This window comes from Streptomyces sp. NPDC005808, from assembly GCF_042871385.1.
GTDB lineage: Bacteria > Actinomycetota > Actinomycetes > Streptomycetales > Streptomycetaceae > Streptomyces.
This window is the reverse complement of sequence record NZ_JBIAIK010000011.1, coordinates 222778-270820: the sequence shown is the minus strand read 5'-3', so window position 1 is coordinate 270820 and position 48043 is coordinate 222778. Positions and strand designations below refer to the sequence as shown.

39 protein-coding genes and 3 pseudogenes are annotated in these 48043 nt (G+C 69.7%); 17 read left to right on the top strand and 25 right to left on the bottom strand.

The window, feature by feature from the left end; genetic code table 11:
* The 5 genes from ACFYPC_RS24840 to ACFYPC_RS24820 form a co-directional block, all read left to right on the top strand.
* Positions 1-284: alpha-glucosidase C-terminal domain-containing protein (locus ACFYPC_RS24840; protein ID WP_388680052.1), on the top strand; the 284-nt coding region annotated here is incomplete at its 5' end.
* Between the two features lie 130 nt (positions 285-414).
* Positions 415-1788 (top strand): maltokinase, encoded by a 1374-nt coding sequence (locus ACFYPC_RS24835; protein ID WP_388680050.1) that lies wholly within the window; start codon positions 415-417, stop codon positions 1786-1788.
* Between the two features lie 103 nt (positions 1789-1891).
* A complete protein-coding gene (gene glgB, locus ACFYPC_RS24830) occupies positions 1892-4075 on the top strand; it encodes a 1,4-alpha-glucan branching enzyme (RefSeq protein WP_388680099.1) in 2184 nt (727 codons plus the stop codon).
* A gap of 146 nt (positions 4076-4221) precedes the next feature.
* Positions 4222-5115: a Gfo/Idh/MocA family protein gene (locus tag ACFYPC_RS24825; RefSeq protein WP_388680048.1), complete on the top strand. Its 894-nt coding sequence runs from the start codon at positions 4222-4224 to the stop codon at positions 5113-5115.
* A gap of 189 nt (positions 5116-5304) precedes the next feature.
* Positions 5305-6246, top strand: a complete 942-nt coding sequence (locus ACFYPC_RS24820) for an ATP-dependent DNA ligase (RefSeq protein WP_388680045.1) — start codon at positions 5305-5307, stop codon at positions 6244-6246.
* Positions 6247-6282: 36 nt separating this feature from the next.
* Here the strand turns inward: ACFYPC_RS24820 and ACFYPC_RS24815 are convergent.
* The 3 genes and pseudogenes from ACFYPC_RS24815 to ACFYPC_RS24805 all read right to left on the bottom strand — a co-directional run.
* Positions 6283-6381 (bottom strand): annotated as a pseudogene (locus tag ACFYPC_RS24815) (DUF6479 family protein); the annotation flags it as partial.
* Positions 6382-6453: 72 nt separating this feature from the next.
* Positions 6454-7269 carry a methyltransferase domain-containing protein gene (locus ACFYPC_RS24810; RefSeq protein WP_388680042.1) on the bottom strand — a complete coding sequence of 272 codons (816 nt, stop codon included), beginning with the start codon at positions 7267-7269 and terminating at the stop codon, positions 6454-6456.
* A gap of 38 nt (positions 7270-7307) precedes the next feature.
* On the bottom strand, positions 7308-8618 hold the full coding sequence (locus ACFYPC_RS24805) for an MFS transporter (RefSeq protein WP_388680040.1): 1311 nt from the start codon (positions 8616-8618) through the stop codon (positions 7308-7310).
* Positions 8619-9034: 416 nt separating this feature from the next.
* On the opposite strand from ACFYPC_RS24805, the pseudogene ACFYPC_RS24800 reads away from it, so the two are divergent.
* Together ACFYPC_RS24800 and ACFYPC_RS24795 are read left to right on the top strand one after the other, a co-directional pair.
* Positions 9035-11197 (top strand): annotated as a pseudogene (locus tag ACFYPC_RS24800) (SpoIIE family protein phosphatase); the annotation flags it as partial.
* 256 nt (positions 11198-11453) lie between these two features.
* Positions 11454-11759 carry a SpoIIE family protein phosphatase gene (locus ACFYPC_RS24795; protein ID WP_388680096.1) on the top strand — a complete coding sequence of 102 codons (306 nt, stop codon included), beginning with the start codon at positions 11454-11456 and terminating at the stop codon, positions 11757-11759.
* Positions 11760-11888: 129 nt separating this feature from the next.
* On the opposite strand, the gene ACFYPC_RS24790 is transcribed toward ACFYPC_RS24795, so the two are convergent.
* Complete coding sequence (locus ACFYPC_RS24790; protein WP_388680037.1) at positions 11889-12560, bottom strand: NUDIX domain-containing protein; 672 nt, start codon at positions 12558-12560, stop codon at positions 11889-11891.
* Positions 12561-12667: 107 nt separating this feature from the next.
* Between ACFYPC_RS24790 and ACFYPC_RS24785 the strand changes: the two genes are divergently transcribed.
* Positions 12668-13036, top strand: a complete 369-nt coding sequence (locus ACFYPC_RS24785; RefSeq protein WP_388680034.1) for a hypothetical protein — start codon at positions 12668-12670, stop codon at positions 13034-13036.
* A 3-nt stretch (positions 13037-13039) separates the two neighbouring features.
* Here ACFYPC_RS24785 and ACFYPC_RS24780 read toward each other — a convergent pair whose 3' ends face one another.
* The 5 genes from ACFYPC_RS24780 to ACFYPC_RS24760 form a co-directional block, all read right to left on the bottom strand.
* A complete protein-coding gene (locus ACFYPC_RS24780) occupies positions 13040-13783 on the bottom strand; it encodes a fibronectin type III domain-containing protein (RefSeq protein WP_388680031.1) in 744 nt (247 codons plus the stop codon).
* Positions 13784-13793: 10 nt separating this feature from the next.
* A complete protein-coding gene (locus ACFYPC_RS24775; RefSeq protein WP_388680029.1) occupies positions 13794-14396 on the bottom strand; it encodes a hypothetical protein in 603 nt (200 codons plus the stop codon).
* Positions 14397-14544: 148 nt separating this feature from the next.
* Positions 14545-16437: a discoidin domain-containing protein gene (locus ACFYPC_RS24770; protein ID WP_388680027.1), complete on the bottom strand. Its 1893-nt coding sequence runs from the start codon at positions 16435-16437 to the stop codon at positions 14545-14547.
* A 329-nt stretch (positions 16438-16766) separates the two neighbouring features.
* On the bottom strand, positions 16767-17762 hold the full coding sequence (locus ACFYPC_RS24765) for a LacI family DNA-binding transcriptional regulator (protein WP_388680024.1): 996 nt from the start codon (positions 17760-17762) through the stop codon (positions 16767-16769).
* Between the two features lie 115 nt (positions 17763-17877).
* Positions 17878-18135: a universal stress protein gene (locus tag ACFYPC_RS24760; RefSeq protein ID WP_388680022.1), complete on the bottom strand. Its 258-nt coding sequence runs from the start codon at positions 18133-18135 to the stop codon at positions 17878-17880.
* Between the two features lie 364 nt (positions 18136-18499).
* On the opposite strand from ACFYPC_RS24760, the gene ACFYPC_RS24755 reads away from it, so the two are divergent.
* Positions 18500-20296 carry a coagulation factor 5/8 type domain-containing protein gene (locus tag ACFYPC_RS24755; RefSeq protein WP_388680020.1) on the top strand — a complete coding sequence of 599 codons (1797 nt, stop codon included), beginning with the start codon at positions 18500-18502 and terminating at the stop codon, positions 20294-20296.
* 25 nt (positions 20297-20321) lie between these two features.
* Here the strand turns inward: ACFYPC_RS24755 and ACFYPC_RS24750 are convergent, their stop codons facing one another.
* From ACFYPC_RS24750 to ACFYPC_RS24720, 7 genes are all read right to left on the bottom strand, one after another.
* The gene (locus tag ACFYPC_RS24750) at positions 20322-21578 is read right to left on the bottom strand and encodes an SGNH/GDSL hydrolase family protein (RefSeq protein ID WP_388680017.1); all 1257 of its coding nucleotides are present in this window, start codon (positions 21576-21578) and stop codon (positions 20322-20324) included.
* A complete protein-coding gene (locus ACFYPC_RS24745) occupies positions 21575-24007 on the bottom strand; it encodes a glycoside hydrolase N-terminal domain-containing protein (protein WP_388680014.1) in 2433 nt (810 codons plus the stop codon). Before ACFYPC_RS24745 ends, ACFYPC_RS24750 begins: the two co-directional genes overlap by 4 nt.
* A 260-nt stretch (positions 24008-24267) precedes the next feature.
* On the bottom strand, positions 24268-26112 hold the full coding sequence (locus tag ACFYPC_RS24740; protein WP_388680012.1) for an alpha-galactosidase D: 1845 nt from the start codon (positions 26110-26112) through the stop codon (positions 24268-24270).
* Positions 26113-26190: 78 nt separating this feature from the next.
* Positions 26191-27117, bottom strand: coding sequence for a carbohydrate ABC transporter permease (locus ACFYPC_RS24735; protein ID WP_388680010.1), 927 nt, complete (start codon positions 27115-27117; stop codon positions 26191-26193).
* Positions 27114-28046 carry a carbohydrate ABC transporter permease gene (locus ACFYPC_RS24730; RefSeq protein WP_388680008.1) on the bottom strand — a complete coding sequence of 311 codons (933 nt, stop codon included), beginning with the start codon at positions 28044-28046 and terminating at the stop codon, positions 27114-27116. Before ACFYPC_RS24730 ends, ACFYPC_RS24735 begins: the two co-directional genes overlap by 4 nt.
* 26 nt (positions 28047-28072) lie before the next feature.
* Entirely contained in the window at positions 28073-29386 is a 1314-nt protein-coding gene (locus ACFYPC_RS24725; RefSeq protein ID WP_388680006.1) for an ABC transporter substrate-binding protein, read from the bottom strand.
* Between the two features lie 68 nt (positions 29387-29454).
* Positions 29455-30633: an ROK family protein gene (locus tag ACFYPC_RS24720; protein ID WP_388680003.1), complete on the bottom strand. Its 1179-nt coding sequence runs from the start codon at positions 30631-30633 to the stop codon at positions 29455-29457.
* A 185-nt stretch (positions 30634-30818) separates the two neighbouring features.
* Between ACFYPC_RS24720 and ACFYPC_RS24715 the strand changes: the two genes are divergently transcribed.
* Positions 30819-32927, top strand: a complete 2109-nt coding sequence (locus ACFYPC_RS24715) for an alpha-galactosidase (protein WP_388680001.1) — start codon at positions 30819-30821, stop codon at positions 32925-32927.
* 100 nt (positions 32928-33027) lie between these two features.
* Here the strand turns inward: ACFYPC_RS24715 and ACFYPC_RS24710 are convergent, their stop codons facing one another.
* A complete protein-coding gene (locus ACFYPC_RS24710; RefSeq protein ID WP_388679998.1) occupies positions 33028-33666 on the bottom strand; it encodes a hypothetical protein in 639 nt (212 codons plus the stop codon).
* A gap of 233 nt (positions 33667-33899) precedes the next feature.
* Here ACFYPC_RS24710 and ACFYPC_RS24705 point away from each other — a divergent pair, with 233 nt between their 5' ends.
* Entirely contained in the window at positions 33900-35096 is a 1197-nt protein-coding gene (locus tag ACFYPC_RS24705; RefSeq protein ID WP_388679996.1) for a glycoside hydrolase family 64 protein, read from the top strand.
* 55 nt (positions 35097-35151) lie between these two features.
* Here ACFYPC_RS24705 and ACFYPC_RS24700 read toward each other — a convergent pair whose 3' ends face one another.
* Positions 35152-36270 carry a sulfite oxidase gene (locus ACFYPC_RS24700; RefSeq protein ID WP_388679994.1) on the bottom strand — a complete coding sequence of 373 codons (1119 nt, stop codon included), beginning with the start codon at positions 36268-36270 and terminating at the stop codon, positions 35152-35154.
* 36 nt (positions 36271-36306) lie between these two features.
* A complete protein-coding gene (locus tag ACFYPC_RS24695; RefSeq protein ID WP_388679992.1) occupies positions 36307-36960 on the bottom strand; it encodes a TetR/AcrR family transcriptional regulator in 654 nt (217 codons plus the stop codon).
* 116 nt (positions 36961-37076) lie between these two features.
* Between ACFYPC_RS24695 and ACFYPC_RS24690 the strand changes: the two genes are divergently transcribed.
* From ACFYPC_RS24690 to ACFYPC_RS24680, 3 genes are all read left to right on the top strand, one after another.
* Positions 37077-37640, top strand: a complete 564-nt coding sequence (locus ACFYPC_RS24690) for an NADPH-dependent FMN reductase (RefSeq protein WP_388679990.1) — start codon at positions 37077-37079, stop codon at positions 37638-37640.
* 105 nt (positions 37641-37745) lie between these two features.
* A complete protein-coding gene (locus ACFYPC_RS24685) occupies positions 37746-38423 on the top strand; it encodes an AIM24 family protein (protein ID WP_388679987.1) in 678 nt (225 codons plus the stop codon).
* Between the two features lie 198 nt (positions 38424-38621).
* Positions 38622-39248, top strand: coding sequence for an alpha-ketoglutarate-dependent dioxygenase AlkB (locus ACFYPC_RS24680; RefSeq protein WP_388679985.1), 627 nt, complete (start codon positions 38622-38624; stop codon positions 39246-39248).
* A 12-nt stretch (positions 39249-39260) separates the two neighbouring features.
* On the opposite strand, the gene ACFYPC_RS24675 is transcribed toward ACFYPC_RS24680, so the two are convergent.
* The 6 genes from ACFYPC_RS24675 to ACFYPC_RS24650 all read right to left on the bottom strand — a co-directional run bounded on the left by ACFYPC_RS24675 (position 39261) and on the right by ACFYPC_RS24650 (position 45088).
* Complete coding sequence (locus ACFYPC_RS24675; protein WP_388680094.1) at positions 39261-39866, bottom strand: TetR family transcriptional regulator; 606 nt, start codon at positions 39864-39866, stop codon at positions 39261-39263.
* A complete protein-coding gene (locus ACFYPC_RS24670) occupies positions 39863-41308 on the bottom strand; it encodes an MFS transporter (protein ID WP_388679983.1) in 1446 nt (481 codons plus the stop codon). Before ACFYPC_RS24670 ends, ACFYPC_RS24675 begins: the two co-directional genes overlap by 4 nt.
* A gap of 91 nt (positions 41309-41399) precedes the next feature.
* Positions 41400-42605, bottom strand: coding sequence for an FAD-dependent monooxygenase (locus ACFYPC_RS24665; RefSeq protein ID WP_388679980.1), 1206 nt, complete (start codon positions 42603-42605; stop codon positions 41400-41402).
* A 137-nt stretch (positions 42606-42742) separates the two neighbouring features.
* Positions 42743-43450, bottom strand: a complete 708-nt coding sequence (locus tag ACFYPC_RS24660; protein ID WP_388680091.1) for a ribonuclease H — start codon at positions 43448-43450, stop codon at positions 42743-42745.
* A 1-nt stretch (position 43451) separates the two neighbouring features.
* Complete coding sequence (locus tag ACFYPC_RS24655; protein WP_388679977.1) at positions 43452-44117, bottom strand: ArsR/SmtB family transcription factor; 666 nt, start codon at positions 44115-44117, stop codon at positions 43452-43454.
* Between the two features lie 173 nt (positions 44118-44290).
* Positions 44291-45088, bottom strand: a complete 798-nt coding sequence (locus tag ACFYPC_RS24650; RefSeq protein ID WP_388679974.1) for a VOC family protein — start codon at positions 45086-45088, stop codon at positions 44291-44293.
* A 141-nt stretch (positions 45089-45229) separates the two neighbouring features.
* Here ACFYPC_RS24650 and ACFYPC_RS24645 point away from each other — a divergent pair, with 141 nt between their 5' ends.
* From ACFYPC_RS24645 to ACFYPC_RS24635, 3 genes and pseudogenes are all read left to right on the top strand, one after another.
* Positions 45230-46246: a zinc-binding alcohol dehydrogenase family protein gene (locus tag ACFYPC_RS24645; RefSeq protein WP_388680088.1), complete on the top strand. Its 1017-nt coding sequence runs from the start codon at positions 45230-45232 to the stop codon at positions 46244-46246.
* A 170-nt stretch (positions 46247-46416) separates the two neighbouring features.
* Positions 46417-46551, top strand: a pseudogene (locus ACFYPC_RS24640) (hypothetical protein); the annotation flags it as partial.
* A gap of 248 nt (positions 46552-46799) precedes the next feature.
* Entirely contained in the window at positions 46800-47741 is a 942-nt protein-coding gene (locus ACFYPC_RS24635) for an SGNH/GDSL hydrolase family protein (RefSeq protein WP_388679971.1), read from the top strand.
* Positions 47742-48043: the final 302 nt, after the last annotated feature.

Here is a 48043-nt window from a genome sequence, read left to right as displayed (position 1 = left end):
CCGCCGTCATCGCCTTCCTCCGCGAATACAAGGACGACCTCGTCCTGTGCGTCCACAACTTCTCCCGCTTCGCACAACCCACCGAACTGGATCTGCGGGAGTTCGACGGCCGCCACCCGGTCGAGCTGATCGGCGGCGTGCGTTTCCCGGCCATCGGCGAACTCCCGTATCTGCTGACCCTCGCAGGTCACGGCTTCTACTGGTTCCGGCTCCGTCGCACAGTCGCCCCCACCGTCATCAGGCGATCCCGACCGTCTGCCCCTGACCCAGGCCGCTGCCCCTGATCCCGATCGCCTGCCCCTGATCCAAGCCGCTGCCTCTGGTCCCGATCTCCTGCCCCTGATCCCGACTGCGAGCCCCGAATCCCGACCGCGTGCCCTCGTAGACCGCCCGCCCTTGAAAGGACGTGTCGCCATGCAGAAGACCGCGCCGCACCGTCCGAGCGGCCTCAGCACCGCTCCGCTGCTCACGTCGCTCGCCGAGCTGCTGCACGCATGGCTGCCACGGCAGCGCTGGTTCGCGGGCAAGGGCCGCGCCGTCACGGATCTGACGCTGGTGTCGACGACCGAGCTGTACCCGGGGTGCCTGCACCTCCTGGTCCGCACCGAACTTTTCGGGCAGCCCGCCCACGGCCGCACCGGCACTCCCCCGCCCGACGACTGCTATCAGCTCCTCCTGGGGATGGGGAAGGCCCTGCCGCCCAGCCTCGCCCACGCCGTCATCGGACGCCCGAGCAAGGGTCCACTCGCCGACCTGATCGTGTACGACGCCCTCCACGATCCCAAGGCGGCGGGAATGCTCCTGGAGCGGCTGCGCACCACGGGAACCGCGGGCCCCCTGCGTTTCGAACGCGACGCGCGATTCGCGGTGCCCGCGGGTCTCGCCCCGCGTCTCCTCGATGCCGAGCAGTCCAACTCCTCGCTGGTGTACGGGGATTCGTTCATCCTCAAGGTCTTCCGCCGCGTCCAGCCCGGCATCAACCCGGACCTGGAGGTGCCGGCGGCACTGGCCCGGCAGGGCTGCACCCGGGTACCCGCGCCCGCGGCCTGGATCCGGACCTCGTATCCGCGCGAGGCGACGCTCGGCGTCCTCCAGCCGTTCCTGCGCGAGGCCGACGACGGCTGGACCCTGGCGCTCCAGTCGCTCGCCTCGGGACGGGGGTTCACGGCCGAGGCGTACGAACTGGGACGCGCCACCGCCGAGGTTCATCTCGCCCTGGCCACGGCTTTCCCCGTCGACGTCCCGAGCCTGCGGCAGAACCGGCGGCTCGCGGAGGGAATGAGCGAGCGTCTGGGCGCGGCCGCGCGTTCCGTGTCCGAACTGCGGCCGTACGCGCCCGGCCTGCAGTCCGCCTTCGACACGCTGGCCGCCCTCGAATCAGCGGTCCGTCCCGCACAGCGGATTCACGGGGATCTCCACCTCGGGCAGGTCCTGAGGGCCGGCCGGCAGTGGTCGGTCATCGACTTCGAGGGTGAACCGGCCCGCCCGCTCGCCGAGCGCCGCCGCGTGCAGTCCCCGATACGCGATGTCGCGGGCATGCTGCGCTCCTTCGACTACGCCGCTCTGTCCCGCCATCCGTGGCGCCCGGAGTGGGCGCAGCACTGCCGGGAGGCCTTCTGCGCGGGTTACGCCGCCGAGGCGGACTGGGACCCCCGCGAGGAACCCGAGCTGCTGCGCGCGTACGAGACGGACAGGGCCGTGTACGAGGTGCTGTACGAGGCGAGGCACCGTCCAGACTGGCTGCCCGTGCCGATGGCAGCGGTCAAGCGCCTCGCCGAGGGCCGCTGACATGCGCCGGACGACCACCCCCACCCATCCCGTTTACCCCCTTGAGGAGGCTGAAGCCGTGACAGTCCGCACCGCATCGGTCGGCGTACGGCCGGCCACTTCGATGGACGCATCGCTGGACACCGCGCTGGACGCGACGGACCGGGCGCGTCTGCTGTCGGGCACCCATCACGATCCGCACGCGCTGCTCGGCGCACACCCGGTACCGGACGGCGTCCTGTTCCGCGTACTGCGTCCGTACGCCCAGGCCGTAGCCGTGGTGGTGAACGGACTGCGCAGCGAGCTGGAGGACGTGGGCGACGGGCTCTTCTCCGGCGTACTGCCCCTCGACACGATCCCCGAGTACACGCTGTCGGTGACGTACGACGGCACGGAGTTCGCGGCGCAGGACCCGTACCGTTTCCTGCCCGCGCTCGGCAAGCTCGATCTGCATCTGATCGGCGAAGGACGACACGAGGAACTGTGGCGGGCGCTCGGCGCCCACCCGATGACCCACCAGGGCGTCGCCGGCACCCGCTTCACGGTGTGGGCGCCGAACGCCCAGGGAGTCAGGGTCTGTGGGGAATTCTGCCACTGGGACGGTGCAGCGGGATATCCGATGCGGTCGCTCGGGTCCTCCGGGGTGTGGGAGCTGTTCGTGCCCGCGATCGGTGACGGCGAGCTCTACAAGTTCGACATCACCCGCGCCGACGGTTCACGCACCCTGCGCGCGGACCCGATGGCCCGGCGCACCGAGGTCCCGCCCCACACCTCCTCGATCGTGACGTCGTCGTCGTACACGTGGGACGACGACACCTGGATGGCGACCCGCGCCGCACGTCCCGTGCACCAGGCGCCCTTCTCCGTCTACGAGATCCACCTGGCGTCCTGGCGCCCGGGACTGACCTACCGCGAACTGGCTCAGGAACTCCCTTCCTACGTCGCCGACCTGGGCTTCACCCATGTGCAGTTCATGCCGGTGGCGGAGCATCCCTTCGGCGGCTCCTGGGGCTACCAGGTCACCGGCTTCTACGCCCCCACCGCACGGCTGGGCACCCCCGACGACTTCAAGTACCTCATCGACGCCCTCCACCAGGCCGGCATCGGCGTCCTCATGGACTGGGTCCCCGCCCACTTCCCCCGCGACGACTGGGCGCTGGCCGAGTTCGACGGACGCCCCCTCTACGAACACGAAGACCCCCTCCGCGCCGCCCACCCCGACTGGGGCACCCTCGAATTCGACTACGGCCGCCGCGAGGTCCGTAACTTCCTCGTCGCCAACGCCGTCTACTGGTGCGAGGAATTCCACATCGACGGCCTCCGCGTCGACGCCGTCGCCTCCATGCTCTACCTCGACTACTCCCGCGAACCCGGCCAGTGGACCCCCAACGAACACGGCGGCCGCGAAAACCCCGACGCCGTCGCCTTCCTCCAGGAAATGAACGCCACCGTCTACCGCCGCAACCCCGGCGTCATCATGATCGCCGAGGAATCGACGGCGTGGGAGGGCGTGACACGGCCGACCGCCGACGGGGGCCTGGGTTTCGGCCTGAAGTGGAACATGGGCTGGATGCACGACTCCCTCGAGTATGTGGAGCGTGAGCCGGTCCATCGCAGGTATCACCACAATGAAATGACCTTCTCCATGGTGTACGCCTACAGCGAGAACTACGTCCTGCCCATCTCCCACGACGAAGTCGTCCACGGCAAACGCTCACTCGTATCGAAAATGCCCGGCGACTGGTGGCAACAACGCGCCACCCTCCGCGCCTACCTCAGCTTCATGTGGGCCCACCCCGGCAAACAACTCCTCTTCATGGGCCAGGAATTCGCCCAGGGCGCCGAATGGTCCGAAACCCACGGACCCGACTGGTGGCTCCTGGACCCCGCCTACAGCGCCGAACCCGACCACCGCGGCATCCGCGACCTCGTCCGCGACCTCAACACCACCTACCGACGCGAACCCGCCCTGTGGCAAAGGGACACCGACCCCCAGGGCTTCACCTGGATCGCCGGCGACGCCGCCGACGACAACGTCTTCGCCTTCCTCCGCCACGACACCGACGGCACCCCCCTCCTCGCCGTCTCCCACTTCTCCCCCGTCGTCCGCCACGGCTACCGCCTCGGCATCCCCGACGACATCCCCGCCTGGCACGAAATCCTCAACACCGACGCCACCCACTACGGCGGCAGCAACGTCCTCAACCCCGACCCGGTCAAACCCGAACCCCAAGGCGCCCACGGCCGCCCCGCCAGCATCCAACTCACCCTCCCCCCACTGGCAACCATCTGGCTCCGACCCGCATAAAGCCCTTCTCCGCCCCATGAAACGTCGGGACGTCCGACACCTGACGGGACACAGGCCCGCGGCGGTCCGCCCACCGACACCCTCCTGGTCGAAGCCGTGGCCGACGTGGTGAAGTTGGTGCGTTCACACCGCAAAGGAGACTTCTCGTGACCGGCGCATCGCTTCCCTGGAACCATTCACCAGTCAAGGTCGGCCTCGTCGGCGCCGGGCCATGGGCGCGTGCTGTGCATGCGCGGGTGCTTGCCGCCGGGCCCGAGACCCAGCTGACTGCGGTGTGGGCGCGCCGCAGCGAGGCGGCCCGTGAGACCGCCGCACCCTACGGAGCCGAGGTCGCCGCACGCTTCGAGGACCTGCTCGACACCTGCGAGGCGGTCGCTTTCGCGGTTCCACCCTCCGTGCAGGCTGAACTCGCCTGCCGTGCCGCCGAGGCGGGCAAGGCGCTGCTCCTGGAGAAGCCGCTCGCGCTGGACCTGCCTTCGGCGCAGCGTCTCGCCGACGCCGTCGATGCGGCGGGCGTCGTCTCCCAACTCGTCCTGACGAGCCGTTACCACCCGTCCACCCGGCAGTTCCTGGCAGCCGCCCAGAGCGTCGGTGCCGTGGGAGCACGCGCATGCATGTTGACCGGTGCCTTCCTGGGCGGCGAGTTCGCAACGCCCTGGCGTCTCGAACACGGGGCGCTGCTGGACCTCGGACCGCACGTTCTCGATCTGCTGGACGCGGCCATGGGGCCCATCGTGCGGGTGCGCGGCGCCGGAGACCCACGCCGTTGGATCGAGCTCACCTGCGAACACGCAAGCGGAGCGGTGAGCCAGGCGTCAATGTCGGGATCCGTCACCGTCGAGCAGGGCATCATGCGGATCGAGTTGTTCGGGCCACAGCCGGAACTCGTGTACGACGGCGCCGCGCTCGACCACGAGGAGAGCTGGCCCGTGCTGCGCCGGGAGTTCGCCACCAACGTGCGTACGGGAAAGTCCGGTGAGCTCGACGTCCATCGCGGGCTGCATCTCCAGAACCTGATGGCCCAAGCGCTGGGCATATGAGTTCCCACCGGTGAGCCGCCGAGGGCCGACGCCTCAGTGGCGTGTCCCATCTCTGTGGGCCGGCCGGTCACGAACCATGTCCAGGGTTCACCGGCGACGACGCCGTTCAGGCGAAAGGGCCGGCCAGGGCGAGTGGGCGACCGGCGGCCTGTCGACAACACACCTGTGAGACTGCCGCGGATCGCTCCCATGCTCGCCACGCCCGGCGGCCTGCCCCCCACCGGGCAGGACACCCGATGGGCGTACGAGACCAAGCACGACGGCCAGCGTGCGGTGATCTATCTGCCCGGGGACGGCAGTGTGGTGCTGCGCGCGCGGTCGGGAGAGGACATCACGGCCGCGTATCCGGAATTCGGTGCGCTGGGCGGCGCGCTGGGCCAGGTTCCCGCGGTTCTGGACGGTGAGGTCCTGGTCCTGGACGAGCAGGGGCGTGGTGATTTCCAGCTCCTGCAGTCCCGCATGGGGCTGGCCAGGTCGCCGGCCAGGGCCTCCCGGCGTGCGGCGGAGACGCCCGCGCATCTCGTCCTGTTCGACGTCATGTTTCTGCGGGGCGACCTCACCTCACTCCCCTACGTCGGGCGGCGACGGGAGCTGGAGGGGCTTGCCCTCGGCGGGCCGTTCTGGTCGACGCCGTCCGCGCTCGTCGGCCACGGGGAGCTGGCGTTGCGGGCGACGCGCGAGAGTGGCCTGGAGGGGCTGGTGTGCAAGCGGTTGGACTCCGTGTACGAGCCAGGGGTGCGCTCGCGCTCCTGGATCAAGATCCGCAACGCACGCACCGTGGACGTCATCGTCGGCGGCTGGGTCCCCGGCAGAGGACGGCTGTCGGGGCTGCCGGGCGCCGTACTCGTCGGCCAGCGTGACGCCGGGCGGCTGCGCTACGCCGGGAGTGTGGGCACCGGCTGGAGCGAAGCCGAGCGGTCCGAACTCGCCGAGCTGTTGCGGGCCGCCGAGACCGACAGCTGTCCCTTCGACGGTGTCCCGCCGGTGGCCGCGGCGCACTGGGTCACGCCGCGGCTCGTCGGTGAGGTCCGCTACAGCACCCGTACGAGGGCGGGGCTGTTGCGGCAGCCGTCGTGGCTCCGGCTGCGCACCGACCTGGCTCCCGACGACTCGGCAGCCGACTTCCCGTAGGACTGCGAAAGCGGCGCCGAGACGATGTGTCGCCCCGGAGGCGGGAAGCGTGGGCTGTTCTTCCGCGGTGGGCGGAGGCGACTCCTGGCTCGGCGCCCTGATACCCAGCCGGACAGCCCAGATGAGGCCGGCCACGACGGTATTCCGTCGAGCACTCTTGTTCGCCTTATGCACTGTCTCTCCCACGGGCGGGGAGCGACATCTCTTCTACGGGCGGTGCGCGACCGCTCCGAACATCGTCACCGACATGTGAAGTGCCCCCTGCTCGGCGGCCTCGGTGAGGTCGGCGTACAGGCGGTCGCGCTGTTCCTCGGTGATCAGTTCACGGCGTACGGCGGACTCGCCCAGCATGCGGATCAGCGGCCAGGCCACCGACGTGTGGTCCTGGAGAAGCGCCTGCGACCCGCGGTCGTCGATCACCAGCCCGGCCGCCGTGAGTCTGCCGACCACTTTGCGCCCGGAGTAGGGGTCGGCCGCCGCGGACAGCGCGCCGGAGGTGATCGCCGCGACGGTCTCGGGCTCGCCGGGGTGCAGGATGGTGGTCGCCCAGTCGGTGTCGAGGAGGGCGACGCGGCCACCGGGACGCAGGACGCGCGCGATCTCGGCGACGGCCTTCTCCGGCTCCACCAGGTGTTGGAGCACCCGCTCGCACCACACGATGTCGACGGAGGCGTCGGGCAGGTGCAGGACGAGCGCGTCGCCGTCCACGAAACGGGCCTGGCTGCCGGCCGCCACCGCGCGCTGCTCGGCCACCATGCGCAGGCCGTTGTTCGGCTCGATGCCGAGGACCTCGCCGTGCGGGCCGACAGCGGCCGCCAGTGCCTGGGTCTGTGATCCGGTGCCCGAGCCGATGTCGATCGCCCGTTCTCCGGGGCGTGCGGCGACCGCGGTGTGCGCCCACGCGCGGAGCCGTTGTACACCGTCGTTGGTGTCCTGGGCGTCCAGGGCGGCCACCAGCCGGGCAACGCTCTCGGCGGTGATGTTCCCCGCGTGGAATTCCGAGGTAGGTCGTGTTTCCCCCATGCGGGTCACTCTATGACCGACGAGGGCGGATCCGCCCGTCAGATCGTGTAACGCCTCAGAGCCGGTGTGGCTGTGGCCAGGACCAGCATGGCCGCGATCACCAGCAGGCCGCCGCCCACGACCGCGGCGCGGGCCCCGAAAACCGAACCTCCGGTTCCGTGCAGGACGTCGGCGAGGCGGGGGCCGCCCGCGACGACGACCGTGAACACGCCCTGCATGCGGCCGCGCATCTCGTCCGTGGCGGCGGAGAGCAGGATCGCGCCGCGGAAGACCATGGAGACCATGTCGGCGACTCCCGCCGCGGCGAGGAAGACCACCGCCACCCACAGGCTGGTGCTCAGCCCGAACCCCGTGATGGCGGCTCCCCAGGCCACCACCGCGACGATGACCATGAGGCCGTGTCTGCGGATACGGGAGAACGTGCCGGACGCCAGGCCGCCGAGCACCGCGCCGATGGGGATCGCCGCGAAGAGGAGACCGAGCGCGAGCCCTTCGCCATAGGGCGCGTACGTCTGGGCGGCCAGTTGCGGGAACAGGGCTCGGGGCATGCCGAAGACCATCGCGATGATGTCGGCGAGGAAGGACAGCAGCAGCACCTTGTGCAGCGCGATGTAGCGGAAGCCGGCGGCGACCTCGCGCCAGCCGGCCCGCTTGGACGCCGCCTCCGTCAGGGGCGGCAGTGCCGGGAGCCGTACGACCGCCCACACGGTGACGCACAGGGCCACCGCGTCGATCAGATAGAGCTCGGCCAGGCCGATGACGGGGATGAGTGCGCCCGCGAGCAGCGGTCCGGCGACCAGGCCGGTCTGCATGACGGTCGAGCCGAGCGCGTTCGCCGCGGGCAGTTCGTCCGTGGGGACGAGGCGGGCGATGGAGGCCTGGCGGGCTGGGGAGTTCAGGCCGAAGAACGCCTGCTGGAGGGCGAGCAGCACCATCAGGACGAGAACGGAGTCGAGTCCGGCGGCGGCCTGTATCCAGAAGAGCACCGACGTGACGGCCATGCCGGTGTTGGTGATCAGAAGCAGCTTGCGCCGGTCCATGCTGTCGGCGATCGCGCCGCCCCACAGCGCGAAGACCACGAGGGGCAGCAGGCCGGCGATGCTGGCGTAGCCGACCCATGCCGAGGAGCCGGTGATGTCGTAGATCTGCTTGGGCACGGCGACCGCGGTGAGCTGACTGCCGACGGACGTGACGATGGTCGAAGTCCACAGGCGGCGGAACGCCGGGCGGCGCAGCGGCGTGGTGTCCATGGCCCAGCGACGCCATCCGCTCCCGTTCACGCGCGCCGGACCCGCTGGCTCGCCATCCGTTCCGGGGTCGCTGTCCGTACCGCTCTTGCTCGTGTCCACACTCGTCCTGGTTGCTAGTTACATCTTTGCCTGCAGGGATCACTATGACCGAGCGGGATCCCTGCGCGTCGGCGGGGTTCAAACACGTGTGCCCTTTCCAGGCGTACTGCGGTCAGGCTCCCGCGATCACCATCGCTCCCAGGGCGGCCATCGTCGTGGCGCGACGTACAAGGACAGGCTCGCCCGGACTGGTTCCCGAGGCACTCTGCGCCGGGCCGGATTCCTGATTCACTCGCTGCGGAGCGGCTCCTGAATTCCTGTGAACCGGGTATCTTCGCGCTGGGCACAGCAGATCGCGACGGGCGCTGACGACCGGACCGATCTGCGCTCCGGTGGGCGTCGAGGTGCGGTCAGGGGCCTGGCGGGCGCATTCTTGCTGTGATACTCCCTGGCGGCGGGCGGACGAGGGCAGACCGATGACTGGGAGCGCCGAGCACGAGGTCCAGGCGCTGGAAAGCCTGCCCGCCTTGCTCACCGGGGCCGTGGCGGATGCCGTCCGGGCGGCCCGCGGCTTCGCGGGCGGCGTCTATCTGCGGTCGAGCACGCCCGGACTGCTGCGGATGGCCGTGCTCGCGGGTCTGCCGAGTCAGCTCTTCCGCTCCTGGTGGCGGATGCACGTGGACCTGCCGTTCCCGGTCGCCGACGTCCACCGGCTCGGCGAGGAGGTACTGCTCACCGATGCCACGGAGACGATGCGCCGCTACCCGCAGCTGGCGGCCGGGCTGCCGTTCCCGTTCGGTTCCCTTTACGTCCCCGTCGTGGGCGCGTCGACGTCCTTCGGGGTCCTGACGGTACTGCGTCCGTCGGCCTCGGACGCCACCGAGGTGCTGCCCGACCGTGACCGGATGACGGCGGTGGCGGACGGGCTGGGCGCCGCTCTGGCGGCGCTGGACAAGGACGGGCCCGAGGTCGTCGTCTGGGACGACGAGCCGCTGTGTGTGCAGGCGCCCTCCGACGGTCCTTCCGCACGCTGTGTCGGAGGATTCACCTGGGATCCGCACGACGGCACGGTCATTGCCGACGACGCGCTGCTCGCCACCACACCCGGCGGGTTCGCCGGCACGACGCAGGCGCTGGCCGACGCCCTGTCCCACGAGGATCCCCGCCTCCTGCTGACCGCCCTGCGGGAGACGGCCGCCGGCCGCCCGCCCGCTCAGCCGGTGCCGGTGCGCACCGCGTCCGCCGAGCTGCGTCTGCTGGCTCTGGGCACCTCGGGCACAACGCCCGGACCGCCGTACCGGGTGAGCGGCGCGATCATCGATCCCGGCCTGGGCCTGGCCGCGGAAGGGGCGGCGGATCTGCTGCCGGAGGGCGTGTTCGCACTCGACCGGCTCGGGATGATCACCTACGCCAACCCGCGCGCCGCCGAACTCCTCGGCCCTCCTCGCACGGAGCTGCTGGGGAGGCCCCTGTGGGAGGCCGTGCCCTGGCTGAACCGGCCGTCGTACGAGGATCATGTGCGCGGCGCCCTGCTGTCGCCGGATCCCGTGCACTTCCAGGTCAGACGCCCGCACGGGAACGGTCGTGGGCAGACACCGGGGCGGCACAGCGGTGAGTGGCTCACGATGTCCATCTACGCCGGGCCGAATGGCCTGACGTGCAAGCTCGTGCCCATGGGGCGGGTGGCGGACGCAGCCGAGGGCGACCCCTTCGAGGCCACGGGCCGACGGGGTGCCGAGGTCGACGAGCCGACAGACGGCGCACCCACGACGGCGTCCCCGTACCGGCCCATCGTCCTCGCCATCGCACTGACCGAGGCGGTGACCGCACGCCAGGTGTCCGAGGTGGTGATGCGGGAGCTGCTGCCCGCGTTCGGCGGCCGCCGACTCGCGATCTATCTGCTCCAGGACCGGCGCCTGTATCTGGCCTGGGAGAACGGCTTCCCCGAGGGGTTCCTCGCACCCTTCGACGGCGTGGGCCTCGACACCCGGCTGCCGGGCGTCGAAACGCTCACGAGCGGCCGACCGCTGTTCTACGAGTCGATGCAGCAGCTCTCGGCCGACTATCCCGGCATCGCGCTGGACGCCGAGGAGGGATCCCGGGCCTTCCTGCCGCTGATCGCCTCGGGGCGGCCGGTCGGCTCCTGCATCCTCGGTTTCGACCGTTCCCGTGCCTTCAGCACCGAGGAGCGTACGGTTCTGACCGCGCTCGCCGGGCTGATCGCCCAGGCCCTTGAGCGGGCCCGGCGCTACGACAACGAGGCCGCTCTCGCCCGCGGTCTCCAGGAGGCCCTGCTCCCGCACCGCCTCTCCGCGCACCCCCTGGTGACCACCGCCGGGCGGTATCTGCCCGGCACCCTGGGCATGGACGTGGGCGGCGACTGGTACGACGTCGTGGAGGCGGGCGACGGGCTGGCCCTGGTCATCGGCGACGTCCAGGGGCACGGAGTCCAGGCCGCGGCCACCATGGGCCAACTGCGCAGCGCGGTAAGGGCGTTCGCGCTCAGCGACCGCTCACCTGACGAAGTGATGAGCGGCACCAACCGGCTGCTCATCGACCTCGACCCCGGCCAGTTCGCCAGTTGCTGCTACGTACGTCTGGACCCGGTCACCGGTATCGCGCGGGCCGCCCGGGCCGGGGGGGGGGGGGGGGGGGGGGGGGGGGGCGCGCGGGCGCGGGGGGGGGGGGGGGGCGCGCCCCCCCCCCCCCGCCCCCCGGCCGCGCCCCCCCCCCCCCGGGCCCCCCCCCCCCCCCCCCCCGGCCGTGCCCCCAGGGGGCCCCTAGGCCCGGCCCCCCCCCCCCCCGGGCCCCCCCCCCCCCCCCGGGCCCGGCCCCCCCCCCCCGGGGGGGGGGCCCCCCCACGGCCGTACGGAGATCCTGGATCTGCCCGGCGGGGTGGTGCTCGGGGTGGATCCGCTGGCCCAGTACCCCGTGACCGAACTGCTGCTGGAGCCCGGGGCCGTCCTGGCCCTCTACACGGACGGTCTGGTCGAGCGGCCCGGCACCGATATAGACGAGGGCGTCGAAACGCTCCGCGCGAACCTCGCCCGAGCGAACGTGCGGCGAGGCCGGGCGGGCGGCCCCTCCGTGTCCGCCGCCGCCGACCTGCTCACCGCGCAGGCCAGGCAGGCCACCGAGCGTCCCGACGACATCGCCCTCCTCCTCACCACACGCCGGTCCCCGAGCGGCGATGACACGTAGGCCGGGTCCCGCCCGCGTGTCACCTCCCGTTCGGGCCCGAAGTCCGCAGGCCCGAACGGGAGGCTGGACCGTGAAGAGCACAGCAAGTCACGACATTCGGTGCCCCCGGTCAGAGGCCGACGGAGAATGTCACCGGCCGGAATCCTTGAAGGGGCCCTCCAGAGCCGCCCATTGCAACAGCATGATGGTCTTCGCGTCGGCGATCTCGCCGGTGCGGATCATCTCCAGGGCCCGACGAAAGGGCAGTTCGACGATCTCGATGTCCTCGCCCTCCTCGTCCAGCCCGCCACCTTCGTGGGTACGGGTCGAAGGGCCGTAGGAGGCGGCGTAGAAGCTGACCCGCTCGGTGACCGAGCCCGGGCTCATATAGACGTCGAAGACGTGGTGGACGTCGCCGACGGTGTGCCCGGTCTCCTCGATGACCTCGCGGCGCACGGCGACCTCGGGATGCTCGTCGTCCTCGTCGAGCAGGCCGCCCGGCGTCTCGACCAGCATCCCGTCAGGGTGTCCGTTGACGTACACGGCGTAGCGGAACTGCCTGGTCAGCAGGACGGTTTCGCGGTCGATGTCGTACAGGAGGAGGGTGGCTCCGTTGCCGCGGTCGTGCGTCTCTCGCTCCTGGGTGCTCCAGGTGCCGTCGGTGTGCTGGAAGTCGAAGGTCGTGGTGCGTTCCACGTACCAGTGGCTGGACAGGAGTGTCACCTCCCGGATCTTGATCCGGGGGTTGCCGGTCAGGTCGCGGCCGACCTGGTCGAGTCCGGTGCGGCCCCGGCGGTCCGGGGTGTCGATGCCGGCGGTCATCGGGCGGGGTTCTGGCGGGAGCGGGATCGGTTGTTCACGCCGACTGTCTACCATCACGGCCCGAACACCGAACCCACAGTGGGGGATCGCCCGTCTAGGCTCACGGCATGGAACAGACCGAGATCATCCTGCGAGCCATCGGCGTCCTCACCGAGACCAACGCCATGGTCCGCAGGATCGCCCAGTCCGACGACGACGCCGCCGATGACAGCGAGGTCGAGTCGACCGAGACCCAGCTCGGCGCGCTCGTGACGGAGGTTTTCCCCAGGGTCGAAGTGCCTTCCGACGCTGGACCCGCCGAGGCGGGCCAGGCCGTCGCGGACGCCTACCTGCCCGCCACCATCTCGCTCGTGGGCGCCTTCGCCTTCCTCTTCTCCGAACTCGCCGACCTCCACGACTCCGGACGCACCGACGTCAAGACGGCCGACCTGCTCCAGGATCTCGCCCTGCGCATGTCGAGGGCCGACAACGCGTAGGAGTCATTCGCCGGTGGTCAGGTGGACCACGTTCGACACTTCACCGTAGGTGAATGCCCGGACGCGGTACGAAGCCTGCTTCTCCGTGGGCAGGGTGATCAGTCCGGTGGAGTTGATGTCGGGATCGAGGACCACGAGGGGCTCGTACTCGGAGCTTTCCGGCGTACGAGCCTCCAGGAGGAAGCCTGCTTCGTCGGATGCGTGGTCCGTCCATGTGAACAGGATGCCGTTCGCATGCTTGACCACGGCCTTGAATCCGGTGGGTGCCCCGACACCGGAGTTGTCGAGGGGCCGGCCCGGGACCACGCGTGCCGGGTCCTTTCGGGCGGGGAGCCAGTCATGGCCGGAGTTCTCGTCCGCTTGTGTCAGTTCCCCTTCCGGAAGAGAGACCGTCAGCGGGGCCGAGGCCGGGCCGTCAAAGGCGCGGAGCCGGTAGAAGAAGGTCGTGCTCGGCATCAGTTCCGGGTGCCGGTAGGCCGTCACCCCCGGCGACAGGTACTGGAGGACGGTGTACGGACCCGACTCCTCGGTGGCGAACTCCAGGGCGTGCCCTGATGCTCCTGAGCTGTCCTTCTGCCAGCTCAGATCGATGTCCGTGGGAGAGGTGAGCGAGGCGCGCAGCGCGGAGCCCGCTGCTGCGGCGGCGGCAGCGTCGCGACCGGCCTCGTCTGTCGTCTGCGGCGCGGAGCAGGCCGACAGTGCCAGCAGGAGCACTGTCGGCGCTGCGATGCGCAGGGTCGTCCGCATCCGGTGACCGCTACTTGCGCCAGAACTGGACGTTGCTCCAGACGACGGTCGCCGGTCCGGTGCCGCTGTCGGTGCGGTAGGCCCCGAACTTGTCGTAGAAGCTTCCGGAGGGGCTGGCATAGGTGTGCTGGAGCGAGCCGTTGATGTAGGTGCGGTGCGAAGTGCCCACCTGGTGGACGGTGTTGACGCGGACCGTGGACCCGACGGTGCCCGCGTTGGAGAGCGTGGCGCCGCCGTGGACCGCGTAGAGGCGTCCACCGCGTTCAACCGCGAGCATGAAGTACGGGCCCGCCGCCGACTCGTTGAACGTCTGCTTGAGGCTGATCCGGGTGCCACTGAGGCTGGAGATCCTGAAGTAGCCCTCGAATTGCCGCGTGCCGCCGGTGTACGTGGCGTACCGCCGCTCGGCCCGCTGGTCCCCGCTGGCGGTGGAGCAGGTGAGCGTGAACGTCAGGCCGGAGACCGTACCGCAGCCCCGCTCCTGCACCGTGTACGTGGGCGAGACAGATGTCCAGCCGCCGGGTTCCACTTCGGCGAAGGCCGTCGGCGCGGCCAGCAGCGATGCGGCGCACACCGCGCCGGCCACACCGAGTGTTCGAAGACGTGTGAGCATCCGGGCTCCCTTGAGTGGGGGGTGCTGGTGTTCATGTGGGTGAACCTCAGCCCAGTCTTTGAACGGATGACTGGAAGGTAGGACTAGACCAAGTTTTCGTCAAGAGGCCCTGCCACCACCCGTCTTCACGGCTTCACAGCGATCGGTGTCACCTCTTCTGCTCGACGCGCACCCAGTCGATCTCGGCCTGCACTCCCCCGGCCGCGACCTTGTCCACGCTCGACTGCGGCAGACCCCAGTAGGGCGTGGTGACCTGGTTCCAGCCCGCCGGATAGGCGCCGCCCAGGGCGAGGTTGAGGATGACGTACTGGTTGTGGTTGAACACCCACTGGCCGCGGGTCGACTCCAGCTTGTTGCGCGTCGTCTCCTGGACGAGCACGTCATCGACGTAGAACCGCATGCCCGTCGGTGTCCACTCCACCGCGTAGTTGTGCCACGCGTCCACGCGGCCTCCGGCGGGGAAGATCTGGCGGGCGCCGATGTTGCCGTCCGCCGAGTAGCCCGGGCCGTGCAGGGCGGTGCTGGTCCAGTCCGCGTAACCGACGTTCTCCATGATGTCGGTCTCGCCGGACGCGGGCCACGACACGTTCGGATCGTCGACGTCGCTGCCGAGGAGCCAGAAGGCGGGCCAGAAGCCGTCGCCCACCGGCAGTTTGATTCGGGCGCTGACCTTCCCGTAGGTGAAGTCGAACTTGGTGTTGGTGTCGATGCGGCCGGAGGTGAAGTCGTAGGTTCCGGCCGGTGTCGCGGTGCAGTCGTTGCAGTACCTGGACTTCAGCAGGAGACTGCCGTTCTGGGTGACGATGTTGTTGGTGGAGTCGACGTATGCCTGGGACTCCCCGTTGACCGGGCCCATCTCGTAACCGGTCCGCACGACCCGCCACTTGGAGCGGTCCAGGCTCGCCCCCGTGAAATCGTCGAAGAACGTCGTCTGGTACGTGCCCGACTGCTCACCGGGCAGGGCCGGGTACGCGGCCGCCGCGCTGCCTCCGGTGCCCCAGACCTGGAACTCGTAGAGCGAGTAGCCGAACTGGGCGGTCGCGGGCGCCGGGTTGTAGAAGGAACGGCGCTCCTTGCCGAGCATCCGCACATACCGTCCGGTCGTCGGCGTGGCCAGCGTGACGGTGTCACGGCGGCCCACCGCGTCCGCGGGGGACTTCACATCCGCGCGGCGGGCGGCGACCTCCGCCGCAGACGGCTGGTAGACGGTCCGCCAGTTCACGTTGTCGTCGGAGACCTGGAGTTGGTAGTCGACGGCGTAGGCGGCCTGCCAGTACAGGTCGACCGAGCTGATGGTCGAGGTGGCACCCAGGTCGACGGAGACCCAGCGGTTGGCGTTCCAGTCGCTGGACCAGCGGGTCTGGTCCGCCTTGAGGTCGGCCGGCCAGCCGCCGTCGGTGACGAAGGCGGGTGAATTACCCGCGTGCTGGTAGAGGTTGGAGTAGGCGGGGTGGTTGAGGGCGAGGTTGGTACGGGTGGTCGAGGCCGGGGCCGGTTCGCCTCCGTAGATCTTGAACGCGAACAGCGAGTAGCCGTACGACGTGGCCCGCTCGACGCCGCGCATCCGGACATACCGGCCCGTGACTTCCTGCGGGTAGGTGTGCGCTGTGACCGATCCTCCGGTGCCGGCGGTCTCTGTGTAGAAGGGCGTCCAGTCGGTGCCGTTCTTGGACACCTCCAGGACGTATCTCTTGCCGTAGGCCGCCTCCCAGTCCAGGACGACCCGGTCGATGCGGAGGGTGGTGCCGAGGTCGACGCGGATCCATGCGTCGTCCGCGAACTGGCTGGACCAGCGGGTGGCGGCGTTGCCGTCGAAGGCGAGGCCGGGGCCGGTGCCGGCGTTCTCGCTTCCCGAGGCGGTGACCGCGGCGGGGTTCACGGCGTAGGCGGCAGCGGCCTGGTCGGCGTCCCAGGCCGCGACGGCCGCGACGGATTCGGCCGCCGGGCCGGCGAAGGCCTGTCCTGCCGCCAGCAGCGACAGGGCGGACAGGGTGGCCAGCGCGGTCATGACCGTGCGTGGAGGTGCGGTACGGGATGGCATGCGGCTCTCCTAAGGAGTTGGGGGTGCCAGTGCTCCGTGCGGGTGTGCGGTGGTTCGGCTCTGAAGCCGACGTCCTACGGTGCGGGGAGCTCGGACGTCGACGTGCTCTGGTGCTGCCGGTCATCTCCGCCCGGCAGTGCGGGGGGGGGGCGCTCAGCGGCGGCCGGCCAGGGGGTCTCGTTCGGATCACCAGGTCCGCGACGTCCGGCACGGCAGCGCGCCGCGTCGTCGCATCACCCGGGTACGCCCAGTACGCGGCTCATGCTCCGCGCTGCGATGCATCGCGCCCTGCGCCGCGGCCTGATCCGAGGTGATTCAGACGGCACCCCCTAGGCCGCGGGCGCCGACCGGCGCGTGATCATTTCCGTGGGCAGGACGACGGGAGCGGTCGGTAGTTCCTCACCCGCCAGGCGGGTGAGAAGCATGCGTGCGGCCGTCTCCCCCATCTCCCGCATGGGCTGACGGACCGTGCTCAGTGAGGGCTCGGTGTGCGGGGCCATCGGGATGTCGTCGAAGCCGATCACGGAGACGGCCCTCGGCACGCTGATCCCGGCGTCCCGCAGTGCGCCCAGTACGCCGACCGCAGCGAGGTCGTTGTGCGCGAAGACAGCGTCGAACTCCCGTCCCTCGGCGAGCAGTCGGCGTACGACCTCGCGGCCGTCGGTCTCGGTGAAGTCGCCCTCGACCACCAGATCGAGCCCGAGGCCGTGCTCGGCGAAGGTGGCCCGGAATCCGGCGAGCCGGTCGCGTACGCAGCCGAACCGAGCGGGCCCGGTGAGCACCAGTGGCCTGCGCCGGCCACCGGCCAGGAGGTGGCGGGCCGCCGAGGCCCCGCCCTCGAAATTGGTGGCCGTGACCGAGGGGAACTCGGGGTGGTGACCGCGGTCGTCGATCAGGACGACGGGCAGCCCCTCGCGGTGCAGCGCCGTCAGCATGTCGAGGGTGTTCTCCGGCTCCACCACGAGCAGGCCGTCGAAGGCGCGCGCCGACACCTGGCTGGTGAAGCGACGGACGGATTCCGTGCCCCGGTTGCAGGTGAACAGCAGCAGGCCGAAGTCGGCGGCCTCCACGGTGTCGACCACACCCTGCAGTACCTCGCCCATCCACGGCCAGGTCAGCGAGGGCACCAGCATGCCCACGGTCCGGCTGCTGCCCCGGGCCAGCCCGACCGCGCCCGAACTGGGCACGTAACCCATGCGGTTGATGACCTCACGGACTCGGGCGGCCGTCGACGCGTCGACCTCGCCCCGGGTGTTCAGCACCCGGGAGACGGTTGTCTTGCTCACGCCCGCCGCGTGTGCCACGTCGGCGATGGTCACAGCCATGACTGCCTCCCGGAACACGGGGTCGCGTCTTCGCGCCCAGGGCCGGTACCGGTTCCGGAACCGGTTCCGGCGCTGGGCGGCGAGTCAACCGGACTGTCATGTTGTCGTCAATAGTTCACGCCAAAACTGCTTCCGCCTCACCCCAACACGGCTGCTGCGTACGGGACTTGAACGCCGTCGGACATGGTGGTGTCGTACGCCGATAGTCGTGTGTATGAGCAGCCCGCAGCGAAGAGCCGACGCGCGCATTCCCGGGCCAGGCGTACACGACCCGCAGGGGCAATCGGCGCCGGACTGCTTCCCTGCCTGCCCACGCCACGGCCGCCCGGCTCTCGTCCGAACCGTCCACGCCCACGCCCACGCCCACGCCCACGCCCACGGTGATCGGGTGCGTCGTGCATCCGCCTCTCCCTGCTTGCCGGGACCTCTGTAGAGCGCTCTCACGAGAAGGCGCGGGGGGTGCTGAGGCGCGGCTACCCCGAGGATCGCGTCCAAGCATCGCCCGCCGTTCGCGCACCTCTTGAACGCGATCGCCACTCCGCGCACGGAGTCCACGGTCGCATATGCGTATGAACTGCCTCACAGCACTGCCCACTTGACCGTTCACTCAGCAACAACCTGCGGGATACCGGTCACAACTCTTGACGCCCGGTTCACACGGCTGAAGCATGCAACGTCAAGAGAGCGCTCCCCGCACCTTCCCCCGTTCACTTCCTGAACCAGGAGAGTCGCCCCCCATGCCTTCTGACTTCACAGATTCCTCGGACTCCGTCCCCTCCACGCCTGCTCGCCGGTCCGTTCTCGGAGCGATGGCCGCCGCGGCGGCCGCACCCGCGCTGCTCGGCCTGTCGACGCCGGCATCCGCCGCACCCGTCAAGCCACGGGCCCTGCCCGGCGGCGGTGACCTCGGCCCCAACGTCATCGTCTTCGACCCCTCGACCCCGGGCATCCAGGCCAGACTTGACCAGGTGTTCGCGCAGCAGGAGTCGGCCCAGTTCGGCACGGGCCGCTACCAGTTCCTGTTCAAGCCGGGCACCTACAACGGGCTCAACGCCCAACTCGGCTTCTACACCTCGATCTCGGGCCTCGGTCTGTCCCCGGACGACACCTCGATCAACGGCGACATAACCGTCGACGCGGGCTGGTTCGGCGGCAACGCCACGCAGAACTTCTGGCGTTCGGCGGAGAACCTCGCGATCACTCCCGTCAACGGCACGAACCGGTGGGCCGTCGCGCAGGCCGCGCCCTTCCGGCGGATGCACGTCAGGGGCGGGCTCAACCTCTCCCCCAACGGCTATGGCTGGGCCAGCGGCGGCTACATCGCCGACAGCCGCATCGACGGCTCGGTCGGGCCGTACTCGCAGCAGCAGTGGTACACCCGCGACAGCTTTGTGGGCGGCTGGCTCAACGCCGTCTGGAACATGGTGTTCTCGGGCGTGGAGGGCGCACCCGCGCAGACCTTCCCGACTCCGCCGTACACCACGCTGGACACCACGCCGATCTCCCGCGAAAAGCCGTTCCTCTACCTCAACGGCGCCGAGTACCGCGTCTTCCTGCCGGAGAAGCGCGTCAACTCGCGCGGCACCACCTGGGGGGCGGGTACGCCTCGCGGTACGTCACTGGCGCTGACCCAGTTCTACGTGGCCAAGCCCGGTGTCACCGCCGCCACCCTCAACGAGGCACTCACGCAAGGCCTCCACCTGCTGCTGACGCCGGGGATCTACCACCTCGACCAGCCGATCCAAGTCAACCGCGCCAACACCGTGGTCCTCGGCCTCGGGTACGCCACCCTGATCCCGGACAACGGTGTGACCGCGCTCAAGGTGGCCGACGTCGACGGCGTCCGCCTCGCGAGCTTCCTCATCGACGCCGGCACCGTCAACTCCGCAACCCTGCTGGAGGTCGGGCCCACCGGGGCTTCGGCGAACCACTCCGTCAACCCGACCACCGTGCAGGACGTCTTCATCCGCATCGGCGGCGCGGGCGCAGGCAAGGCCACCACCAGCATGGTGATCAACAGCCGCAACACCATCATCGACCACACCTGGGTCTGGCGCGCCGACCACGGAACCGGAGTCGGCTGGGAGACCAACCGGGCCGACTACGGCGTCCGCGTCAACGGCAACGACGTGCTGGCCACCGGGCTGTTCGTCGAGCACTTCAACAAGTACGACGTCCAGTGGTACGGCCAGGGCGGCCGCACGATCTTCTTCCAGAACGAGAAGGCGTACGACGCGCCGAACCAGGCCGCCATCCAGAACGGCGCGATCAAGGGGTACGCGGCCTACAAGGTCGCCGACACCGTGACCACGCACGAGGCCTGGGGCATGGGCAGCTACTGCTACTACAACGTCGACCCCACGATCCTCCAGCACCACGGATTCGCGACGCCGGTCAATCCGAACGTGAAGTTCCACAACATCATGGTCGTCTCACTGGGCGGTCAAGGGCAGTACGAGCGCGTCATCAACGACACGGGCACGCCGACCTCGGGTACCACCACCGTTCCGTCGGTGGTGGTCAACTTCCCCTGACCGCACCAATGTCCGGAGCCTGGCCTCAGCAGGAGGTCAGGCTCCCGATGTCGACCGCGTCGGCCATCGCGCCCATCCCCACGTCATTGGGGTGCAGATGATCGCCGTTGTCGAAGAACGGCGAGATCCTCTCGTGGTCGTAGGGACTGCGCAGGATCTGGTCGAAGTCGGTGACGGCGTCCAACTCACCGCTGTTGCGGACGAATTCGTTGATCTCAAGGCGCACCGACTCCGCCGCCGAGTTCCATTCGTACCAGCCCTTGAAGGGGGCGATGGTGGAGCCGACGACACATTTGCCCGCCGCGTGGGCCTGATCGATGATCTTCCGGTAACCGTCGATCATGTCCTGCGCCGTTGCTCCCGATTCCCCCTTGATGTCGTTGACGCCCTCGAAGAGGAAGACCGTGCGCACGCCGGGCTGGGAGAGCACATCGCGCTGCAGACGGTTCAGCGCGCTCTGCCCGGCGCCGTCCACCAGCACCTTGTTCCCGGAGATCCCTTCGTTGGCGACGCCCTTGACGGGGGTGTCCGCCTCCTGGAGCCGACGGGAGAGGTAGTCAGGCCAGCGCCGGTTCAGGTCGGTGCTGGACTGCCAGCCGTCGGTGATGGAGTCGCCGAGGGCCACCAGGGAGCCGATGGAGGTGGAGGTCTCCACGTTGACGGCGTCGAGCCAGTACCAGGACCCCATCGGATCGGTCCAACTGGCAGCGCCCTCCTCGGCGGCGTGGTTGCCCGCGGTCGCGTAGTTGGTCTGCATCGCCATGCCGTGGCCGGTCGTCGGTCCCTTGGCGCCCGTCACGTACAGGCTGATGACCAGATTGCTCTGGGCGGCCAGCTTTCCGGGCAGCGGATCGCTGAGCACGGTCTCGCCGGCCGGGACGGTGACGGACGCGGCCCCGCCGAAGGACAGCTTCCGGTTGGAGCCGCGAACCAGCTCCGCGCCCTGCTTCTGCAGGCCCGCGTAGGCGCTCGCGAAGGTCACCGGGTTCTCGCCGAAGGCATTGGACAGCCGGATCTGCATGTTCGAGCCACCGACACTGGTGCGGACGATCAGCCGGTAGCTGCGGTCGGCGGGGCCCTCGCTCTGCCGGTCGGCGCTTGCGCCCCAGGTGACGACGGAGTGCGTGCCCTTCGCGGCGGCCGGGGCCGCCGTGGTGACCGTCGGGGCCTGCGGCGGAGATTGCTGCTGCGTCGCGGATGAGGAAGGCAGGGGTCCGCAGACCGCCAGGACCAGCGCTGAGACGGCGCCCACCAGCAGGCGCCGGTAGGAGGCGGGCCTCATCCCAGGTTCCGCAACGTGACGGACTCACCGGGCTTGAGGCTGATCTTCCGCGAGGCGCCGCCTGCGACGAGCGTCGTGGCACGACCGCCGACGCTCTTCAGCTTCACCTGCGTGACTTTGCCCTTCGTCCAGCTGAGGTCGGCCACGAAACCGCCGCGGACGCCCACGCCGGACACCGAGCCGGATTCCGCCCAGGCGGCGGGCAGCGCGGGCAGCAACTCGACGTGTCCCGGGCGGGAGTAGAGCAGCATCTCGATGACCGCGGCACCGGTGCCGAAGTTCGCGTCGATCTGGAAGATGCCGCGCCCCTGCTCGACCTCGTAGATGTCGAAGAGGTTCATCGCGCTGCCGTTGCCGCCGCCCACCGACGGCTTCAGGTTGGTGACGACCAGCTGGTACGCCTTCTCCGCGTTCTTCAGCCTCGCCCAGCACAGGCTGCGCCAGGCGTTCGCCCAGCCGAAACTGTTCATGCCGCGCGCCGTGAGGAGCGCGGTCGCGCCGTCGAGGATGTCCTTCGGCGTGGAGTCGTCGGGACGGATCCGGTCGCCCGGAAAGAGGCCGATGTGCGCGGAGAGGTGCCGGTGCGTGGTCTCGCCCAGGTTGTCGGGTGACATCCACTCCTCCAGCCAGCCGGACTTGGGGCTGACCACGGGCAGGTACAGACGCTCACGCAGACCGTCGATGGTCTTCGCGTACGCGGCGTCCTTGGCAAGCAGCCCGGTGGCGGTGCGGTAGTTGGTGAAGAGGTTCCACACCAGTTCCTGGGCGTAGGTGATGCCCTTGGCGTCGAGCGGGCCGTGCTCGGGGGACCAGTCGCTGTCGGCGATCAGGACCTCACGCTCGGCCCCGGACGCGTCGGTGACGGTCGTGGTGATGAGGCGGGCCTCCCAGAACTCCACGGCGCCCTTGATGAGCGGGTAGATCTTCTTGAGGTGGGCGAGGTCCTGGGTGTACTCGTAGTGCTCGAACAGGCTCTGGCAGAGCCAGGCGTTACCGGCCGGGTGCCACCACCAGCCGCCTCCGCCGTAGGGGTTGGTGGAGATGGCCACGGTCCAGCCGGCGATCTTTCCGCTGGAGTTGCGGTATCTGTTGGTGGGGTCGTTGAAGAGCCGCTGGGTGACGTCCGTCCAGTCGGGGAGCTGCGCGACGCAGTAGTCCGTGTAGGCGTCGAAACACTCGGACAGGCCCGCCCGGTCGGCCATCCAGTAGTTCATCTGGATGTTGATGTCGGTGTGGTAGTCGGCCATCCAGTCCGGGTCATTGCCGTCCAGCCAGGGGCCCTGGAGACCCATCGGCAGGCTGCCCCGTGATCCGGAGATCATCAGATAGCGACTGAACTGCAGGTAGGCGGCTTCGAGTTCCGGGTCGGGAACGTCGTCCCGGTAGCGCGCCTGCACGCGCTCCCAGGTGTCGAGTTCGCGCTGCGCGGCGGACGAGGTGCCGAGGCTGATGTCGAGCTGCCCGAACAGGGGGCGGAAGTCGGCGACATGGGTGTGCAGGAGGGTGCTCGCCGAGTGGCCGGCCGCGTTCAGGACCTTGGTCCTGGCCAGGCGCTGCGGGTCCACGGACGGGTCACGGTACTTCGCGGCGGCGTCGGGCGCGTAGTTGGTGCCGCCGCTGACCACGACGGTGAGGTCCTTGCAGCCGCTGAAGGTGATCGACGTACCGTCGACGCGGACCCGGCCGGTGCCGCTGTAGGCGGTGACGGCGGCGCCGTACTTCAGGCCGTTGGCGAAGGAGGCGCCGAACGAGGCGTACCGCCCTGCGCTGTTGGCGGTGGTGGACTCGCCGTGGGTGCCGGCGAGGTCGACGGTACCTGTGTAGGAGCCGCCGCCCTGCTGGGAGAAGTACAGGACGATGGCGTCGTCCGGGCGGCTGGCGAAGACCTGTCGGCGGTAGGTCACGCCGGAGATCTCGTACGAGGTGCTGATCAGGCCCTGGGCCAGATCGAGGGTGCGCCGGTAGCCGTTGACGTTGGCCAGGTCGTGGCCGGGGATGGCGACGGTGAGCTTGCCCAGCAGGGTCAGGGAGCCGAAGTCGTCGCGGCCGTAGGGGAACTGGCCGTCGCTCTGCAGCTTGTCGTTGAGATGACCGGTCCACAGGGTGGCGTCGGTGATCATCAGGAGTTCGCTGGAGGGGTCGTTGCTCGCGAGCGCGCCGAGGCGCCCGTTTCCGACCGGCAGCCCCTGCTCGATCATCGAGTTGGGGGAGCCGGGAGCCTGCCACCACAGCTGGTTCTTCGCGGCGTCGGCCGCGGAGAGCATGGGCGACTCGGTCGGGCGCAGGGGGGCCGCCGAAGCGGTGAAGGCGGGCAGGATGCCGAGTGCGGTGCCCGCGCCGGCAGCGGCGGCGAGGGCCAGGAAGCCTCTGCGGCTGGGCGTGTTGTCGCTGGGTTCGGTGTGCTGGATGTCCACGGTTGTGCACTCCATATCCGGGGGAACGGCTCGTGCGGGAACGGCTCATACGGAAACGGCCGGTGGGGGTACGACCGCTGCGGAAACGGGAGATGGGGGGAATCACCGCAGGCGACGTCGGCGTTGGGGCGGTTCCCCGCGGGGCCCGGGGTCGACTCACCGGGCCCCGCGGGGAAGCAGATCGGACGGACTGCTGGACTCAGGCGGTCTGCGGAACGACCACCCTGTCGACTGGACTCAGGCGGTCTGCGCAACGACCACCCTGTCGATCGAACTCAGACCGACTGCGGGACGACGATCTTGTCGATGTCGGGCGCGTATCCGCTGCCGCTGTCGAAGGTGATCGTGTTGGTGCCCGCCTTCAGCGCCAGCTGGACGCTGATGGTCTCGGCCGTGCTCCAGTCGCCCGTGGAGGGGAACTTCTGGCTGGTGCCGTTACCGGTGTTGGAGAAGACGTTCACCGAACGTGCGTCACCGCTGACGTAGGCGACCTTGACGGTGTAGATCCCGTCCTTCTTCACCGTGACGTCGTTGAACTGCAGCTTGCCGCCGGTGTAGAGGTTGCCGACCTTCTTGCCGCCGGAGCAGGCGTCGCAGCCGCCGACGGAGGCGTTGCCGGAGAGGGTGTTGGCCTCGGCCTCGGCCTCGTAGCCGGTCGTCGCCAACGTGGTGCCGCCGGGCTTGACGGTGAACAGCCGCGAGCCGTGCGCGGGCAGCGTCGCGGTGATCTTGTTCTTGTAGGTGCCGAGGTTCGACTTGTTCCACAGGTCGCGCACGGAGGCGTTGCCGGTGAATCCGAAGGATGCCCAGTTGGCGGTGACGGAGGCCGGCGACTCACCGAGGTTGAAGAGGGCGACGGTGTAGCTGCCGTCGGCGTTCTTGGTGCCCCAGACCTGCTGGTCGTTGACCGAGGTGACCGGACGCGCCACGGGCGAGGCGCTCTGGTCGACGGCGATGACTTCCTTGTTGGTCAGCAGGGAGACGCCGTAGCTGTCCAGCTTGGTGATGTCGTCACCGGTGTACAGGGGCGACTTGTTGATGGCCCACAGGGTCATGTAGCTCTGCCGCTCGGCCTTGGTGAGGCCGTCCATCTCGCCGTTGCCGACGTCGATGGCGTCGAGGTCGTTCCAGCCGCCCGGGCCCGCCTTGTTGCTCCACGCGGGGGCGTCGTCCCATCGGTCCTCGACCGAGTTCTCCCAGGTGACCAGGGTGTTGCAGTAGCACTCGACGTCGGTGTCGATGCGCCAGCCGTTGGTGTACTTCTTCCAGTCGGCGGCGTAGTTGATGTCGAGCGACCAGGAGACCTCGAGGTGGATCGGGCGCCCTGCGGTGGTGAGGGCCTTGTTCCACGCGGCGACGTCGGCGACGTTGTTGTAGTTGTCACCGGACTTGAACGAGCCCGGGCCCACGCCGTCCAGCTTGAGGAAGTCATAGCCCCAGTCGGCGAACTGCTGCGCCTGGGAGTCTATGTACTTCTGCGCGCACGGATTCGAGAAGTCGATCTTGTACGCGCTGTCCCAGCCGTTGGTGGTGCGCAGGTCGCTGTAGACGATGTCGGCCGTGGTGCAGCCCTCGGCGTTCCAGATCGGCGTCTTGCCGTCGTTGTACGCCCCCTTCTCCAGGCCGACCGGCAGATAGATGCCGGCCTTGAGGCCCTTGGAGTGGATGTGGTCGGCGACCGACTTCATGCCACTGGGGAAACGGACCGGGTCGGGCGTCTGGCGGCCGTACTGGTCGAACCCGGACTTCCAGGTCTTGTCCATCCACCAGCCGGCGTCGATGTTGACGTACTCGTAGCCGTAGGGCTTCAGCGTGGCCGCGAGGGCGTCCGCCTGCTTGAGGACGTTCGCCTCGGTGAGGTAGCTGTAGTCACCGTCCGGGTTGAGGCCCGGGTACTTCGACGACTGCATGCTCCAACTGGACCAGCCCATGAACGGCTTGGCGGCCAGCTCGGTGGTGGCGGCCGCCGTGGCGGCGGCGGGAGTGGGTGTTTCCGCCTGAGCCGCCGGGACGGCGGTCGCCACGCCCGCGGTGAGGGCGATGACGAGCACGGCTCTTATGGCACGACGGCCGGAGCGTGGCGTGGCTCCGGGCATGGTGAAGAACGACGATGACCGCATGGGGTCCGACCTCCAGGACGACGTTGTCAACGGGACGGTTGGGGCACAGGGCGGCTCTAGCCCTTGCGTTCCGGGGGCTCAGCCCTTGCCGGAGCCGATCGTGAGTCCGCTGATGAACTGGCGCTGAAGCGCGAAGTACACCAGCAGCGTGGGGATCGCGGTCATGAGCGCACCGGCCGCGATCAGGTTGGGGTTGGTGAAGTATGCGCCCTGGAGGTTGGCCAGGGCGGAGGTGATGGGTCGCTTGTCGCCGCTCTCGATGAGGGCGAGCGGCCAGAAGAAGTCGTTGTAGATCCAGATCGACTCGAGGGTCGCGAGAGCCGCGAAGGCCGGCCGGCAGAGCGGCAGGATGATCTGGAAGAACTGCCGCCAGATGGGAGCGCCGTCGACGAGTGCCGCCTCGGAGATCTCCTTGGGGATCGTCTTCATGTAGTTGCTGAGCACGAAGGTGCAGAACCCGCACTGGTAGGCGATGTGGATGAAGATGATGCCCCAGATGGAGTTGTACAGAAGCAGCGAGTCGGTCATCCAGTACGGCAGCGGGATGAGGAGATACAGCTTGTACAGCGGGGTGATGAGGACCTGGGCCGGCAGCAGGTTGCCCGCGGTGAACAGCATCAGCAGGACGATGTTCCAGCGGAAGTCGAAGCGGGAGACGAAGAAGGCGACCGCCGCCGAGAACAACAGGGTGCCCAGGACCGCCGGAACGGTGATGAGGACCGAGTTCCAGAAGAAGTGCGGCATCCCGGACTGTTCCCAGGCGTCCGTGAAGTTGCCGAAGCTCAGACTGTGCGGCCAGGAGAGATAGCCGTTCTTGGCGGTGTCCGAGTAGGGACGCAGCGAGGTGTAGATGGCCCACAGCAGCGGCACCAGCCAGAGCAGGGCGATACCGCCCAGCATCACATGGCGGCCGGCCTGGCTACGGGGCTTGGACGGGCCGTCATGGGACTGGGGATCGCGCTTGGCCCGCAGACGGGAGGCCGGACGCGGCACGGTCGTGGTCACTGGTCCTCCTTGCGGACGGTCTGGAAGAGGAAGGTGCCGATGGCGGCAAGGGAGACCAGGAGCAGGATGACCGCGAGGGCGGACCCGTAACCGATGTGGCTGGACTCGCCGATGATGTTGTCGGTGATGAGGAGGGAGAGCAGTTCCATGCCGGGTTTGCTGCCGACACCGCCTCCGAGGACGTACACGATGTCGAAGGCCCGCAGGGACTCCATGACCGTGACGACCAGGATGATGATGTTGACCGGCTTGAGGGCCGGGAAGACCACGCGCAGGAAGGTCTGGCGGCCGTTGGCGCCGTCGAGCGCGGCGGCCTCCTTGAGCGCCGGGTCGAAGCCCTTCAGCCCCGCCAAGTAGAGGATCATGATGTAGCCGGTGTGCCGCCAGGCCGAAGCGACAAGCACCGCCCACAGGTTGAAGTCGGGATTGCCGAGCCAGTCGATGTGCTCGCTGGAACCTGCCGCGTCGAGAAGGCCGTTGAGGAGCCCCGTGTCCGGGTTGTAGATGATCTCCCAGATGAAGCCCACGACGGCCAGGGAGAGCACCATCGGCAGGAAGATCGCGGTCTGGTAGATCCTCGTGAAGCGGATCTTCCGGTCCAGCTGGTAGGCGAGGAAGATACCGAACGGCGTGGGCAGCAGGGCCGTGAACAGCAGCCAGATCACGTTGTGCTGCACCGCCGGCCAGAACGGCGGGTAGTTGGTGAAGATCTCCTTGTAGTTCTCCAGGCCGATCCACTGGATGTCGGTCAGTTCGATGCCGTCCCAGGTGGTGAAGGACAGCGCGACCGAGGCCAGTGCGGGGAGCCACACGAAGAAGAGCAGCGCGGCAAGCGGGATGCCGATGATGACGGTCAGGAAGATCCGGTCGCCGCGGCCGAGACTGCGGGCGCGTTTACGGACGGTGCGGAGTGAGGGTACGGAGGACACGGTGCGTGCGACCTTTCCGGTCCTGATCAGGCCGTGAAGTAACGCGAGCGCTGGGACTCGATCTTCTTCAGCGTCTCGGTGCCGTCGTCGGGGTGGCTGAGCCACTCGGTCAGGCCGGGAAGTACGACGGTGGAGATGAAGCCCGGGTCACTGTCGCGGTCCGCGAACTGGCTGATGTTCTTGGCGGAGCCGATGAGCTCGGACGACTTCTTCTGCAGGGTGTTGTACGAAGCGGTGGACGTCGTCTCGTTGACACCGAGGTTGCTCGGGTCGACGCCCGCGTACAGCTCCTCGGCCTGCGCGCCGCCGAGGAACTCCAGGAACTTCTTGGCGCCGTCCTCGTTCTTGGGGCTGCGGCTGAGCATGAACCCGTCGGTGGGGGCCTCGACGGCGTCCTGCCCGTACGCGGAGTCGATCTCGGGGAAGGGGAAGAAGTCGAGGTCGCTGCGGATCGCCTCGTCGGTGACCTGCTGGCCGATGAAGAGGCCGGTGACCGACATGCCGGTCTTCTTGTCCAGCATGGACTGCGCGGCGTCCTGCCAGGAGCGGCCACCGCCGCTCGACTGGTAGTAGGGGGTCAGTTCACGCCAGGTGTCGAGGATGGCGACGGCGCGCTTGTCGGTCCAGGAGGTCTCGCCGCGCAGCAGCGACATGTGGAAGTCGTAGCCGTTGGCACGCAGGTCGATGTAGTCGAAGGCGCCGAGGATGCTCCAGGTGTCGCCGCCGCCGTACCCGGAGGTGATCGGGTCGAGGCCGTCCGCCTTCATCTTCTTCGCCAGCGCGACGAACTCGCTCCACTTCTGCGGGACTTGGTAGCCGCGCTCCGCGAACAGGCTCTTGCGGTAGAAGACGGCCCACGGGTAGTTGTACAGCGGAACGAAGTAGTACTTGCCGTCCTCGCCCTTGGAGAGCTGCTTGGCTGCGTCGCTGAAGCCGCCGCCTATCTTGTCCCACACGTCGTCGATCGGGCTGGCGAGCTTCTTCTTGGCGAAGTACTGCATGCGGTAGCCCGCGAACCAGGTGAAGACGTCGTCCGGGGTGCCCTGCAGATAAGTGGTGATGCTCTTCTGGAAGGTGTCGTGGTCGACCGTGTTGGTCTTGACCGTCAGACCGCTGTCCTTGGTGAAGGCGTCGGTGACGGTGGCGTAGGCCTTCTTCGGGGTGGCGTCGGCGCCGTTGGACCCGAAGGTGACCGTCTTCGGGTCGGCTCCCGGTCCCCCACCGCACGCGGACAGAACGGGTGCGGCCAGGGCGGCGGCCCCGAGCCCCATCAGACCACCGGTCACTCTGCGGCGGCTGGGTCCGCGCGCAGCCAAGGGATTGCGGCTCTGCTGCGTCATCGTTGCTCCTCGTGCGTATCAGTGCTTGTCACTGCTGGTGGGTTTTGGGGTGTTGAGAAGTCTGAAGGTCAGTACGTATCGGCTCGGATGAAGGACTGGATCGCGGTGGCCGCGGCTCCGCGCGCCCACTCCTCGAAGGGCAGGGGACGGGTCTGTACGTCGCACAGCGCGGCCGACCCGAAGGCGGCGGCGGCGAACGTGTCCCGGATCTGCTCGGCGAACAGGTCGTACGCCGCCAGCCCCTCACCGGAGATGATCACACGCTCGGGGCCGAACAGATTGGCCACGGTCGCGATACCGCGGCCGATCGCCTCCCCCGCGCGTGCGTACACCTCCCGCGCTCCGGGGTTCCCGTCATGGGCGAGGTCCAGGGCCTGGGCGGCGTCGGCGACCTGAACGCCGGTCACCTCCCGGACCCTGCTGACGATCGCCGAGTCCGCCGCGATCGCCTCCACACAGCCGCGGTTGCCGCAGTGGCAGAGGGGGCCGGCCGGGTCGATGGCGACGTGGCCGATCTCGCCCGCCACGCCGTACGCGCCGTTCACGACCTGCCCGTGCACCACGAGACCGCAGCCGATGCCGGCGCCGACGGTCACCACGGCGAAGTCGGACAGGCCGACTCCGGCGCCGAACCACTGCTCGGCGACGGTCAGCGCCCGGACGTCGTTGTCGACGGTGACCGGCAGCCCCGTCGTCATCCGGGCCAGATCGGCGAGCGGAACGTCGCGCCATTCCAGGAAGGGTGAGTACCGCACCACTCCCGCCGCGCGGTCGACATCGCCGGAGAGCGCGATGCCCAGGCCCTGTACCTGGACCCCGAAACCGTCGGCCTCCGTCAGCAGCTCCTGCACCAGCCCCGCGGTCGAGGCCAGCACCGCCTTGGGGTCACGGGTGGTGAGCGGCACATGCCGGGCGACCCGGATGCGGCAGCACAGGTCCGTGAGCACGGCGATGAGTTCGTCGCCCGTCATCTTGATCCCGATGAACAGCGCCCGGCCTCCGTCGACCAGCACCGGGTTGGCCGGCCTGCCGAGGGACGCCTGCCGTGCGTCCTCGTCGACGTCCTCCTGGAGGTACCCGGCCTCGATCAGGGGCCGGACCGCCTTGGTCACCGCCGCCGCGGACAGCTGGGTCCGCCCCGCTATCTCCGACCGCGTGAGCGGACCGTGGGAGAGCACGGTGGTGAAAATCTGGGAGACGGCCGGTGTGTGACCGGGGAACGTCTCTGTTCGACTGGTCGAGCGCATGGCCGGAACTTAAGTCCCTTATTTTCTGCTGTCAATAAAAGAAGCAGGATTATCTTGGGCGCCCTCCCTGACGAACCCCTTGCCTGTAAAAGACAGATCTCAACCAGGTGTTGACACATGATCGAAGGTCGGGGTTGGCTCTCTACCATCTCGTGGCACCACCTGGAACGTGAGGACCCCTCTAGATGATCTCCTTCGCCCCGGACACCGGGGTCTGGCTGCTGGCCACACCGAACACGTCGTACGCGCTGAGAGTCGACGAGACCGGGGCGCCCTGCCACCTCGCGTGGGGCCCACGGCTGACGCTCGCGGAGGCGGAGGCCCTCGTCGTACCCCCGGCTCCGGCGGCCAGCAGCTTCGAGGGCGTCGCCCCCGTCGGGGAGGAACTTCCCGTGGACGGCGGTACGCGCTACGGGCCCCCGTCGCTCCAGGTCCGGTTCGCGGACGGATCACGCGCCTTCGAGTGGCAGTCCGCCGGCCTGCGGGTCACCGACGACGAGCTGGCGCTGACCTTCCGCGACCGCCACTATCCCCTGCATGTGACGCTCCACTACCGCGTCCAGGGCGACACGGACGTCATCGAACGCTGGACCGTCGTCCGCAACGCCGGTGACGAACCCGTCACCCTGCTGCGCACCGACTCGGCCGCCTGGAGCCTGCCGCCGCTGCGGGACTACCGCCTCAGCCACGTCACCGGCCAGTGGTCCGCCGAGAGCCAGCTGCGCCGGGACCGACTGCCGTACGGCGAGACGGTGTTGACCAGCCGTCGCGGTATCACCAGCCATCACGCCAACCCGTGGGTGATGCTCGACGCGGGCGAGGCCACCGAGGAGCACGGCCGGGTGTGGAGCGCCGCCCTCGTCTGGAGCGGGAGTTGGCGGATCACCACGCAGCGCACCCCTGACGGCCGGGCCGGATTCACCGGAGGCGTCGGCCACGACGGTACGAACGTGCCGCTCGACCCGGGCGAGGAGTTCACCACCCCCCCGTTCGTCGGCCTGTTCACCGAAGGCGGCTTCGGCGCCGCCAGCCGCGCCTGGCACGCGTACACCCTGGCCCATGTCCTGCCGCATCCGGACGAGGTCGCGCCGGTGCTCTACAACTCCTGGGAGGCGACGGGCTTCGACGTCGACGAGGTCAGCCAGAAGGCGCTCGCCGAACGGGCGGCGGAGCTCGGCGTCGAGCTGTACGTCGTCGACGACGGCTGGTTCGGGGCGCGCCGCAACGACCACGCAGGCCTCGGCGACTGGACGCCCACCCCCGACCGCTTCCCCGACGGACTGGCGCCGCTGGTGGACACGGTGCACCGGCTGGGGATGAGTTTCGGCCTGTGGGTGGAGCCGGAGATGGTCAACCCGGACAGCGATCTCTACCGCCAACACCCGGACTGGGTCCTGCACTTCACCGACCGCCCGCGCTCCGAGCTGCGCAACCAGCTCGTCCTGAACTTCGCCCGCGACGATGTCGCGGACTGGGCGTACGACTGGCTGACCCGACTGGTCGGCGACCACGGCATCGACTTCCTCAAATGGGACATGAACCGGGCGTTCAGCGAGGCCGGCTGGCCCGGCCGTCCCGACGGCACCGACCGCCTGGGACCTGAGTACGTCCGCAACCTGTACGGCGTGATCGACCGCCTCCGCGCGGACCATCCGGAGCTGCGGATCGAGGCGTGCAGCGGTGGCGGCGGCCGGGTCGACCTGGGCGTCCTGTCCCGCACGGACCAGGCGTGGGCGTCGGACAACACCGACGCCGCCGACCGGATGGGGATCCAGCACGGTTACGGCCAGATCTATCCCGCGCGCACGATGGGCGCGTGGGTGACGGACGTGCCCAACCAGCTCACCGGCCGTACCGTTCCACTGCGCTTCCGTTTCCATGTGGCGATGGCCGGCGCGCTGGGCATCGGGGGCGATCTCACCCACTGGTCCGAGGAGGAACTGCGCGAGGGCGCGGCCCTGGTGGCCGAGTACAAGCAGGTGCGCCACCTCGTGCAGCACGGCAGGCTCGACCGTCTTTCGCCACCGGCCGAGGACGCAGTCTCCGCGGTGCAGTACACCGCCGCGGACGCCTCGGAGACCCTGCTCCTGGTGTACCGGCGCGTGTCCCGACACGGCGCCCCGCGCCTGCCGGTCCGGCTGCGCGGCCTGACCCCCGCGGCCCGCTATCGCGACGCGCGTACGGGTGACGTGCACCACGCCGCCGTGCTCGCCGAGTACGGCCTGCACGTCGCCCTGCCGCCGGGCGACTGGTCCAGCGCGGCTCTGCACCTGGTGCGGGAACCGGGGGCCTGAGGTTTCTCAACGGCCGTGGACGCGCTGGTTGTTGAGGTGCGTCCACGGCCTCTTCCGTGCCCCGGTCTCCCTGCTCCGCCGACCAGGGAAGGGCGGCGCGTCAGTACCGCTGGGCCTTCGCCAGCCGAGGGGTCAGCTTGGGCTCGACGGGCTCCCTGCTGATGGCGACGGGCTCGGCGCGCTTGCCGGGTTCGAGGTCCTGCGCTCCCACGAACCGGGTCTCCACGACCTTGCCGTCGGCGTCCTCGAAGTCGATCTGCACGGCGTACGAGGCCTTCTGCTCTGTCTTGTTGGTGATGGCGACGAGCACGGCGAGCAGCCCGCCGGTCTGCGCCCTCGGCAATCCGGTGACGGCGACCTCGGACCTCGCGTTGCCGCCGCCCCGCACGTTCTTCAGCTCTGCCTCGGCCGCCGCGGCGGCCCGCGCCGTGTCGGCCGAGACCGAGGCCTCGAACGCGGAGGCCTCGGCGGACACGGAGGAGGCCGCCGCCGACGCGGAGGCCTGGGCGGAGTCGACGGCCGACGCGGCCTCAGAAGCCAGGGCGGACGGCGCCTCCCCCGCGAAGGAGGACTCGTCGGGCGCGGTGGGGCGCGGGCTGACGGACGTACCGGTGTCGTCGTCGCCGTCCGAACCGCACGAGGCGAGGGCGGCACCGCACGCGAGCGTGGCCAGGAACGCGGCGGCGATCCTGCGGGGTCGGTTCGATCGGCCGGTACCGGAGGGGATGCGTCTGGTCATGGGCTCGCCCTCTTCCTGCCGTACGGGGCTCCCCTCATGCTCCGTGCCGGTGCCGGGCTCCGCGAACGGCACGGGCCCATTGGAGTACCCCGTCGCCTCCGCGCCCGACTGGAGCGACCCTAATTGGACCAGACCAACTCTTGCGCGAAGCGTTGACATGTACGCAGCCCGGCGCAATCGTGAGAGCGCTCTCAGAATAACCGGAGGCGTCCCTTCCGAAGGAGGACAAGAGCGTGCTCAAAAGACTCAGGTGGCGATCCCTGGCGGTGGCCGCGGCCACCCTTGCCGCAGCACTGTTCACGTTCGGGGCCCCGTCCGGGGCCGAGGCCGCCGTCCCGGCGACCATCCCGCTGAAATTCACGAACAACTCAGGCCGCGGCGACCCGGTCTACATCTACAACCTCGGCACACTGCTGACGACCGGACAGCAGGGCTGGGCCGACGCGAACGGCACCTTCCACGCCTGGCCCGCCGGCGGCAATCCGCCGACGCCCGCGCCGGACACCTCGATCGCCGGACCCGCCAACGGGCAGTCGAAGACGATCCGGATGCCCAAGTTCTCCGGCCGGGTCTACTTCTCCTACGGGCAGAAGCTCGACTTCCGGCTCACCACCGGCGGTCTGGTGCAGCCGGCCGTACAGAATCCGAGCGACCCGAACCGCAACATCCTCTTCAACTGGTCCGAGTACACACTCAACGACTCCGGCCTGTGGCTCAACAGCACACAGGTGGACATGTTCTCGGCCCCGTACGCCGTCGGAGTCCAGCTCGCCGACGGGACGACGAAGAACACCGGTCACCTCAAGGCCGGCGGGTACAACGCGGTCATCAACGCCCTGCGCGGCCAGTCCGGCGGCTGGGCGAACCTGATCCAGACCCGGTCCGACGGCACCGTGCTGAGGGCCCTCGCCCCCGGCCACGCGGTCGGGTCGGGCGTGTTGCCCACCACCGTCATGGACGACTACATCAACCGTGTGTGGACGAAGTACAGTTCGTCGACGCTGACGGTGACGCCCTTCGGTGACCAGCCGAACACGAAGTACTTCGGCCGGGTCTCCGGGAACGTCATGAACTTCACCAACAGCGCCGGAGCCGCCGTCACCAGCTTCCAGAAGCCGGACGCAGACAGCATCTTCGGCTGCCACAAGCTCCTCGACGCCCCCAACGACCTGATACGCGGCCCGATTTCCCGCACCTTGTGCGCAGGCTTCAACCGCTCCACCCTCCTGGTCAATCCCAACCAGCCGGACACCAGCTCGGCGAGCTTCTACCAGGACTCGGTGACCAACCACTACGCCCGCCAGATCCACGCCCAGATGGCCGACGGCAAGGCGTACGCGTTCGCCTTCGACGACGTCGGGGCCCATGAGTCGCTCGTCCACGACGGCAATCCGCAACAGGCGTACATCACGCTGGATCCGTTCAGCTGACGGGACTTCGGGGCGGCCGGGGTGGATGTGCGACTCCGGCCGCTCCTACGGGCGTTCAGTCAGGTTCCGCGCAGAGCACGGGAACCCGCTGGACAAGGTTGTTCGCGAAGCCTCCCAGGTTCCATGGCTGATCGAGCGGCTGCGTGTACCCCTTTGCATCGGTGGCCCGCGCGCCGAGTACGTGGCTGCCGGGCGCAGCCGTCCAGTCGAAGCGCCAGGTTCGCCACGCCCACCGGTGCTTGTGCACCGGGTCCAAGTCCGCCTCGTGCCAGCTGTGTCCGTCGTCCGTGCTCACCTCGACCCGGGCGACCGGCGCGCGCCCGGACCAGGCCCGTCCCTCCAACGCCACCGGACCGGGCCGGACCACCCGCGCCCTGGACATGAAGTCCGGGAAGCCGGGCGGGACCAGCAGGGCGCGCGGAGCGATCCGGGTGACCGGTTCGCCCTCGTCGCCGATGTCCTGCCGGAGCCGGTAGGCCACGTCCTGCTGGAAGCCCGTGAAGGGTGTGTCGTTCACCGTGATGTCGCGGAGCCACTTCACGTGGGCCATGCCGTACCAGCCGGGTACCACCAGTCGCAGTGGATGCCCGTGCTGCGGAGGCAGCGGGGCACCGTTCATCTCGTAGGCCACCAGAACCTCGGGCTCACCTCCGGTGGCCACGTCCAGCGGAAGCGCACGCTGATAGTCCTGCTCGACGCCTCGCTCGACGCCATGGTCGGCGCCGGTGAACACCACGTCCACCGCCTCGGTCCCGACGCCGGCCTCGGCGAGCAGCACCCGCAACGGCACTCCGGTCCACTCCGCCGTCCCGACCGCCTCGACCAGCCACGGCTGGCTCACCGGCCGTGGCGTCAGCAGGGCCCGGCCATTGCCCGCGCACTCCATGGTCACCCGCGCGGTAACCGCGGGATACGACTTCAGCTCGTCCATTCCCAGTACCAGCGGCTGCCGCACCCGGCCCCCCAGCTCCAGGCGCCACGAGGACCCTTCGATGTACGGGATGTCGTAGTGCGTGAGCACATAGTGCAGCCCCGGAGGGGTCACGTCGTACCGTAGGGCCTCCAGCGGAAGCCCATGGTTGCGGGCGGCGAGGGCCAGCTCCTGCGGGCTGATCTCCTCACCGGCACCGGCCAGCCGGGCAGGCCCGCTCACGTCACCGAGGCGATGCGCCATGACCGTATTGTCCTCCCGCGCCGCCGGGTACCGCCATCAGACCGAGCAGGTGCTCCGGTTCACAAGATCGTGCCAGCCGGACTCCAGACGTGCGAGGGACATACCGCGCTGGCGGGACAGGTGGTTGATCAGTGCGGGTTCCAGATACCCCATGAGTGTCTGCGCGAGGAGTTCGGTGTCCGCGGCCGGGACGGCCTGGCGGAGCAGCATGGCCACGTGCATGAGGCGGACGCGGTACGGGGCCGAGCTGAAGCGGCGTCCGGCGTCCGGCTCGGCGGCCAGGTACAGGTCGAGCTGGTCGGACGTCTGACGCAGGACGGCGCAGCCGAAGGCGTGCAGGCGCTCCGCCGGCGAGGCGCCCGGGCCCAGCGGGGGCGGGCCGCTGATGAAGCCGGTCTGGAACCGCTGTTCGGTGTGATCGAGGAGCGCCATCAACAGGCCGGTGCGGTCGCCGAACCGCCGGAAGACGGTTCCCTTGCCCACCGATGCCGCGCAGGCGACGGCCTCCATCGTCACATTGGCCACCCCGCGCTCCTCCACCAGCCGAGTGGCCGCCTCCAGCAGACGCGCGCGGTTGCGCGCGGCGTCGGCACGCAGTTGCGGCGCGTCGCCCTGGGGTGCGAGCTCCATCAGGACCGCCTCGTCGGTCGGTTCCTGTCTTTTCGGGAAGGGCGGCAGCGGGGTGGACATGAAGCCAGCGTAACGGCACACCAGGACAACTGGACTGCGGTCCGCTTCAGTGATACACCTTTAAACGGACCTCGGTCCGCTTTATTGCAGCAATGTTTCAGCTTCGGGAGTCATTCATGTCCGTACACATCCTCGCCCTCGTCGGCAGCCTTCGCGCCGGCTCCCACAACCGCCAGCTCGCCGAGGCGGCCGTCAAGCTCGCGCCCGAGGGCGCGGAGGTGGAGCTTTTCGAGGGCCTGTCCGAGATCCCCTTCTACAACGAGGACATCGACGTCGCGGGCTCCGCGCCCGCCGCCGCCGTCCGTCTGCGTGAGGCCGCCGCCCGCGCCGACGCGTTCCTCCTCTTCTCGCCGGAGTACAACGGCACCATTCCGGCCGTACTGAAGAACGCCATCGACTGGCTGTCCCGCCCCTACGGCGCCGGCGCCCTCGCCGGCAAGCCGACCGTCGTGGTCGGCACCGCGTACGGCCAGTTCGGCGGCGTGTGGGCGCAGGACGAGGCCCGCAAGGCCGTGGGCATCGCCGGCGGCACCGTCCTGGAGGACGTCAAGCTGTCCATCCCGGGCTCCGTGACCCGCTTCGCCGAGACCCACCCGGTCGACGACGCCGAGGTCGCCGGCCAGCTCACCGAGGTCATCACCCGCCTCTTCGGCCAGGTCGGCACGCCCAGCGCGGCCTGACAGCACCCGCTCGGGGCCGGTCCGGTTGACCAGGGCCGGCCTCTCAGGTCTTTCCGGATCGCCGGGATCCTGGCGGAACGGCCCTCTCCGGGCCAAGATGCCCGCATGAAGGGTGATCTCTTTTCCAGTGACCACATGGTGCAGCCCGCCTCCGCTCCGGGCATGACCATCCAGAACGCCAAGTCGATCAAGTACGCCGTCAACGGCGACATGCTCGCGCGCCAGGGGGCGATGATCGCCTACCGGGGGAATCTGCAGTTCGAGCGCAAGGGACAGGGTGTCGGCGGCATGCTCAAACGAGCTGTCACCGGCGAGGGGCTCCCCTTGATGACCGTCCGCGGCCAGGGCGAGGCCTGGTTCGCGCACGAGGCGCAGAACTGCTTCATCGTCGACATCGAGCCAGGCGACCTGTTCACCGTGAACGGGCGCAATGTGCTGTGCTTCGACGCCACGGTGTCGTACGAGATAAAGACCGTTAAGGGCGCGGGTATCTCGGGTGGCGGGCTCTTCAACAGCGTCTTCACCGGCCACGGCAAGCTCGGCCTGGTCTGCGAGGGAAGTCCGCTCGTCATCCCGGTCTCGCCGCAGCAGCCGGTGTTCGTCGACACGGACGCGATCGTCGGCTGGACCGCCCATCTGCACACCTCGCTGCACCGTTCGCAGTCGATCGGCTCGATGATCCGCGGCGGCTCCGGTGAGGCCGTGCAGCTCAAGCTGGAGGGCGAGGGGTATGTCGTCGTACGGCCCAGCGAGGTGACACCGCAGAAGGCTCAGCAACACTGAGGCAAGGACCGGCGAAGGGTGCCCCGCCCTTGTGGCGAGGCACCCCTATGCCGTCCGTTACCGCCCGTCCGCATCGGCGACCCGCCTGTGACCTGGCAGCCTCCTGGGACGAACACCGGGAGTAGCCGCGAACTCCCGGCCCACAACACCACACCCACCCATGGAACATATATTCGATTCCGGAGTACGCTGGGTTTCATGTCCACGCACCTCCAGGCCTCGCTCTTCGACCAGACCGACGAACTGCGCCTCACCCCGCTGTCCGGGATGCGCCGGACCGTGCTCGGCCACGGCGCCTGGATCGACCTGCTGCCCGGGTGGCTGGCCGGGGCCGACGCCCTGTTCGAGCGGCTCGTCGACGATGTGCCGTGGCGGGCCGAGCGACGGCAGATGTACGAGCACGTGGTGGACGTACCGAGACTGCTCGCGTATTACGGTGCCGACGATCCGCTGCCGCATCCGATCCTCGGCGAAGCGCGGGAGGCACTGTCCGCGCACTACGCCGCCGAGCTCCGTGAGCCGTTCACCACGGCCGGGCTCTGCTACTACCGGGACGGCCGTGACAGCGTGGCCTGGCACGGGGACCGGATCGGGCGGGGTGCTCATCAGGACACCATGGTCGCCATCCTCTCCGTGGGCGCGCCGCGCGATCTGGTGCTGCGTCCGCGCCACGGAGGGGACACGGTGCGGCGCCCCCTCGGACACGGCGACCTGATCGTGATGGGCGGCTCCTGCCAGCGCACCTGGGAGCACGCCGTCCCCAAGTCGGCGCGGGCGGCGGGGCCGCGGATCAGCGTCCAGCTCCGCCCGCACGGGGTGAACTGAGCCGGCGGTACCTCACACGGGCCGGGTGATGTGTGACTGCACCGTCGGGCCGTACCGCTCGACGATGTCCTCGATCGCGGTCGCGCGCAGGCTGGTGCCGCGGGCGATGCCGTACATGACGCCGAGGCCGAGCAGTGTGCTGACGGCGAGTTCGGCGCGCAGGCCGGCGTCGGGGCCGCCGAGGCGTTCGGCCAGCCGGCCACTGACCTGGGTGCGGAAGTTGGCGCGCAGTATGTCGCCCTGCTCGCCCTGGAGCGGGGCGAACACGATGCGCAGGACGGGGTCGGCGCCGCGCTCGGTCTGGCCGATGAGCAGATGGCGGACCATGTGCCGGCCGAGGTCCTCCAGCGGCGCGTCCAGCAGGTCGTCGGCATCGGACTCGAAGGAGATGACGCGCGCGAAGAGGGCGTCCTTGTTTCCGAAGTACTTCAGGATCAGCGGCGGGCTCACTCCCGCCCGCTCGGCGACCGCCTTGAGCGTGATGTCCGCGTGGGCGCGGCGGGCCAGCAGATGGCGGGCCGCGCGGAGGATGGCCGCCTTCGTCTCCTCGGCGTCGCGGCGCGACGGAGCGGTGGCGGGTGCCGCGAGACCGGAGGGCGGGGTGGTCACGGTGGTCAGGCTCCTTCGAGTGCCTCGTCGTGGGTCGCTTCGGTACGGTCGCCGGCCGGTACGGCGTCACGGGAGGCGGGGTCGGCGGGTATGGCGAGCGCGACGGCACACGCCACCAGGGCGACCGTACCCGCCATCGCGAAGGCCAGCAGATAGCCGTGCAGCGTGGGTATGGAGGCACCGCCGACAAGGCTGGTGTGGTGGACGAGTACGGCGGCGACGGCGGCACTGCACACGGCCTGGCCGACGGTCCGCATCAGGACGTTGACGCCGTTGGCGGACGCGGTCTGACCGGCGGGGACGGCACGGATGATGAGGGTGGGCAGGGCCGAGTAGGCGAAGGTCGTTCCGATCGACACGACCGTGGCGCCCAGGATGATCACCCCGAGGTCGCGGCTGTCCGCGATGCGTACGACATATCCGCAGGCGATGATCGCGGCGCCGACGGCCAGCGTCACGCGCGGGCCCCGGGACGTCGAGATGCGCGCCGAGACGGGCGAGAGGAGCAGCATGGTCACCCCGCTGGGCAACAGGCACAAGCCGGTCGCCACGATCGACAGGCCGAGCCCGTAGCCGGTGGCCTCGGGCGCCTGCACGAGCTGCGCCGTGACCAGAGTGTTGGCGTAGAAGGAGAAGCCGGTCAGGAGCGCGGTCAGGTGCGGCAGCGCGACCCGCGGGCGGGTGGCCAGCTTCAGGTCGACCAGGGGGCGTTCGGCGCGCCGCTGCTGCATCGACCAGAGGGCCAGGATGGCGGCGCACGCGGCGAACAGGCCCAGGATCGAGGGACTGCTCCAGCCCCACTGCCCGCCCTGCGACACGCCAAGGAGCAGACAGACCAGGCCCGCGGCAAGGCCCAGCGCGCCCAGCGTGTCGAAGCGGCCGGGCTCGCGGACGGGTGACTCCCGCACCGCCCACCTGGCGAGCGCGAGGCCGGTGGCGCTGAGCGCGGTGGTCACCCAGAACATGACGTGCCAGTTGGCGTACTGGACGATCAGCGCGGCGAGCGGCAGGCCGAGGGCGGCGCCGATGCCCAGGGTGGAACTCATCATCGCCACGGCTGAACCCGTGCGCTCCGGAGGCAGTTCGTCCCGCAGGATGCTGATCGACAGGGGAATGACGGCGGCGGCCGCGCCCTGGAGCGCCCGGGCCGCGATCAGTATGGCGATGTCGGACGTGAGGGCGCACACGAGCGAGCCGAGCGTCATGAGCGCGAGGGCCATCAGGAGGACGCGCCTCTTGCCGTACATGTCTCCCGCCCGGCCCAGCACGGGAGTGAGCACCGCTCCGGACAGCAGGGTCGCCGTCACCATCCAGGAGACCGTGCCCGCCGAGGAGCCCGTCAGCCGCGGCAGGTCCGGCAGCAGCGGCACGACCACCGTCTGTGTGACTGCCATGAGGATCCCGCCGAACGCCAGCACCGGGACCGTCAGTCGCTCACGCAGGGCTGCCACAGGTACTCCAGAAGACCAATGAAAATGGGTGAATAGCGATTCACCTTAGCCGGTGAATCGCTATTCACCCAAGAAGGATCTTGGCGACCGGTTACCGGCGGGAACGAGCCGCCTGCACCGTGCGCGCCAGCCGCGGCCCCAGCCAGCGCTTGAACCGGCGCAGCGCCTCGAGTTGTCCGGCCGCACGGTCGATCCGGTAGTACACCTGCGGCGGGATGTACGGCAGCAGCGGCGAGTGACGCTGGCCGAGCAGGGCGAACATCTGCGCCGGCGGGAGGTGGATGTAGCGCGGGAGGTTCTCGTACCACTGGGCGCTGTGGCGGGCCGCGCTCTGGATCGACAGAAGCGCGGCCTTGCGTTCCCGCTCGTAGTGGGCGAGGGCGGCGTCCAGGTCCGGGATCTCGCGCAGCGCCCCCGCGAGCGAGAGGGCGTCCTCCAGCGCGAGGGTGGTGCCCGCGCCGATCGAGTAGTGCGTGGTGTGGGCCGCGTCGCCGATCAGGACCAGATTGCCGCGGCGCCAGGTCCGGTTGGTCAGCGTGCGGAAGTTCAGCCACTGCGCGCTGCCGTCGCTCTGCGCCCGGCCGATCAGCCCGTGCCCTTCCAGGAGGTCGGCGAAGAGCTTCTCGAGGAGGGCCAGGCCGTCGCCTTCGTTCGCCGTGTCGAGCCCGAGGCCGGCCCAGGTCTCGGGGGAACACTCGACGACACAGGTGCTGTGCTCCCCACTGAACGGATAGGCGTAGCACCAGATCCAGCCGTGCTCCGTCTCCACGAAGGAGAAGGTGAAGGAGTCGAAGACCTTGGCGGTGCCGAGCCAGACGTAGGTGTTGCGTCCCAGCGTGACGTCACTGCCGAAGTGATCGGCGTGGCGCTCGCGCAGCGCGCTGTTGACTCCGTCGCCCGCGACGACGAGATCGGCGTCGGGCAGCCGGTCGGCGGCCACGTCGTGCTCGAACTCGATGCGCACGCCGAGGGATTCGGCCCGTTCGGCGAGCAGGTCGAGCAGCCGGCGGCGGCCGATGCCGAAGCCTTCGTCGCCCTGGTGCACCGTCCTGCAGTCGCCCACCTGGGCGATCCCCTCGCTCCAGCGGACCGAGTTCTCGCTGACGGCGAGCGCGGACTCGGGATCACCCTCGCGAAGCTTGTCGAGCAGGCCCGCCCAGTACGTCACCCCCCAGCCGTAGGTCGACCCCGCCGGATTCCGTTCGTAGACAGTGATGTCGTGGGACGGATCCTGACGCTTCATCAGGATCGAGAAGTACAGGCCGGCCGGCCCGCCACCGACGCACGCGATCTTCACGCGCACTCCCTTTGTTACACAAAGCGGTCAATTGACTGCGAAGCGTAACAGGGCACGTCACGGGTCGAACGTGCCGGACGCGATGTGATCCAGCAGGCAGGCAGGCAGGCCGACACGGGCTGACAGTCGGACAGGCCTTACGCGTCGGCCGTCTCCGTCGTACGGCACTCGGGGTGTCCCCAGCCAGATCCGTTCTTGGCGATGGGCTCACCCGCCGCGTAGGAGCGGCCGCACAGGCAGCGGCCTGGGAACTTTGCCTTGATCGTCCGGGCCGGGCCGCCGCTCTGCCGAGCGGTCTTCGCGGGTGCACGGCGGCGCGCGGTTGCGGCCGGGACGGTGTCGGGGGAGGCCGGCGGCTGCGCGGAACCGAGGTCGCTGCCCGCGGGCTCCTGGAGGATCGCCGCCTGGCTCGCCGCGCGGTCCGCGAAGTCGTTGAGGCGGTCGCCGTCGACCTGGTGCGCGGGGACGTAACGGAACTCCACGGAACGGCCGGCGAGCAGTTCGTCGATACGGGCGACCAGCTCCTGGTTGGCGACGGGCTTTCCGGAGGCCGTCTTCCAGCCCTTGCGCTTCCAGCCGGGCAGCCACGTGGTGACGGCCTTCATCGCGTACTGGGAGTCCATCCGGATCTCCAGCGGAACGTCCGGCGCGATCGCCGTCAACAGGCGCTCCAGTGCGGTGAGTTCGGCGACATTGTTCGTCGCCGTGCCCAGCGGGCCGGCCTCCCATCGGGTGGGGATCTCGTCCCCGTCGGCCACGACCCAGGCCCATCCGGCGGGTCCCGGGTTCCCCTTCGAGGCTCCGTCACAGGCGGCCACAACGCGTTCAGGCATGACCCCGATGATGTCACGGCCGGACGGCTGCTCCCGTACGGGGTCGAAGGCCGTCGCTCTCCCCGATCAGCTGCTGCCCCAGCGCGGTGGCCGCGTGCAGCACGTGTTCGCCGTCACGGCGGCTGGTCACAAGTCCCCCGTCGCGCAGGACGCCGATCTGGTAGCTGGCGCTGGGCAGCGCGATACCCACGGCCGCGGCGACCTCGGAGGTGGTCCGGGCACGCCGGCCCGCCACCTCGGCCAGTACGGCGCTGCGGGTGCGGCCCAGCAGGCGTTCGACGCCGTCGTCCGTGGCGCGCGCGACGGTGAGCGGTGCCTTCTCCACCGGGTAGACGAGCACCAGATCGAGGGCGGGGTCCGCGGGTGCGACGGGCCGACGCCGGCAGAAGAACGAGGGGACGAGGAGCAGGCCGCGCCCTTCCAGAAGGTCGCGCACCAGCCGGGTGCGCGGGGTGCGCCGCAGCTTCGCGAGACCGGCGGGCAGATCGCCGCCGGTCACCGACGGTGTGAGGAAGTCCGGGATGTAGCCCGCTGCGGGAATCAGCGCCCGCAGCGGGCGCAGCGCGCGGCTCGCGACCGGGTCCGTGGAGAGCCGGTCGCGGGCCGCGCGGCGCCAGTGACCGAATCGAGCAGTCCTTGCCCGGTCTCCGACCGGCAGACGCTGCAGACCAGTTCCCACAGCGGATCCGGCTGGCGGGCCACCCGGATGTTCTGCAGATCGTGCGACGTGAAGTGAATGCGGAGCATGTGATCTCCCGCGATTCCTGTGGGGGTTCGGTCACCTGGTGGTGCGGCGGCCACAGGAAAGGACGATCAACCACGTCCGCACGGTTGCCCCGGCGGGCGACCGATTCAGGACACGTCGGTCAACTTGGGCATGTCGCCTTCGGTCGTGTCGAGGTCGATGACGGAGAACAACGCGCCCTGCGGGTCGCTCAGCGCCGCGAACCGGCCGAACGGGCTGCCCATCGGCCCGAAGCGCAGGACGGCGCCGCGCCCGGTCGCCTTCGCCACCGCCGCGTCGCAGTCGTCGACGGCGAAGTAGACGTTGACGTACGACGGGACCTCGGGCGGGAAGTCGTCCGTCATCCTCATCCGGCCCAGGACGGTGTCCTCGCCGACGTTGAAGACCCTGAAGTCGAAATCGTCGTGGTCCATCTGCTTCGCCGTGAACGGGAAGACGGCGGGCAGGAACGCGTCGGTCTTCTCGGGTACGCGGGTGAAGACCTCGGCCCAGGCGTAGGCGCCGGGCACGGACGTGGCCTCGAAGCCCTCGTGGACGCCTGCCTGCCAGACGCCGAAGACGGCGCCGCTGGGTTCGGCGGCCAGGGCCATCGTGCCGAAGTCGCCGACCTGCATCGGCTCCATGAGGACCGTGCCGCCGTTGTCTCGGATCTTCTGCGCGGCGGCGGCGGCGTCGGGCGAGGCGAAGTAGAGGCACCAGGCGGACTGGCCCTCCGCCCCCGGCATCGGCGGGACGACTGCGGCCACCGCTTTGCCGTCCTTGTACGCCTGCGTGTAGTTGCCGTACTCGCTGGACGACTCGCCGAACGTCCAGCCGAGCACGTCACCGTAGAAACTCTTGGCCCCCTCGACATCGCTGAACATCGCGTCCGCCCAACAGGGCGTTCCCTCTGGTTGTACGGCCATGACGTCGACCTTCTCCGGTTGGGTGTCTGGTTCCACGGTTCACGCTAGTCAGCCGTGGGCCGGGCCGCGCGCCGAACGGGACGTTCCGCATGAAACTGGAAGACGGACAACGACGGTCGTCGAGGGACGGGGCGCGGCATGATGCGAGCGTGGGAGGTGCATCGGCCCGGGCCGATCGAACAGGGGCCGCTGCGTCTCGTCGAGAAACCGGTGCCGGTGCCGCGGGCCGGCGAACTCCTCGTCCATGTCCGTGCCTGTGGGGTCTGCCGCACCGACCTGCATGTCGCCGAGGGTGACCTGCCCGTGCACAGGCCTGGTGTGACGCCGGGGCACGAGGTCGTCGGCGTCGTCGCGGCACTCGGGGAGGGTGTGCGGGAGTACGCCCTCGGCGACCGGGTGGGCGTCGCCTGGCTGCGCGACACGGACGGCACGTGCGGGTACTGCACGCGCGGCGCCGAGAACCTCTGTCCGGGGTCCGCGTACACGGGCTGGGACGCCGACGGCGGCTACGCGGAGTACACGACCGTCCCGGCTGATTTCGCGTACCGGCTTCCCGGCGAAGTGGACGATGTCGCCCTTGCCCCGCTGCTGTGCGCGGGCATCATCGGCTACCGCGCGCTGCTGCGGGCCTCGCTGCCGCCGGGCGGGCGGCTCGGGCTGTACGGGTTCGGTGGCAGCGCCCACCTGTGCGCGCAGCTCGCGCTCGCGCAGGGTGCCACCGTGCACGTACTGACGCGGGATCCGGCGGCCAGGCGGCTCGCGCTCGGCCTCGGGGCGGCGTCGGCCCGCGGGGCGTACGAGGAGCCTCCCGAGCCGCTGGACAGCGCGATCCTGTTCGCGCCGGTCGGCGACCTGGTCCCGGTGGCCCTGCGGGCACTGGACCGGGGAGGGGTCCTTTCCGTCGCCGGGATCCATCTGAGCGACACCCCGCCCCTCGACTACGAGCGGGAGCTGTTCTACGAGAAGGAACTGCGCAGCGTCACCTCGAACACCCGCGAGGACGGGCGGGCGTTCCTGGCGCTCGCGGCACGCCACGGCGTACGGGCGACCACGCACACCTACCCGCTGTCACGCGCCCAGGAGGCTCTCCAGGACCTCAAGGCCGGCTGCTTCGACGGGGCTGCCGTGCTGGTGAACGACGTGCCCCCTTGGCACTGACCGGGGCCCCTGGTGGTCTTCGCCGCTGACGACACCGGTGAGCTGCTGCGGCCGCCGGTCGGTCCGCCGCTGGGCTCCGGAGTGGGCGGCTGTGAACAAGCCACGCGCACGCTCACTCCCGATGACACCCTGGTGAGGTACACCGAAGGTCTGGCGGATTCGACGTCGTCCTGTGCGACCTCGGGCTGCCGGACATCGACGGCTACACGGTCGCCCGCGAGGTGCGCTCGCGCCCGCACGGCGACAGGCTGCGGCTCATCGCGGTCTGCGGGTTCAGCCGGGGTTCCGACCGCGGTGAGTCCGGGGCGGCCGGATTCGACGCACACCTGGCGAAGCCGCTGCCGCTCGCGGACCTGTTGAGACTTCTCTCGGGAACGGTCGTGGGCGGGCACGGTGGTCTTCGAAGCCGGCAGCGGCGCGCCCGGTCTCCTCTTCCCCTCTTCCCCTCCAACTCGACCCAGCGCGCCAAGAGTTGTGACCGGGGTGTCTTCCCCCTGGGGCCCGGCTGTGCTTGCCTGGGGACCCTTTCGGTGGGCGGGGCGGGAGTTGCCGTATGCGCGGACGTTGGATCGTGGGGGCGCTGCTGGCCGGGCTGCTGCTCGGCGCGTGCGGCGACCCGGCGTCGGGCCCCGAGGCCTCACCGCCCGCTCGCGCGACGCCCGAGACCTCTTCGACCCCTACCTCGACGACACGTCAGCGGCCCGCCGCCTCCCTCTCCCCCGACGCGCCGGACGCCGTCGCGAAGGCTCCGGCGAAGGCTCCTACGGTGCTCTACCTCGGGGACTCTCTCGCCATGGAGAACCAGAAGGTTCTCGGCGATCTGCTACGGGACCAACTGGACGCGCGGTACACGAGTGCCCCGTACTCCGGCACCACCCTGTGCGACTACCTGGAAGGCACTGCGGACAGGTCCCTCGTACCGCCCGCCGACAAGGCGGCCGCTCTGGTGCGCTCCCTGCGGCCCGACTTCGTGGTCCTGCAGTTCTGGGGCAATTCCTGGGGCTACACGCCGTGCATGGACGGCATCACGTACGACAAGTCGAGGAAGACGTATTTCGAGCGGTACGAAGCCGACCTGAAGCGGCTGGCCGAGCAGATCACCGACGCGGGCGGCGCACAGCCACCCAAGATCGTCTGGGTGCTCCAGGGCCCCGACCCGATCACTCCCGACCGGGTCCGGGACGTCAACGCCCTGTACGAGGAGCGGGCTCGGGCCACCGGCGAACTGCTCGCCGACGCCGGGAAGACCGTGAGCCCGACATCGGCACGGAACACCTGGGTCCAGTACCTCCCGTGCACCCCCTACGAGCACGAGAACCCCGCGTACTGCACCCAACCGGACCGCGACCGCACCGCGCTGCACCGCGAGGACGACTATCTGCACTTCTGCCTGGCGCCGACCACATCCACGCCGAAGCCGTGTCCGGTCCGCTCCCCGGGGATCCTGCGCATCACGCGGGAGATCACCCGGGTGATCGCCGCCCACGCCGGCTGACCGACTCCCTCGGGCCCCCTCTGGTCAGGGGCGGGGACGGAGCTCCGTCTCGGCCAGCCGGTTCAGATGGCGTCTGACGTCCTGCGTGCTCAACGGAGGTGCCTGCCGCAGCCGTTGCAGGGCCAGGCCGTCGGCGAGGGCGGCGAAGCGGACCGTGAAGCCGTGCAGGTCGTCGGAGGTGAACTCACCGTCGGCGACGCCTACAGCGCTGTACAGGGGTGGGGGGGGGGGGGGGGGGGGGGGGGGGGGGGGGGGGGGGGGGGGGGGGGGGGGGGGGGGCGCGGGCGGCGCGGGGGGAGCGC

What these genes read in the sequence shown, in the direction of transcription:
- ACFYPC_RS24835 (WP_388680050.1), top strand. Translation starts at nt 415, where the DNA reads ATGCAGAAGACCGCGCCGCACCGTCCGAGCGGCCTCAGCACCGCTCCG.
- glgB (WP_388680099.1), top strand. Translation starts at nt 1,892, where the DNA reads ATGGACGCATCGCTGGACACCGCGCTGGACGCGACGGACCGGGCGCGT.
- ACFYPC_RS24820 (WP_388680045.1), top strand. Translation starts at nt 5,305, where the DNA reads ATGCTCGCCACGCCCGGCGGCCTGCCCCCCACCGGGCAGGACACCCGA.
- ACFYPC_RS24810 (WP_388680042.1), bottom strand. Translation starts at nt 7,269, where the DNA reads ATGGGGGAAACACGACCTACCTCGGAATTCCACGCGGGGAACATCACC.
- ACFYPC_RS24790 (WP_388680037.1), bottom strand. Translation starts at nt 12,560, where the DNA reads ATGACCGCCGGCATCGACACCCCGGACCGCCGGGGCCGCACCGGACTC.
- ACFYPC_RS24785 (WP_388680034.1), top strand. Translation starts at nt 12,668, where the DNA reads ATGGAACAGACCGAGATCATCCTGCGAGCCATCGGCGTCCTCACCGAG.
- ACFYPC_RS24780 (WP_388680031.1), bottom strand. Translation starts at nt 13,783, where the DNA reads ATGCGGACGACCCTGCGCATCGCAGCGCCGACAGTGCTCCTGCTGGCA.
- ACFYPC_RS24775 (WP_388680029.1), bottom strand. Translation starts at nt 14,396, where the DNA reads ATGCTCACACGTCTTCGAACACTCGGTGTGGCCGGCGCGGTGTGCGCC.
- ACFYPC_RS24770 (WP_388680027.1), bottom strand. Translation starts at nt 16,437, where the DNA reads ATGCCATCCCGTACCGCACCTCCACGCACGGTCATGACCGCGCTGGCC.
- ACFYPC_RS24765 (WP_388680024.1), bottom strand. Translation starts at nt 17,762, where the DNA reads ATGGCTGTGACCATCGCCGACGTGGCACACGCGGCGGGCGTGAGCAAG.
- ACFYPC_RS24755 (WP_388680020.1), top strand. Translation starts at nt 18,500, where the DNA reads ATGCCTTCTGACTTCACAGATTCCTCGGACTCCGTCCCCTCCACGCCT.
- ACFYPC_RS24750 (WP_388680017.1), bottom strand. Translation starts at nt 21,578, where the DNA reads ATGAGGCCCGCCTCCTACCGGCGCCTGCTGGTGGGCGCCGTCTCAGCG.
- ACFYPC_RS24745 (WP_388680014.1), bottom strand. Translation starts at nt 24,007, where the DNA reads ATGGAGTGCACAACCGTGGACATCCAGCACACCGAACCCAGCGACAAC.
- ACFYPC_RS24740 (WP_388680012.1), bottom strand. Translation starts at nt 26,112, where the DNA reads ATGCGGTCATCGTCGTTCTTCACCATGCCCGGAGCCACGCCACGCTCC.
- ACFYPC_RS24725 (WP_388680006.1), bottom strand. Translation starts at nt 29,386, where the DNA reads ATGACGCAGCAGAGCCGCAATCCCTTGGCTGCGCGCGGACCCAGCCGC.
- ACFYPC_RS24720 (WP_388680003.1), bottom strand. Translation starts at nt 30,633, where the DNA reads ATGCGCTCGACCAGTCGAACAGAGACGTTCCCCGGTCACACACCGGCC.
- ACFYPC_RS24715 (WP_388680001.1), top strand. Translation starts at nt 30,819, where the DNA reads ATGATCTCCTTCGCCCCGGACACCGGGGTCTGGCTGCTGGCCACACCG.
- ACFYPC_RS24710 (WP_388679998.1), bottom strand. Translation starts at nt 33,666, where the DNA reads ATGACCAGACGCATCCCCTCCGGTACCGGCCGATCGAACCGACCCCGC.
- ACFYPC_RS24700 (WP_388679994.1), bottom strand. Translation starts at nt 36,270, where the DNA reads ATGGCGCATCGCCTCGGTGACGTGAGCGGGCCTGCCCGGCTGGCCGGT.
- ACFYPC_RS24695 (WP_388679992.1), bottom strand. Translation starts at nt 36,960, where the DNA reads ATGTCCACCCCGCTGCCGCCCTTCCCGAAAAGACAGGAACCGACCGAC.
- ACFYPC_RS24690 (WP_388679990.1), top strand. Translation starts at nt 37,077, where the DNA reads ATGTCCGTACACATCCTCGCCCTCGTCGGCAGCCTTCGCGCCGGCTCC.
- ACFYPC_RS24685 (WP_388679987.1), top strand. Translation starts at nt 37,746, where the DNA reads ATGAAGGGTGATCTCTTTTCCAGTGACCACATGGTGCAGCCCGCCTCC.
- ACFYPC_RS24680 (WP_388679985.1), top strand. Translation starts at nt 38,622, where the DNA reads ATGTCCACGCACCTCCAGGCCTCGCTCTTCGACCAGACCGACGAACTG.
- ACFYPC_RS24650 (WP_388679974.1), bottom strand. Translation starts at nt 45,088, where the DNA reads ATGGCCGTACAACCAGAGGGAACGCCCTGTTGGGCGGACGCGATGTTC.
- ACFYPC_RS24645 (WP_388680088.1), top strand. Translation starts at nt 45,230, where the DNA reads ATGCGAGCGTGGGAGGTGCATCGGCCCGGGCCGATCGAACAGGGGCCG.
- ACFYPC_RS24635 (WP_388679971.1), top strand. Translation starts at nt 46,800, where the DNA reads ATGCGCGGACGTTGGATCGTGGGGGCGCTGCTGGCCGGGCTGCTGCTC.